This window comes from Rhizobium cerradonense (assembly GCF_030182455.1).
Lineage (GTDB): Bacteria > Pseudomonadota > Alphaproteobacteria > Rhizobiales > Rhizobiaceae > Rhizobium.
The window spans coordinates 344,157-398,423 of record NZ_JAQJCK010000004.1 but is presented as its reverse complement, the minus strand read 5'-3'; the positions used below and the strand labels follow the sequence as shown (position 1 = coordinate 398,423).

At 60.5% G+C, this 54,267-nt stretch carries 62 protein-coding genes (2 of these 62 running past the window's edge); 29 read left to right on the top strand and 33 right to left on the bottom strand.

Annotation, left to right across the window (positions count from 1 at the left end; genetic code table 11):
- Together typA and PH547_RS12550 are read right to left on the bottom strand one after the other, a co-directional pair.
- A protein-coding gene (gene typA, locus PH547_RS12555) for a translational GTPase TypA (protein WP_285168354.1) crosses the window boundary here: on the bottom strand, positions 1 to 1,019 show its 5' portion. The gene continues 799 nt to the left of window position 1, outside the view; 1,019 of the gene's 1,818 nt are visible here — the first part of the coding sequence; its start codon is at positions 1,017 to 1,019; its stop codon lies beyond the left edge, outside the window.
- Positions 1,020 to 1,256: 237 nt separating this feature from the next.
- Positions 1,257 to 1,940 (bottom strand): glutathione S-transferase family protein, encoded by a 684-nt coding sequence (locus tag PH547_RS12550; protein WP_285168353.1) that lies wholly within the window; start codon positions 1,938 to 1,940, stop codon positions 1,257 to 1,259.
- A 119-nt stretch (positions 1,941 to 2,059) separates the two neighbouring features.
- On the opposite strand from PH547_RS12550, the gene PH547_RS12545 reads away from it, so the two are divergent.
- Positions 2,060 to 2,524, top strand: coding sequence for a MarR family winged helix-turn-helix transcriptional regulator (locus PH547_RS12545; RefSeq protein ID WP_104824630.1), 465 nt, complete (start codon positions 2,060 to 2,062; stop codon positions 2,522 to 2,524).
- Between the two features lie 100 nt (positions 2,525 to 2,624).
- On the opposite strand, the gene PH547_RS12540 is transcribed toward PH547_RS12545, so the two are convergent.
- Both PH547_RS12540 and PH547_RS12535 read right to left on the bottom strand, forming a co-directional pair.
- Positions 2,625 to 4,688, bottom strand: a complete 2,064-nt coding sequence (locus PH547_RS12540) for a M3 family metallopeptidase (RefSeq protein WP_285168352.1) — start codon at positions 4,686 to 4,688, stop codon at positions 2,625 to 2,627.
- A gap of 100 nt (positions 4,689 to 4,788) precedes the next feature.
- The gene (locus PH547_RS12535) at positions 4,789 to 5,430 is read right to left on the bottom strand and encodes a LysE family translocator (protein ID WP_285168351.1); all 642 of its coding nucleotides are present in this window, start codon (positions 5,428 to 5,430) and stop codon (positions 4,789 to 4,791) included.
- A gap of 159 nt (positions 5,431 to 5,589) precedes the next feature.
- On the opposite strand from PH547_RS12535, the gene PH547_RS12530 reads away from it, so the two are divergent.
- The gene (locus PH547_RS12530) at positions 5,590 to 6,072 is read left to right on the top strand and encodes a MarR family winged helix-turn-helix transcriptional regulator (RefSeq protein WP_104824633.1); all 483 of its coding nucleotides are present in this window, start codon (positions 5,590 to 5,592) and stop codon (positions 6,070 to 6,072) included.
- A gap of 76 nt (positions 6,073 to 6,148) precedes the next feature.
- On the opposite strand, the gene PH547_RS12525 is transcribed toward PH547_RS12530, so the two are convergent.
- The 3 genes from PH547_RS12525 to PH547_RS12515 form a co-directional block, all read right to left on the bottom strand.
- The gene (locus PH547_RS12525) at positions 6,149 to 7,372 is read right to left on the bottom strand and encodes an argininosuccinate synthase (protein ID WP_104824634.1); all 1,224 of its coding nucleotides are present in this window, start codon (positions 7,370 to 7,372) and stop codon (positions 6,149 to 6,151) included.
- Positions 7,373 to 7,495: 123 nt separating this feature from the next.
- Positions 7,496 to 7,786, bottom strand: a complete 291-nt coding sequence (locus tag PH547_RS12520; RefSeq protein ID WP_104824635.1) for a type II toxin-antitoxin system RelE/ParE family toxin — start codon at positions 7,784 to 7,786, stop codon at positions 7,496 to 7,498.
- Positions 7,783 to 8,028: a type II toxin-antitoxin system ParD family antitoxin gene (locus PH547_RS12515; RefSeq protein ID WP_260303189.1), complete on the bottom strand. Its 246-nt coding sequence runs from the start codon at positions 8,026 to 8,028 to the stop codon at positions 7,783 to 7,785. Before PH547_RS12515 ends, PH547_RS12520 begins: the two co-directional genes overlap by 4 nt.
- Before the next feature lie 86 nt (positions 8,029 to 8,114).
- Between PH547_RS12515 and PH547_RS12510 the strand changes: the two genes are divergently transcribed.
- Both PH547_RS12510 and PH547_RS12505 read left to right on the top strand, forming a co-directional pair.
- Positions 8,115 to 8,969, top strand: coding sequence for an SDR family NAD(P)-dependent oxidoreductase (locus tag PH547_RS12510; protein WP_285168350.1), 855 nt, complete (start codon positions 8,115 to 8,117; stop codon positions 8,967 to 8,969).
- 65 nt (positions 8,970 to 9,034) lie between these two features.
- A complete protein-coding gene (locus PH547_RS12505) occupies positions 9,035 to 9,676 on the top strand; it encodes a LysE family translocator (protein ID WP_104824637.1) in 642 nt (213 codons plus the stop codon).
- On the opposite strand, the gene PH547_RS12500 is transcribed toward PH547_RS12505, so the two are convergent.
- The 5 genes from PH547_RS12500 to PH547_RS12480 all read right to left on the bottom strand — a co-directional run bounded on the left by PH547_RS12500 (position 9,660) and on the right by PH547_RS12480 (position 13,250).
- Positions 9,660 to 10,088: a hypothetical protein gene (locus tag PH547_RS12500; protein WP_283047831.1), complete on the bottom strand. Its 429-nt coding sequence runs from the start codon at positions 10,086 to 10,088 to the stop codon at positions 9,660 to 9,662. The genes PH547_RS12505 and PH547_RS12500 overlap by 17 nt on opposite strands.
- 5 nt (positions 10,089 to 10,093) lie before the next feature.
- Positions 10,094 to 11,329, bottom strand: a complete 1,236-nt coding sequence (gene rlmN / locus PH547_RS12495; protein WP_283047832.1) for a dual-specificity RNA methyltransferase RlmN — start codon at positions 11,327 to 11,329, stop codon at positions 10,094 to 10,096.
- A 263-nt stretch (positions 11,330 to 11,592) separates the two neighbouring features.
- Positions 11,593 to 12,156: an invasion associated locus B family protein gene (locus PH547_RS12490; protein ID WP_285168349.1), complete on the bottom strand. Its 564-nt coding sequence runs from the start codon at positions 12,154 to 12,156 to the stop codon at positions 11,593 to 11,595.
- 332 nt (positions 12,157 to 12,488) lie between these two features.
- Complete coding sequence (locus PH547_RS12485; RefSeq protein ID WP_104824641.1) at positions 12,489 to 12,878, bottom strand: YkvA family protein; 390 nt, start codon at positions 12,876 to 12,878, stop codon at positions 12,489 to 12,491.
- 66 nt (positions 12,879 to 12,944) lie between these two features.
- Positions 12,945 to 13,250, bottom strand: a complete 306-nt coding sequence (locus tag PH547_RS12480) for a 4a-hydroxytetrahydrobiopterin dehydratase (RefSeq protein ID WP_104824642.1) — start codon at positions 13,248 to 13,250, stop codon at positions 12,945 to 12,947.
- A 36-nt stretch (positions 13,251 to 13,286) separates the two neighbouring features.
- Between PH547_RS12480 and PH547_RS12475 the strand changes: the two genes are divergently transcribed.
- On the top strand, positions 13,287 to 13,769 hold the full coding sequence (locus PH547_RS12475; RefSeq protein WP_283047835.1) for a low molecular weight protein-tyrosine-phosphatase: 483 nt from the start codon (positions 13,287 to 13,289) through the stop codon (positions 13,767 to 13,769).
- On the opposite strand, the gene thpR is transcribed toward PH547_RS12475, so the two are convergent.
- Positions 13,700 to 14,296 carry an RNA 2',3'-cyclic phosphodiesterase gene (gene thpR, locus PH547_RS12470; protein ID WP_104824644.1) on the bottom strand — a complete coding sequence of 199 codons (597 nt, stop codon included), beginning with the start codon at positions 14,294 to 14,296 and terminating at the stop codon, positions 13,700 to 13,702. The genes PH547_RS12475 and thpR overlap by 70 nt on opposite strands.
- A gap of 68 nt (positions 14,297 to 14,364) precedes the next feature.
- Positions 14,365 to 15,015 carry an arylesterase gene (locus PH547_RS12465; protein WP_104824645.1) on the bottom strand — a complete coding sequence of 217 codons (651 nt, stop codon included), beginning with the start codon at positions 15,013 to 15,015 and terminating at the stop codon, positions 14,365 to 14,367.
- A gap of 74 nt (positions 15,016 to 15,089) precedes the next feature.
- Between PH547_RS12465 and PH547_RS12460 the strand changes: the two genes are divergently transcribed.
- The 4 genes from PH547_RS12460 to PH547_RS12445 all read left to right on the top strand — a co-directional run bounded on the left by PH547_RS12460 (position 15,090) and on the right by PH547_RS12445 (position 19,989).
- A complete protein-coding gene (locus PH547_RS12460; RefSeq protein ID WP_285168348.1) occupies positions 15,090 to 15,800 on the top strand; it encodes an ABC transporter ATP-binding protein in 711 nt (236 codons plus the stop codon).
- Positions 15,800 to 18,343 (top strand): ABC transporter permease, encoded by a 2,544-nt coding sequence (locus PH547_RS12455; protein WP_285168347.1) that lies wholly within the window; start codon positions 15,800 to 15,802, stop codon positions 18,341 to 18,343. Before PH547_RS12460 ends, PH547_RS12455 begins: the two co-directional genes overlap by 1 nt.
- 225 nt (positions 18,344 to 18,568) lie before the next feature.
- Complete coding sequence (locus PH547_RS12450; protein ID WP_104824648.1) at positions 18,569 to 19,309, top strand: Bax inhibitor-1/YccA family protein; 741 nt, start codon at positions 18,569 to 18,571, stop codon at positions 19,307 to 19,309.
- A gap of 122 nt (positions 19,310 to 19,431) precedes the next feature.
- Positions 19,432 to 19,989 (top strand): GNAT family N-acetyltransferase, encoded by a 558-nt coding sequence (locus PH547_RS12445; RefSeq protein WP_285168346.1) that lies wholly within the window; start codon positions 19,432 to 19,434, stop codon positions 19,987 to 19,989.
- A 15-nt stretch (positions 19,990 to 20,004) separates the two neighbouring features.
- On the opposite strand, the gene PH547_RS12440 is transcribed toward PH547_RS12445, so the two are convergent.
- The 3 genes from PH547_RS12440 to acnA all read right to left on the bottom strand — a co-directional run bounded on the left by PH547_RS12440 (position 20,005) and on the right by acnA (position 24,429).
- Positions 20,005 to 20,406, bottom strand: coding sequence for a DUF2794 domain-containing protein (locus PH547_RS12440; RefSeq protein ID WP_104824650.1), 402 nt, complete (start codon positions 20,404 to 20,406; stop codon positions 20,005 to 20,007).
- A gap of 328 nt (positions 20,407 to 20,734) precedes the next feature.
- Complete coding sequence (locus PH547_RS12435; protein ID WP_104824651.1) at positions 20,735 to 21,478, bottom strand: DUF1223 domain-containing protein; 744 nt, start codon at positions 21,476 to 21,478, stop codon at positions 20,735 to 20,737.
- Between the two features lie 260 nt (positions 21,479 to 21,738).
- Positions 21,739 to 24,429, bottom strand: a complete 2,691-nt coding sequence (gene acnA, locus PH547_RS12430) for an aconitate hydratase AcnA (protein ID WP_260303191.1) — start codon at positions 24,427 to 24,429, stop codon at positions 21,739 to 21,741.
- A gap of 263 nt (positions 24,430 to 24,692) precedes the next feature.
- Here acnA and ccmA point away from each other — a divergent pair, with 263 nt between their 5' ends.
- The 5 genes from ccmA (at position 24,693) to PH547_RS12405 (ending at position 27,796) form a co-directional block, all read left to right on the top strand.
- Complete coding sequence (ccmA, locus tag PH547_RS12425) at positions 24,693 to 25,340, top strand: heme ABC exporter ATP-binding protein CcmA (RefSeq protein ID WP_104824653.1); 648 nt, start codon at positions 24,693 to 24,695, stop codon at positions 25,338 to 25,340.
- 193 nt (positions 25,341 to 25,533) lie between these two features.
- Entirely contained in the window at positions 25,534 to 26,193 is a 660-nt protein-coding gene (gene ccmB, locus PH547_RS12420; RefSeq protein ID WP_104824654.1) for a heme exporter protein CcmB, read from the top strand.
- Positions 26,194 to 26,251: 58 nt separating this feature from the next.
- The gene (locus tag PH547_RS12415) at positions 26,252 to 27,013 is read left to right on the top strand and encodes a heme ABC transporter permease (RefSeq protein ID WP_104824655.1); all 762 of its coding nucleotides are present in this window, start codon (positions 26,252 to 26,254) and stop codon (positions 27,011 to 27,013) included.
- A 1-nt stretch (position 27,014) separates the two neighbouring features.
- Positions 27,015 to 27,188, top strand: a complete 174-nt coding sequence (gene ccmD / locus PH547_RS12410) for a heme exporter protein CcmD (protein ID WP_104824656.1) — start codon at positions 27,015 to 27,017, stop codon at positions 27,186 to 27,188.
- Entirely contained in the window at positions 27,185 to 27,796 is a 612-nt protein-coding gene (locus tag PH547_RS12405; RefSeq protein ID WP_104824657.1) for a DsbE family thiol:disulfide interchange protein, read from the top strand. The genes ccmD and PH547_RS12405 overlap by 4 nt, the downstream gene beginning before the upstream one ends.
- 153 nt (positions 27,797 to 27,949) lie before the next feature.
- Here the strand turns inward: PH547_RS12405 and PH547_RS12400 are convergent, their stop codons facing one another.
- The 7 genes from PH547_RS12400 to PH547_RS12370 form a co-directional block, all read right to left on the bottom strand.
- Positions 27,950 to 28,345 (bottom strand): Rap1a/Tai family immunity protein, encoded by a 396-nt coding sequence (locus PH547_RS12400; RefSeq protein WP_104824658.1) that lies wholly within the window; start codon positions 28,343 to 28,345, stop codon positions 27,950 to 27,952.
- Positions 28,346 to 28,464: 119 nt separating this feature from the next.
- Complete coding sequence (locus tag PH547_RS12395) at positions 28,465 to 29,055, bottom strand: DUF2585 domain-containing protein (protein WP_260303192.1); 591 nt, start codon at positions 29,053 to 29,055, stop codon at positions 28,465 to 28,467.
- Entirely contained in the window at positions 29,055 to 29,771 is a 717-nt protein-coding gene (locus tag PH547_RS12390) for a septation protein A (protein ID WP_104824659.1), read from the bottom strand. The genes PH547_RS12395 and PH547_RS12390 overlap by 1 nt, the downstream gene beginning before the upstream one ends.
- The gene (ftsY, locus tag PH547_RS12385; RefSeq protein WP_285168344.1) at positions 29,768 to 31,240 is read right to left on the bottom strand and encodes a signal recognition particle-docking protein FtsY; all 1,473 of its coding nucleotides are present in this window, start codon (positions 31,238 to 31,240) and stop codon (positions 29,768 to 29,770) included. The genes PH547_RS12390 and ftsY overlap by 4 nt, the downstream gene beginning before the upstream one ends.
- A 23-nt stretch (positions 31,241 to 31,263) precedes the next feature.
- Entirely contained in the window at positions 31,264 to 32,538 is a 1,275-nt protein-coding gene (gene mtaB / locus PH547_RS12380) for a tRNA (N(6)-L-threonylcarbamoyladenosine(37)-C(2))-methylthiotransferase MtaB (RefSeq protein WP_285168343.1), read from the bottom strand.
- A complete protein-coding gene (gene dapF / locus PH547_RS12375; RefSeq protein ID WP_285168342.1) occupies positions 32,535 to 33,440 on the bottom strand; it encodes a diaminopimelate epimerase in 906 nt (301 codons plus the stop codon). The genes mtaB and dapF overlap by 4 nt, the downstream gene beginning before the upstream one ends.
- A 75-nt stretch (positions 33,441 to 33,515) precedes the next feature.
- A complete protein-coding gene (locus PH547_RS12370; protein ID WP_285168341.1) occupies positions 33,516 to 34,538 on the bottom strand; it encodes an MBL fold metallo-hydrolase in 1,023 nt (340 codons plus the stop codon).
- A 325-nt stretch (positions 34,539 to 34,863) separates the two neighbouring features.
- Between PH547_RS12370 and ffh the strand changes: the two genes are divergently transcribed.
- The 6 genes from ffh (at position 34,864) to PH547_RS12340 (ending at position 39,414) form a co-directional block, all read left to right on the top strand.
- Positions 34,864 to 36,444: a signal recognition particle protein gene (gene ffh / locus PH547_RS12365; protein WP_285168340.1), complete on the top strand. Its 1,581-nt coding sequence runs from the start codon at positions 34,864 to 34,866 to the stop codon at positions 36,442 to 36,444.
- 17 nt (positions 36,445 to 36,461) lie between these two features.
- Entirely contained in the window at positions 36,462 to 36,770 is a 309-nt protein-coding gene (locus PH547_RS12360; protein ID WP_104824664.1) for a chorismate mutase, read from the top strand.
- Between the two features lie 48 nt (positions 36,771 to 36,818).
- Positions 36,819 to 37,178 (top strand): 30S ribosomal protein S16, encoded by a 360-nt coding sequence (gene rpsP, locus PH547_RS12355; protein ID WP_004107969.1) that lies wholly within the window; start codon positions 36,819 to 36,821, stop codon positions 37,176 to 37,178.
- A 121-nt stretch (positions 37,179 to 37,299) separates the two neighbouring features.
- On the top strand, positions 37,300 to 37,872 hold the full coding sequence (gene rimM, locus PH547_RS12350; protein ID WP_104825250.1) for a ribosome maturation factor RimM: 573 nt from the start codon (positions 37,300 to 37,302) through the stop codon (positions 37,870 to 37,872).
- Positions 37,873 to 37,879: 7 nt separating this feature from the next.
- Positions 37,880 to 38,572, top strand: coding sequence for a tRNA (guanosine(37)-N1)-methyltransferase TrmD (trmD, locus tag PH547_RS12345; RefSeq protein WP_285168338.1), 693 nt, complete (start codon positions 37,880 to 37,882; stop codon positions 38,570 to 38,572).
- A gap of 191 nt (positions 38,573 to 38,763) precedes the next feature.
- Positions 38,764 to 39,414 carry a VOC family protein gene (locus PH547_RS12340; protein WP_285168337.1) on the top strand — a complete coding sequence of 217 codons (651 nt, stop codon included), beginning with the start codon at positions 38,764 to 38,766 and terminating at the stop codon, positions 39,412 to 39,414.
- Between the two features lie 90 nt (positions 39,415 to 39,504).
- On the opposite strand, the gene PH547_RS12335 is transcribed toward PH547_RS12340, so the two are convergent.
- Positions 39,505 to 40,959, bottom strand: a complete 1,455-nt coding sequence (locus PH547_RS12335; RefSeq protein WP_285168336.1) for an NCS1 family nucleobase:cation symporter-1 — start codon at positions 40,957 to 40,959, stop codon at positions 39,505 to 39,507.
- Positions 40,960 to 41,295: 336 nt separating this feature from the next.
- Between PH547_RS12335 and rplS the strand changes: the two genes are divergently transcribed.
- The 5 genes from rplS to leuC all read left to right on the top strand — a co-directional run bounded on the left by rplS (position 41,296) and on the right by leuC (position 45,438).
- Positions 41,296 to 41,835 (top strand): 50S ribosomal protein L19, encoded by a 540-nt coding sequence (rplS, locus tag PH547_RS12330; protein WP_104824668.1) that lies wholly within the window; start codon positions 41,296 to 41,298, stop codon positions 41,833 to 41,835.
- Between the two features lie 207 nt (positions 41,836 to 42,042).
- Positions 42,043 to 42,840 carry a basic amino acid ABC transporter substrate-binding protein gene (locus PH547_RS12325; protein WP_104824669.1) on the top strand — a complete coding sequence of 266 codons (798 nt, stop codon included), beginning with the start codon at positions 42,043 to 42,045 and terminating at the stop codon, positions 42,838 to 42,840.
- A gap of 34 nt (positions 42,841 to 42,874) precedes the next feature.
- Entirely contained in the window at positions 42,875 to 43,753 is an 879-nt protein-coding gene (locus PH547_RS12320) for an amino acid ABC transporter permease (protein WP_104824670.1), read from the top strand.
- Between the two features lie 84 nt (positions 43,754 to 43,837).
- Positions 43,838 to 43,960, top strand: coding sequence for a hypothetical protein (locus tag PH547_RS12315; RefSeq protein ID WP_260303993.1), 123 nt, complete (start codon positions 43,838 to 43,840; stop codon positions 43,958 to 43,960).
- Between the two features lie 68 nt (positions 43,961 to 44,028).
- Positions 44,029 to 45,438, top strand: a complete 1,410-nt coding sequence (gene leuC / locus PH547_RS12310) for a 3-isopropylmalate dehydratase large subunit (protein WP_104824671.1) — start codon at positions 44,029 to 44,031, stop codon at positions 45,436 to 45,438.
- Positions 45,439 to 45,531: 93 nt separating this feature from the next.
- Here leuC and PH547_RS12305 read toward each other — a convergent pair whose 3' ends face one another.
- The gene (locus PH547_RS12305; protein ID WP_104824672.1) at positions 45,532 to 46,431 is read right to left on the bottom strand and encodes an EamA family transporter; all 900 of its coding nucleotides are present in this window, start codon (positions 46,429 to 46,431) and stop codon (positions 45,532 to 45,534) included.
- Between the two features lie 81 nt (positions 46,432 to 46,512).
- Here PH547_RS12305 and PH547_RS12300 point away from each other — a divergent pair, with 81 nt between their 5' ends.
- Positions 46,513 to 47,022, top strand: coding sequence for a MarR family winged helix-turn-helix transcriptional regulator (locus tag PH547_RS12300; RefSeq protein WP_104824673.1), 510 nt, complete (start codon positions 46,513 to 46,515; stop codon positions 47,020 to 47,022).
- Positions 47,023 to 47,097: 75 nt separating this feature from the next.
- Here PH547_RS12300 and PH547_RS12295 read toward each other — a convergent pair whose 3' ends face one another.
- Together PH547_RS12295 and PH547_RS12290 are read right to left on the bottom strand one after the other, a co-directional pair.
- Positions 47,098 to 48,087 carry an aldo/keto reductase gene (locus PH547_RS12295; RefSeq protein ID WP_104824674.1) on the bottom strand — a complete coding sequence of 330 codons (990 nt, stop codon included), beginning with the start codon at positions 48,085 to 48,087 and terminating at the stop codon, positions 47,098 to 47,100.
- Between the two features lie 13 nt (positions 48,088 to 48,100).
- Positions 48,101 to 48,496 (bottom strand): (R)-mandelonitrile lyase, encoded by a 396-nt coding sequence (locus tag PH547_RS12290; protein WP_104824675.1) that lies wholly within the window; start codon positions 48,494 to 48,496, stop codon positions 48,101 to 48,103.
- A 124-nt stretch (positions 48,497 to 48,620) separates the two neighbouring features.
- Here PH547_RS12290 and PH547_RS12285 point away from each other — a divergent pair, with 124 nt between their 5' ends.
- Positions 48,621 to 49,514 (top strand): LysR family transcriptional regulator, encoded by an 894-nt coding sequence (locus PH547_RS12285; protein WP_104824676.1) that lies wholly within the window; start codon positions 48,621 to 48,623, stop codon positions 49,512 to 49,514.
- Between the two features lie 109 nt (positions 49,515 to 49,623).
- Here PH547_RS12285 and PH547_RS12280 read toward each other — a convergent pair whose 3' ends face one another.
- Complete coding sequence (locus PH547_RS12280) at positions 49,624 to 50,454, bottom strand: aldo/keto reductase (RefSeq protein WP_104824677.1); 831 nt, start codon at positions 50,452 to 50,454, stop codon at positions 49,624 to 49,626.
- Between the two features lie 145 nt (positions 50,455 to 50,599).
- A complete protein-coding gene (locus PH547_RS12275; protein ID WP_104824678.1) occupies positions 50,600 to 51,148 on the bottom strand; it encodes a L,D-transpeptidase family protein in 549 nt (182 codons plus the stop codon).
- A gap of 148 nt (positions 51,149 to 51,296) precedes the next feature.
- On the opposite strand from PH547_RS12275, the gene PH547_RS12270 reads away from it, so the two are divergent.
- Positions 51,297 to 51,980 carry a response regulator transcription factor gene (locus PH547_RS12270; protein ID WP_104824679.1) on the top strand — a complete coding sequence of 228 codons (684 nt, stop codon included), beginning with the start codon at positions 51,297 to 51,299 and terminating at the stop codon, positions 51,978 to 51,980.
- Positions 51,981 to 51,988: 8 nt separating this feature from the next.
- Positions 51,989 to 52,444, top strand: a complete 456-nt coding sequence (locus PH547_RS12265; RefSeq protein ID WP_104824680.1) for a cyclic nucleotide-binding domain-containing protein — start codon at positions 51,989 to 51,991, stop codon at positions 52,442 to 52,444.
- A 10-nt stretch (positions 52,445 to 52,454) separates the two neighbouring features.
- On the opposite strand, the gene PH547_RS12260 is transcribed toward PH547_RS12265, so the two are convergent.
- The 3 genes from PH547_RS12260 to PH547_RS12250 all read right to left on the bottom strand — a co-directional run.
- Complete coding sequence (locus PH547_RS12260) at positions 52,455 to 53,258, bottom strand: exodeoxyribonuclease III (protein ID WP_104824681.1); 804 nt, start codon at positions 53,256 to 53,258, stop codon at positions 52,455 to 52,457.
- A 204-nt stretch (positions 53,259 to 53,462) separates the two neighbouring features.
- Positions 53,463 to 54,128, bottom strand: coding sequence for an outer-membrane lipoprotein carrier protein LolA (locus PH547_RS12255; RefSeq protein ID WP_104825251.1), 666 nt, complete (start codon positions 54,126 to 54,128; stop codon positions 53,463 to 53,465).
- Positions 54,129 to 54,262: 134 nt separating this feature from the next.
- Positions 54,263 to 54,267, bottom strand: partial view of an FtsK/SpoIIIE family DNA translocase gene (locus PH547_RS12250; RefSeq protein ID WP_285168334.1) — the 3' end only. The gene runs 2,656 nt beyond the window's last position; the window shows 5 of its 2,661 coding nt (coding positions 2,657-2,661); its start codon lies beyond the right edge, outside the window; its stop codon occupies positions 54,263 to 54,265.

The window sequence follows — 54,267 nt, the reverse complement described above, 5'->3', positions numbered from 1 at the left end:
CCTTCAGCTTCCTTGAACAGGCGGTCGCGAATGACGCGCGAGGTGACCTTGTCGCCCTCGGTGCCGGCATAGGGGCTGTCGTTGACGATGAAGGACATCGTAACGGTCGGCGGGTCGATCGGCTGCGCGATCAGCGGCTCATTGACCTGCGGATCACAGAAGGTGTCGGCGACGGTGCCCTTGGAAAGGCCGGCAATGGCGACGATGTCACCTGCCTGCGCGTCTTCGATCGGCTGGCGTTCGATGCCGCGGAAAGCAAGGATCTTCGAGATACGGCCGGTTTCGATGAGGTTGCCGTCAGCGCCCAGAACCTTGACGGCCTGGTTCGGCTTGATCGAGCCGGAATGGATGCGGCCGGTGATGATGCGGCCGAGGAAGGGGTTGGCTTCCAGGATGGTGCCGATCATGCGGAACGGGCCTTCGCCGACCGTCGGCTCCGGAACGTGCTTGACGACGAGATCGAGAAGCGGGCCGAGACCTTCGTCCTTCGGACCTTCCGGCGAATAGTTCATCCAGCCGTTACGGCCGGAACCGTAGAGGATCGGGAAATCGAGCTGCTCGTCGGTGGCGTCGAGATTGGCGAAGAGGTCGAAGACTTCATTGATGACTTCATCGGCGCGGGCATCCGGACGGTCGATCTTGTTGATCGCGACGATCGGACGAAGACCGACCTTCAGCGCCTTGCCGACAACGAACTTGGTCTGCGGCATCGGGCCTTCGGCAGCATCGACGAGAACGATCGCGCCGTCCACCATCGACAGAATACGCTCGACTTCACCGCCGAAGTCGGCGTGGCCGGGGGTGTCGACGATGTTGATGCGGGTATCCTTCCAGACGACCGAGGTCGCCTTGGCGAGAATGGTGATGCCGCGCTCCTTTTCCAGATCGTTGGAATCCATGACGCGTTCTGCAACGCGCTGGTTCTCGCGGAAGGAGCCGGACTGCTTCAGAAGCTCGTCAACGAGGGTGGTTTTCCCATGGTCAACGTGCGCGATGATCGCGATGTTGCGAAGTGCCATAATCTTGTATCTCTGAGGCTGGGGCGCGGTATGAAGTGAACACGCCAATTTCATTTGGCGCGCTCATAGCCTTTTTTTCGCGTTTGCGAAAGGGGGGAGGCAAGAAAGCAACGGCAAGCTTGCCTTCGCGCGTCACGAATATGTCAACCTGGCGTCAACTTATAGCAAAAAGCCCGTTCTTCGATGTCGCCCATATCGGATGTAGGCAGCCGCCTTAGTCAAGATTCCTCCAACCTTTCAGGCGGCGCGTTTCAGCAGCCACGCCTCATGATCCCTCAAGAATACCTTGAGACGATCGGGATAGTCTTGCATCACCGCCTCTCGCACACTTTGCCGCGAAGCCAATTCTGCGCGCCATGCCACGAGACGCGGCGACGCATCGAATATGCCGGTCGGCATAATGGTATCGAACACGTCAAAGTAACGGAAGATCGGTGCGAAGACTGCGTCGACCAAGCTGAATGCCCGGCCGGCGAAAAATGGTCCGTCCTTCAATTCAGCCTCGATACGACCGAACTTGTCGATCAGCGCCTTGCGCTTCGTCTCATAGATCCCTTCGTCTTTGGCAGTCTCAAGCCCCCACAAATCCGAAAGAATGGAGGAGCCAAACTCGATCCAGCCGCGATGACGAGCACGCGCCAGCGGATCGGCCGGATGGAGTGGAGCGCCAGATTGGGTTTCCTCGAGATATTCGCAGATGACGGCGCTCTCGAACAAAACCGTTTCTGCCCCATCGTCCTGCCGCACGATCAGGAGGGGGACCTTGCCGAGGGGAGAAATGGCGAGGAACCAGTCGGGCTTTGCCGACAGATCGACATAACGGAGCTCGAACGGCACGGCCTTCTCAGTAAGCGTGATGACGGCCCGCTGAACGTAGGGGCAAAGATGGTGACTGACGAGGATCAGCTTTGCGTCGGACATGATCAGATCTCCTATTGCCTGACCCGGCAAATGGGCCGGAAATATCTCCATCCAAAATAGATGTAACTGCATTTATATCCACACTTGCCAAATTGGTCAATATAGATGTAATTGCATCTATGTCGGATAAATCAGATTTCGAATCCCTAAAGCCCTCGCCCGCCATCACGCGAGCGTGGGTACGCCTCATGCGGACTCAGCAAATCGTCCTTGCTGCGATCGAGCAGGATCTGAAGGCGGCAGACCTGCCACCGCTTGGTTGGTATGACGTACTGCTGGAGCTGGCGCGGGCCACGGGCGGCAGGTTGCGACCCTATGAGATTGAGGAGCGCACGCTGCTGGCACAACATAATCTGTCTCGCCTTCTCGACCGGATGGAAAAGGCTGGTTTTGTCCACCGCGAGATATTTTCCGAGGACGGCCGAGGCCGCTGGGTCGTTATCACCGAGGCAGGAAGTGCCATGCAGAGCCGCATGTGGGCCGTCTATGCATCGGCCCTTCAGCGCCACCTCGGCGATAAGCTAGATGACGCCCAGGCCGATCAACTAGCCGAGTTGTTAGCTGTGCTTTCGCGCGCATCCTGATTGACCAGACAAAATCAATCCAAACCAAACGCCGCCGCATAAATCGGTGGCAAAAGTTGACCTTTCGCGACCGATTTTTGCTGCATACCCAAGGCCAGAATCAAGCCGCCAATCCCTTTTTGCGTAGCATCGCATCCGGGCTCGGCAGCTTGCCACGGAAGGCCTTATAGGCCTCTTCCGGATCGATCGAGCCACCGACGGAATAGATATTGGCCTTCAGTTTCCCGGCCATATCCGGATCGAAGGCATCGCCGGTTTCCTCGAAGGCGGCGAAGGCGTCGGCGTCCAGCACTTCCGACCACATGTAGGAATAATAGCCGGCAGAATAGCCATCGCCGGAAAACACATGCTGGAAGTGAGGCGTGGCGTGGCGCATGACGATCGAATTCGGCATGCCGATTTCCGAGAGCACTTCCGCCTGCACCACCATCGGGTCCTCGACGGCGCCGCGGGTATGGAAGGCCATATCGACCAGCGCCGAGGAGGTGAACTCCACCGTGTTGAAGCCAGCATTGAAGGTGCGGGCGGCCAGAACCTTGTCGAGCAGAGCTTGCGGCATCGGCGCGCCGGTCTCGTAATGGATGGCATATTCCCTGAGGATGGCCGGCACGGTCAGCCAGTGTTCGTAGAGCTGCGACGGCAGCTCGACGAAATCGCGGGAAACGCCGGTGCCGGATACCGAAGGATAGGTGACGTTGGAGAGCATGCCGTGCAGAGCATGGCCGAATTCGTGAAACAGCGTGCGGGCATCGTCGAGCGACAGCAGCGCCGGCTTGCCTTCGGCCGGCTTGGCGAAATTGCAGACGTTATAGATGATCGGCAGTTCGCCGACATGACCGTTCTTCAGCGGCAGTTTGTGCTGCGACTGGAACGAGCTCATCCAGGCGCCCGAGCGCTTGGAATTGCGGGCGAAATAATCCCCGAGGAAGAGCGCCACCAGCCTGTCGGAGCGATCGCGGATTTCGAAGACGCGCACATCAGGATGATAGGCGGGAACGCCCTTCTGCTCCACGGCGCGGATGCCGAAAAGGCGGCCGGCGACATCGAAGCAGGCTGCGATGATCTTTTCGAGCTGCAGATAGGGCTTCAATTCCGTCTCGGAAAAATCGAACTTCCGCGTCCGGATCTTCTCGGCATAATGCCGCCAATCCCAGGGCATGACCTCATGATTGCGGCCCTCCTCCGCGATCAGCGCGGCGATATCGCCCTCTTCCTCGCGAGCGCGCTCCGCCGCCTTCGCCCAGACCGCCCTTAAAAGTTCATTCACCGCCTCCGGCGTTTTCGCCATGGTGTTGTCGAGCTTCAGTTCGGCAAAGTTGCCATAGCCGAGCAGCTCGGCCTTCTCCGCCCTCAGCGCCAGCGTCTCCTTGATGATCTTGCCATTGTCAGTCTCGCCGCCATTCGCGCCACGCGCTACCCATGCCTTGAAAGCCTGTTCGCGCAGATCCCGGCGCTCGGACGACGTCAGGAACGGCTCTATGATCGAGCGCGATAGAGTGACGGCAAATTTGCCCTCTTCGCCATGCTCGCGCGCCGCCGCGGCCATCGCGTCCCTCAGGAAATCGGGAAGACCAGCGAGGTCAGTTTCTTCAGAGAGGATCAGCGCCCAGCCCTTTTCGTCGGCAAGCACATTCTGCCCGAACTGCGCGCCGAGGCCCGCCAATTTCTCGTTGATCGCGGCGAGCCGTTCCTGCTCCGGCTTGGCGAGTTTGGCGCCCGACTTCACGAAACCCTTCCAATGCCGTTCCAGCACGCGGGTCTCTTCCACGGTTAGACCAAGCCCCTCACGCGCTTCCCACAGCGCATCGATGCGGGCAAAAAGTGCGGCATTCATGCCGATCTTCGAATAATGCCGCGACATCTTCGGCGCGATCTCGCGCTCCAGGGCCTGGATCACCTCATTGGTATGTGCCCCAGCTCGATTCCAGAACAGAGAGGAGACCCGCGACAGCTCGTCACCGGCGATTTCGAGCGCAGTGACGGTGTTGGCAAAGGTCGGCGCCTCGCCGTTATCAGCGATCGCATCGATTTCCGCCTCATGAGCCGCAAGCGCTGCGTCAAAGGCAGGCGCAAAATCAGCGTCTTTCACGGCATCGAACCGCGGCAGGCCCTGATGTCCGGTCCATTCGACGAGCGCTGGGTTGACGGCGGTTAGGGAAGACATGCAAGGCATCCTTTCAGCAGGCATCTGATCGATGCACGATATAAGACCCTCTCCGCCAAATTGGTATGGCGAGGGCGGAACAAATAATGAGGAATGATGGTCAGGCCTTACGCCAGCCAAGCAAGCCGGGCGTCGCGTGCCACAAAGCCTGCGCGGCAAAACCCATAAACAGCACGCCGGAGCAGCGTACGATCAGCCGCTCGTGAGCGCGGTAGAAACGCCGGACCGCGCCCGCGCCGATAATGCCGATGAGAATAAGGTCGGCGGTGACGAAGCCGACAAAAGAAACGGTGAGCAGCAGCGGCAGCGCGCTGAACGTCAATGCGCCGGCCGAACCCGCCACCAGCGCGGTAAATGTTGCCAGCGCCACGGGATATCCTTTCGGATTGGTGACGCCGAAGATCAGGCCACGGCGAAAGGGACGCTCGACGTTCAGCAAGGCCTTGCCATCCTTCTTCGGCTTGGCGGTGAAGGCACTCCAGCCGATCCAGGCAAGATAGAAACCGCAGAGCAATCCGAGCAGATCGAATACGACGGTGCCGATAGTTTTTGCGCCCACGATCGCAACCAAGGCGAGCGACGACCAAATGATGTCCCCGACCAAATGCCCGCACATGAAGAAGGCGCCGGCCTTGCGCCCCTGCCCCGCGCCGATACCGAGGAGAGCCAAAAAAGCCGGTCCGGGAATAAGCACATAGAACAGCGCCGCCAGGAAGGCGCCGACGATAAGTGATTGCGTCATATTGGAAGTTCCCGCTGATTATCAGCACAGATTAGCAACGCATCTAACCGGGTCAAGTTAAACAAGTCCCTTGAAAGGGCAAGAATCCGTTGAATTCGGGGGGCGAAATCAATAAAGATTGATCGGGGCCTAAAAACAAGCGTAAGTAGGGAAGCGCTTATGAGCAGCAGGATAGATACGGATTCGCTTGCCTTTCTTGTGGCGGATTGCGCCCGACTAATGCGAGCGGCCTTCGAGCGGCGCATCATGGTCGCGGGGCTAGGTCTGACGGCAGGGGAAGCACGCACGCTGATCCAGGTCGCCGCCGTCAACGGCAGCCGGCAACTCGATATTGCCACTCGCATGGGGTTGGAGCCGATGACGGTCAGCGCCTTCCTCGACAAGCTGCAGGCGCGCGGCCTGATCGAGCGTCAGCCCGATCCGCTCGACCGCCGCGCCAAGCGCATCGTGTTGTCGGAAACGGCCAGCGCCAAGCTGAAGCAGATCGGTTGCGAGATCTACGCGGTAGAGCAGGACGCGCTACAGGGCGTCGATCATTGCCTGCAGGACGAGCTCCATCATGCGCTCCGGACCTTCCGCAGCAATCTGCAGAATGCAGAGCTGCCGGCGGAGATGGAGCGCGAATTAAGGCCCGTGGAGTAAATCCAGCCCTACGCGCGCGCAAGAAAAACCCGCCTCCGTCAACCGGAAGCGGGTTCGTATTTATTCGCAAAGCTGATTACTTCGACAGATTGCGCTTGGCGAGCGTGCGCAGGCGCAGCGCGTTGAGCTTGATGAAACCGGCAGCGTCCTTCTGATCGTAGGCGCCCTGATCGTCTTCGAACGTGACAAGCTTGTCGGAATAGAGCGACTTCGGGCTTTCGCGGCCGATGACCATGACGTTGCCCTTGTAAAGCTTCAGCGTCACTTCACCTTCGACATGCTCCTGGCTCTTGTCGATTAGCGCCTGCAGCATTTCGCGTTCCGGCGAGAACCAGAAGCCGTAGTAGATCAGCTCGGCATAACGGGGCATCAGCTCGTCCTTGAGGTGAGCTGCGCCGCGATCGAGCGTGATGGATTCGATGGCGCGGTGGGCGGCGAGCAGGATGGTGCCGCCGGGGGTTTCGTAGACGCCACGCGACTTCATACCGACGTAGCGGTTCTCGACGAGGTCGAGGCGACCGATACCATTGTCACGACCGTAATTGTTGAGCGTTGCGAGCAGCGTCGCCGGGCTCATGCGCTGCCCGTTGATCGAGACGGCATCGCCCTTTTCGAAGCCGACCTTGATGACGGTTGCCTTGTCGGGAGCGGACTCCGGTGAAATCGTGCGCATGTGCACATATTCCGGCGCTTCCTGCGACGGATCTTCCAGAACCTTGCCCTCGGACGAGGAGTGCAGCAGGTTGGCATCGACCGAGAACGGCGCCTCGCCCTTCTTGTCCTTGGCAACCGGAATCTGATGCTTCTCGGCGAATTCGAGCAGGTCGGTGCGGCTCTTGAACGACCAATCGCGCCACGGCGCGATGATCTTGATGTCCGGGTTCAGTGCATAGGCCGAAAGCTCGAAACGAACCTGGTCGTTGCCCTTGCCGGTCGCGCCATGGGCGATCGCATCGGCGCCGGTCTTGCGAGCAATATCGATCAGGTGCTTGGAGATCAGCGGACGAGCGATCGACGTGCCGAGCAGGTAGACGCCTTCATAGACGGCATTGGCACGGAACATCGGGAAGACGAAATCGCGCACGAATTCTTCGCGCACATCCTCGATGTAGATCTCCTTGATTCCGAGCATCTCGGCCTTCTTGCGCGCCGGCTCCAGCTCTTCGCCCTGACCGAGATCGGCGGTGAAAGTGACGACTTCTGCGCCAAGCTCCGTCTGCAGCCACTTCAGGATAATCGAGGTGTCGAGACCGCCGGAATAGGCGAGAACGACTTTCTTCACGTCTTTATGTGATGCCATGGTGATGAGGTCCGTTTCAATGCGAGCCTGCGGAAAGGCCCCGCAAACCCTGTATCGCGGCACTTTTAGCGAGATTATCGCGAGGCGCAAGGGGAAGTGCGGCAGAGTGGTACGGGAGCAGCGTCACAGGTGCGCGCCGATATTCATTCGCCGATGAAGGATGGGGACGATCGTGAGTGTCTGGACGCCGTCTTTGTAGATAATGAAGTGCGAGCCGTAGGCCAAAGCGAGGTAGTCCGATCTGATGCCGCCAACTTTGCGACCGCGCGCGGTGCCGTTGAGCAGGGCATGGCAACGATCGCGCATGGCGAAGACGTAATCCTCCGCTTGCTGGTAACCCCATTTTTCCTCGGTGTAGTCATAGATTTGATCGATATCGGACGCTGCCTTGGGCGAAAAGATCAATTTCTTCATCGCTGATTGCGCAACATTCGCTTTCTTTCGATAAAGCCGTTGAAATCAAATTCCTCCGGCTCTCCCGATGCCTCCCCCTCCGCGATGGCAGCCGCGATTGCTTCTATTTCCGCCCTACTACGCAACAGTTTCAGCGCGGCGTCGATGACTTCGCTCGGCGAATCGTAATTGCCGTGGCTGATCTGTTCGCCGATGAACGCATCCATCTGCTCGTCGATTTCTACGGACATATGTTTTGTCACGGACACGACCTCCAGCCGGTTTGACTTGGTTTCGGAAAATACCATATTCGGCTGCGAGCAAACAATGCCTGGGAGGGCGTCCGTCCGTGACCGATATTCAACAGATTTTCAAGAAATCCAATGTCGCCGTCATCACCGGCGGCGCGTCCGGTATTGGCTTTGCGGCCGCGAAATATTTCGCAAAGCTCGGCATGAGCGTCGCCATCGCCGATCTCGGCCGCGACCGGCTGGCCGCTGCACGCGCCGAGCTCGAAGCGATCGCCGGGGTGGACCAGATCATGGCCGTCGAGACCGACGTTGCCTATAAGGAACAGCTCGAAGCTCTCGAACGCGCCGTCCTGCAGCATTTCGGCCGGGTGCATGTGCTGATGAACAATGCCGGCATCGGGCCGGAAACCTCGATCTTCAGCCCGCAGGCCGGTTGGGACAACATTCTCGGCGTCAATCTCCTGGGTGTCATCAACGGCACGCGCGTCTTCGGACCCGGCATGCTGACCCATGGAAAGCCCGGCCTGATCATTAACACCGGTTCGAAGCAGGGCATCACCACGCCGCCGGGCAATCCCGCCTATAACGTCTCCAAGGCCGGCGTAAAGGTCTTCACCGAGGCGCTGCAGCACGAGCTGCGCAACACCGCAGGCGCCAAGATATCGGCGCATCTCCTGATCCCCGGATTCGTCTTTACCGGCCTGACCAAGGGCGACCGCCAGGAAAAGCCTGAAGCAGCCTGGACGCCGGAGCAGACGGTCGATTTCATGGTGGAGAGCCTCGAGCGGGGCGATTTCTACATCCTCTGCCCGGACAATGATGTTGCTCGGTCGACGGACGAACGCCGCATGCTCTGGGCCGCAGGCGATATTATCGAAAACCGCCCGCCCTTATCCCGTTGGCATCCTGACTACGCCGACAAATTCAAGGCATTCCTGGAAAACGAGGATTGATTTGCAAATAACCGAAAGCCGGATAAGAAAGCGCTGATACTCTTTTCCGGCTTTCGGAGCATGTCATGGACTTCATACCCAGCCTGACGACCCTTCTGGCTTTTTCGGCGGCCAGCCTGCTGCTTGCGGCAACCCCCGGCCCCGATATGACCCTGTCGATCAGCCGTGCATTGGCGCAGGGCAAGAAGGCAGCGCTTTTCGTAGTCCTCGGCACCAGCTTCGGCATCGTCGTCCATACATTCCTGGTGGCTTTTGGCGTTTCGGCACTGATTACCGCCTCGCCGCTCGCCTTCACGATCCTGAAAACCGGTGGCGCCGGCTATCTGCTGTGGCTGGCGATCCAGGCGATCCGCTTCGGCTCCAGCCTGTCGGTCAAGAAGGTGGATATGGCAAAGGGCACTCCGCTCGCCAATATCTCCACCGGCTTCTGGGTCAATCTGCTGAACCCGAAGGTCATCATCTTCTTCATGACCTTCCTGCCGCAGTTCGTCACTGCGGGCGATCCGGCGGTGACGCAAAAGCTCCTGTTCCTGGGCTTCTTCTTCATCATGATCGGCATGCCGGTCAACGCACTCGTCGTGCTTGCCGCCGACCGCCTGTCGACCTGGCTGCAGAAGAACCGCGGCGTCATGCGCGGCCTCGATTACGCCTTTGCGAGCGTCTTTTCGGTCTTCGCAGTGAAGATCTTCCTCACCCATTCTCGCTGAGAACAGGGCCGCGCCCTGCGAACCGGCCGGCGATCCACCAGTAGACGGTGGCGCTGACGGCTCCGAGAAAGGCAAAACAAACGACGATGGTGATCAGATTGAGGGTTTGCGGCCGTTCCACGCTCCCCGAGATCAGAACCGATGCCGACGCTGACAGCAAGGCGCCGTAAATGGCGTAACCGTACCAGCGGCGCATGCCGCGCCATTCGAAAATCGCAATGACGACAAGCGATGGCAGGATGCTGACGATCATCGCGAGCTTGGTCAGCATGACGGTGAGGGCGAAGAGCTCAGGGGCGGCCGTTCCCGGCATGGTCCAGGCGGCGACGCAAGCCAACACGAAGCCCATCAGAACACAGGCGCCGAGATAGCCCCAAAGGAGCCGCATCGGCCTGCGTAATCCGAGAAGCATTGATCTCAATCCTCGCCATGGTTGGCGATCATCATGGCCTCGAAGGCCAGCCGTTCGGTCTTGCGCATACGCTCCGATTCCGACTTCAACTGGCCGCAGGCGGCGAGAATGTCGCGGCCGCGCGGCGTACGGATCGGCGAGGCGTAGCCGGCCGAATTGATGAAATCGGCAAACTTCTCGATCTGCTCCCAGTCCGAACACTGATAGTTCGTGCCCGGCCAAGGATTGAAGGGGATGAGATTGATCTTGGCCGGAATGCCCTTCAGGAGCTGGATCAGCCCCTTGGCATCCTCGAGGCTGTCGTTGACGCCCTTCAGCATCACATATTCGAAGGTGATGCGCCGGGCGTTCGAAAGGCCGGGATAGGCGCGGCAGGCGTCCATCAATTCCTTCAGCGGATATTTCTTGTTGATCGGCACAAGCATGTCGCGCAGATCGTCGCGCACCGCATGCAGCGAGATCGCCAGCATAACGCCGATCTCCTCGCCGGTGCGGTAGATTTCCGGCACGACGCCGGAGGTAGACAGCGTGATGCGGCGCTTGGAGAGCGACAGGCCATCACCATCGGAGGCAATCAGCAGCGCCGTCTTGACGCTGTCGAAATTGTAGAGCGGCTCGCCCATGCCCATCATCACGATATTGCTGACCTTGCGGCCTTCGGCGGGCATGATCGTCCCTTGCGGCGCTTCGCGATCCGGGAAATCGCCGAGCCGGTCGCGCGCCAGGAGTAGCTGCGACAGGATCTCCTCCGCCGTCAGGTTGCGGACGAGGCGCTGCGTGCCGGTGTGACAGAAGGAACAGGTGAGCGAGCAGCCGACCTGGCTGGAAATGCAGAGCGTGCCGCGGCCCTCTTCCGGAATATAGACGGTCTCCACCTCGACCGGCCGTCCGGCGCCCCGCGGCGGGAAGCGCAACAGCCATTTGCGGGTGCCATCATTGGAAACCTGCTCCTCGACGATTTCCGGCCGGGCGATGGTGAAATGCGTCTTCAGCATTTCGCGCATGTCCTTGGAGACATTCGCCATGGCATCGAAATCGGAGACGCCGCGCACATAGATCCAGTTCCAGAGTTGGCTGACGCGCATCTTGATCTGCTTGTCGGCGACGCCCTTTTCCTTGAGCGCCGCACCCATTTCCTCGCGGGTCAGGCCAATCAGCGACGGCTTCGGCGAAAGCTCGACCGGCTGCGACACGGGCATCGGCTTTAGCTTGGATGGGGTCATGACATCGATCGCGGACATAGGATCATTCCAATGGTTCATATCGGCGATGCCCCAAAGCCGGAAAGCTGCGGGCGCGGGCAAGGCACTGAGATCAGAAGGTTCATCTGGTAGCGGGGCAAGAAATTGCGAATACACCGCTCGTTGGGGCGGCCTTTAGCATTAATTTCAGCCCGCGTCATCCCTCTTGAAGAAAAGCAAAAGGCCAGCCATCAGGCCGGCCTCATCGCTTCGGTTTCGACAGAACCTGCGATCACTTTGACGTGATCGCGGCATCATCGATCTTATTTGCAGCTTTCGATCTGCTTCAGTGCGGCACTGACGCCCTTCAGCGAGTAGGTGTAGGAGGTGCCGGTGCCCTTCTTCGAGGTCGCGGTGACCTTGAGCGAATGGCCGGACTTGAGCGCTGCGACCAGCGCCGGCTCCTGCGCGGCATTCTCGACCCAGGCCGCCTTGTCCTTGGTGAACATCACGAAGGTCTTGTTGTCGATGACGACGTCGACCTTGGAATTTTCCTTGAGCGGATAGCCCATCATCGCCTGCGGTTCGTAGGAGATGTTCTGACCCGGACGCTGGGAAACGATGAAGAAGTTGTCGCCATGGTCGATGCCCGTAGCCGGTAACTTTGCAGTCGGCACGGACAGGACATAGCAGACCTTGCCAGCCCCGGACTGGTAGGAATAAGCGCCCCAGGCGTCGAACTGCTGGATGCGCGTCGGAGCCACCGGTGCCGCCGCCTGCGCCTGTGCGGGCGCTGCTGCCTGCTTCTTGGTCTTGGTCTGCGCCGATGCGATGCCGGTGCCGGCCAGAACGAGAGAGAGGGCGATTGCGAAGCTTTTTACAAACATGGTTTCCTGCCGATTTCTTGCGGTCCAGAGCTCAAGGCGATTTCAAGTAACGCACGCCTATGCTCGTGAGCTGCCCTATTTTGACTTTATTTAGGTTACCAAACCGTCAACGGGGCGGTAATTGCCCCTGATCTGTGCCGTTTCAGCCCATGTGGAGCCGGGCCTGAAATGCATCAGGAGGAATTGGAAAACCCGGATGGCGGAACACCATCCTATGGGATCGATTTAAGACAGAAAGATTCGGGCAAGAGTTTGACCTCTCTAAAATCAGGAAGACCTCATAAAGGTCTGGAAACCCGGCAGGAATCCCGTCGCCATCGATCGGACGCGGATCAAGCCGCTTTTGCGGCCTCGGGCTCGTCGGCCAAGGCCCGGTCGGCGGCATCATAGTGCTCCTGGCGGATGTGGCCTTTGATCATGCCGAAGGCGAGCGTCAGCACCGCGACATCATCCGAAAAGCCGATGACGGCGAAGAAATCCGGGATGATGTCGACCGGCATGACGAAATAGCCGAGTGCCGCCAGCAGAATGCCACGGACGCGCGTCGGCGTTTGCGGGTCGAGCGCGCAATAGAAAGCCGCGACGACATCGCGAGAAAACGGGATATACCGTGCTGCCTTGCGCAAGGTCGGCCAGAACTTGCTGCGCACCGTCTTCTCCTGCCGATCTTGGGTCTCCTCGTCACCAGGCATCAGGATTTCCCCATACTTGATGTCATCCATTCCATTCATCCCTATAGGAAGCCCTTCCCGGGCCGCATCAGACATATGGTGATCGGCCCCTGCGATTCAATCGGCGCGCCGGGCCGCTGCCTTTTCCATCGCCTTGGCGAGTTTAATGTCATGCTCCGTCAAGCCACCGGCGTCATGCGTCGTCAGTTTCACGTCGACGCGGGAATAAACGTTGAACCATTCAGGATGATGATTGAATTTTTCCGCCGCCAAGGCCGCCTCTGTCATGAAGCCGAAGGCTTCGACGAAATTGCGGAATTTGAAGCTCTTCGACATGGAGAGGCGATCGGCCGCCAGGGTCCAACCGCTAAGGCCAGCCAGGTTTTCATCGATTGCCGCCGGTTCCAGCTTTTCGTATTTCATGGCAATATCACTCCTCTTTATCGGTTGAACGATACTATGGACCGTCACAAAATTCTGTTTGTTTGCGCCGGCAATATCTGCCGTTCACCCCTTGCCGAAGGCATCTTCCGGCATCTTGCGATCAAAGCCGGGCGAGGCTCCGAGTTCGAGGTCGATTCGGCCGGCACCGGCGGCTGGCATCACGGCGAGAGGCCTGACCGCCGCTCCATGGAAGTCGCGTCGGACCACGGCGTCGATATTTCCGCTCAACGCGCACGCCGCATCGAGGCAGCCGATTTTCATCGGTTCGACCTGATCCTGGCAATGGATCAAGACAATTTGAAGAATTTGCGCAAGATCGCGCCTGCCGATACGCTCGGCAAGCTGCACCTCTTCAACGCCTACACGCTTGGCAGCAGCAAAGACATCCCGGACCCTTACTACGGAGGTCACGAGGACTTCGAAGCGACCTACACCATGCTCTTGGCTGGCTGCAACGCGCTGTTGCCCTTGGCGGGAAAAGCGCTGCGAGCCTCGTGAAGCGGGAAGACCTCTTCGGTGAGATAGGGACCGCCGCCGACCGATTCGCGCGATGACAGCAGCACGAAGCGTCCCACCGTGAACGGCGCAGTGTAGAAGTTACCGCGACCGGAGAGATAGTGCACGACATCATCGACCCGCGACGACTTCAGCCGCGCAAGCGTGACATGCGGTGTGAACTTGCGCGGGTCCGGCGGCAGGCCGATGCGCTGGCAGATGCGTTCGATTTCGCCCTGCAGTGCGTACATATCGGGCGTCTGCGTGACGCCGGCCCAGACTGAATGCGGCTTTTTCGAGCCGAAGGAACCGATGCCTTCCAACCGGAGCTGGAACTCCGGCCGGTCGATGCGGTCCAGTCGCTCGACGATTTCATCGGCGGTACGACCGTCGACATCGCCGATGAAACGCAAAGTGATGTGATAATTTTCAACGTCGATCCACCGGGCTCCGGGAAGACCGCCGCGCAACAACGAAAGGCTCATCGCCGCGTTGCGCGGAATTTCGAGGGCGGTAAAAAGTCTCGGCATAACGAGCACTCCCCGAATCTCTTGCAGATAACAACAGGGAATCATGCAATTGCAGCCGGTGCAAGCACCTATTTCGCATGTGCGACAATCGTCCCAATGAAACTCGTCACCGCAGGCTGGAAACGTTGCACCATCACATCGACACCCTGCGGGTTCGGATGCATGCCATCGCTCAATTGTAAGTCGGCATGCGTCGCGACGCCATCGAGAAAAAATGGATAGAGCGGCAGTTGATACTTGTCGGCAAGCCGCTTGTAGATCGGGTTGAACTTGGCCGCATAGTCCGGACCCATGTTCGGTGGCGCCAGCATGCCGGCGAGCAGGACGGGAATGTTGCGCTCCTTCAGCCGGCTGATGATGGTGTCGAGGTTCTTTTCCGTCTGTTCGGGCGGGATGCCGCGCAAGGCGTCGTTGGCGCCGAGTTCGAGGATCACGCCGTCGGTTCCGTCCGGTACCGACCAGTCGATGCGCGACAGGCCGCCGGAGCTGGTATCTCCGGACACGCCGGCATCGGCAATCACCACATCCAGCCCCTTGGCCTTCAGCACCGCCTCCAGCTTGGCGGGAAATCCATCGCCCGGCGGCAGTTGATAGCCGGCCATGAGGCTGTCACCGAGACCAACCAGTTGGATCGTTCGTGCATCGGCTGCACCGGCAGCGCCAAAGAAAAGACCGAAAACAATGACAGCGAAATGAAACGCGGCAACTTTAAAACTCATGATCCATTCCCTAAATTCGCCGTGAGGGCCAAATCGCGCCCGCCGTGGTCTCTGACGTATATAGGGCGTTCGCATTGGCAAAAACCATCATCGAGCTGAAGAAGGCGGATTTGACGCTCGGCAACGCCGCCGCCTCCGTCCACGTACTGAAAAGCATCGACCTCACCGTTGCCGAAGGCGAATCCGTCGGCATCGTCGGCCCCTCCGGGTCCGGCAAGTCGACGTTGCTGATGGTGCTCGCCGGCCTCGAAAAGCTCGACAGCGGCGAGCTCCTGATCCGCGACACGCCCCTGCATAGCCTGAGCGAAGACCGCGTCGCCGATTTCCGCGGTCGCAATATCGGCATCGTGTTCCAGTCCTTCCATCTCATCGCCAATATGACGGCGCTGGAAAATGTCGCCGTGCCGCTGGAGCTGGCCAATGTTCGCGACGCCTTCGACATCGCTAAGCGCGAATTGCAGGCCGTCGGCCTCGGCGAGCGGCTGAGCCATTATCCCGGCCAGCTTTCAGGCGGCGAACAGCAACGCGTGGCGATCGCCCGCGCGCTCGCCCCGTCACCCGCCCTTTTGATCGCCGATGAGCCGACGGGCAATCTCGATACCGATACCGGCCGGCAGATCGCCGACCTGCTTTTCGCCCAGCAGGCCGAGCGCGGCACGACGCTGCTGCTCGTCACCCATGATCCGGCGCTTGCCGCCCGCTGCTCCCGCCAGATCCACGTTCGCTCCGGCGAAATCGAGGGTGACAGCGCCCGCGCGCGGGCCAATCAGGCGGCGATAGCGTGATGGCGGCGGGAGCGCGCCTGACGCTTGCCTTTCGTCTGGCGCTGCGCGAATTGCGCGGCGGTCTCGGCGGTTTCTATATTTTCCTCGCCTGCATCGCCCTCGGCACCGGCGCAATCGCCGCCGTCAACTCCGTCTCGCGCTCGATCACCGACGCGATCTCGACGCAGGGCCAGTCGCTGCTTGCCGGCGACGTCCGTTTCGAGCTCAACAATCGCGCGGCGACGCCGGACGAACTCGCCTATCTCAACAGCCTCGGCCAGCTCTCCCAATCCACCGGCCTGCGCTCCATGGCCCGACTGTCCGACGGTTCCGATCAGGCCCTGGTCGAGGTCAAGGCGGTTGACGGCGCCTACCCGCTCTACGGCACCTTCGTGGCCGATCCGGATCAGCCGCTATCAACGCTGCTCACTGCCAAGGACGGGGCCTATGGCGCCGTCGTCGCTCCCCTGCTGCTGGAACGGCTGAACCTCAAAATCGGGAGCGAACTGCTGCTCGGCAACACCAGGCTCCGGATCACAGGCACGGTGAAGACCGAGCCGGATTCGGTATCCGAAGGTTTCGGCTTTGCGCCGCGATTGCTCACCAGCCGTGACGCTTTGGTCGCCTCAGGCCTGATCACGACCGGAAGTCTTGTCGAACAGGTCTACAAGATCCGCATGGACGATCCCGCCAATGGCCTGAGCAACATCGCCGCCCGCGCCAATACCGCTTTTCCGCAGGCCGGCTGGTCGATCCGAACGAGCAGCCGGGCAGCACCCGCGCTCGCCGACAACATCACCCGCTTCTCGCAATTCCTGACCCTGGTCGGCCTGACCGCGCTCATCGTCGGCGGCGTCGGTGTTGCCAATGCTGTGCGCGCCTTCCTCGATTCCAAGCGCACCACCATCGCCACTTTCAAATGCCTTGGCGCACCGGCATTGGTCGTCGTGATGATCTACCTGATCCAGATCGCCCTGCTTGCGCTGGCCGGCATAGCCGTCGGCCTGATCCTTGGTGCCATCGCGCCGTTGCTCGCCTCGCAATTCATGGCCGAATTCCTGCCGATTTCGACCGCGCCGCGGCTTTATCCCGGCCCGTTGACGCTGGCAGCGCTTTTCGGCCTGCTGACGACACTCGCCTTCGCCATCCTGCCGCTCGGCCATGCCCGCGAAGTGCCGGCGACGGCGCTCTTCCGCGAACAGGGCTTTGAGGCCCGCCGCCTGCCAAGCTGGCCCTACCTGCTCGCCGCCGGCCTGCTGATGGCAGCACTGTCGGCGCTTGCGATATACACCGCCTATGACCGCTTCATCGCCGTCGTCTTCGTCGTTTCCATCGCCGTCGCCTTCGTCGTGCTGCGCGCCGTCGCGGCCCTGCTGTCGTGGCTCGCCCGCCGCAGCCCGCGCGTCCACTCGCCGGCACTCCGCCTGGCGATCGGCAATATCCATCGGCCGGGTGCGCTCACCGCCTCCGTCGTCCTCTCGCTCGGCCTTGGCCTGGCGCTCCTTGTGACCTTGACGCTGATCGACGGCAATATGCGCCAGGAGCTGACCGGACGCATGAGCGAGCAGGCGCCGAACTTCTTCTTCGTCGATATCCAGGGTTCGGAGCTCGACGGCTTCCGCAAGGTCGTGCAGGCGCAGGCGCCGGAAGGCAAGCTCGTCGAAGTGCCGATGCTGCGCGGCCGCATCGTCGCCTTCAATGGCGAGGACGTGACCAAGAGGAAGGTGCCGCCGGCCGGTCAATGGGTGTTGCGCGGCGACCGCGGCATCACCTATGCCGAGACCCTCCCGGAGAACGCCGCCCTTACCGAAGGGCAATGGTGGAGCAAGGATTATAGCGGCGAACCGCTGGTCTCCTTCTCCGATGAGGAAGGCAAGGCGCTCGGCCTGAAGCTCGGCGATACCGTTACCGTGAACGTGCTCGGCCGCAACGTGACGGCCAAGATCACCAGCTTCCGCAAGGTCCAGTGGCAGTCGCTGTCCATCAATTTCGTGATGATCTTCTCGCCGAACACCTTCAAGGGCGCGCCGCATGCCTGGCTCGCAACCCTCACCGATCCCACTGCTACGTCGGCGCAGGAAGCGGCGATCCTGAAGAACGTCACCAACACTTATCCGACGATCACCAGCGTCCGCGTCAAGGATGCGCTCGATATCGTCAACACTCTGGTCGGCCAGCTTGCCGCCGCGATCCGTGCCGCGGCGTCGGTGGCGCTGATCGCATCCGTGCTGGTGCTTGCGGGCGCGCTTGCTGCGGGAAACCGCGCACGCACGCATGACGCGGTCGTGCTGAAGACGCTCGGCGCGACGCGAGCCATGCTGATCCGCGCCTTCAGCTATGAATATCTGATGCTGGGAGCGGCGACCGCCGTCTTCGCGCTGCTCGCCGGTTCCGTCGCGGCCTGGTACATCGTCAGCCGCATCATGCACCTGCCGTCGACCTTCCTCCCGGATGTCGCCTTCTCGACCCTCATCATCGCTCTGCTGTTGACGGTCGGGATCGGGCTGGTGGGCACTTGGCGCATTCTTGGCCAGAAAGCAGCGCCGGTCCTGCGTGAACTCTGAGCGTATGAACCCGAAAAAGTCTGCGCCGCCAAGGCGCCTGGAGCATTAACCGAGCGTCGGGAAATAGCCCGATATTACGCCGATTTAACCCTGCCGCGGCCGCTTAGCCCTTGTGCATGGGGCGTGAAAGCCTCATATTCTCTGCAGGCATGCTGGAGCTCCGCAGCGGCGCCTGGGACCAAGTGCCCGACACGCTACTCACATCGGAGCTTGAAAGAGGAAAACATGGCTGACTTTCGCAATTACCAAAACCGGGCGCCTAGCGGCGCGCAAACCGGTGCGATGATAGATGAGGGCCTTCGAGCTTACATGCTCAAGGTCTATAACCTGATGGCGCTGGGTCTGGCGATCACGGGTTTGGCCGCCTATTTCGCATTTTCGCTCGCCTTCGCTGACGGGCAGATCACAGCTTTCGGCCAGGCGATCTACCTGAGCCCGCTGCGTTGGGTCGTCATCCTCGCTCCCTTGGCGATGGTGTTCTTCCTGAGCTTCAGGATCAATAGCATGAGCGTGGCCGCCGCGACGACGACCTTCTGGGTCTATGCCGCTTTGGTGGGCCTGTCGCTGTCGTCGATCTTCATCATCTACACCGGCCAGAGCGTCGTGCAGACCTTCTTCGTGACCGCCGCCTCCTTCGGCGCGCTGTCGCTGTTCGGCTACACGACGAAGCGTAACCTTTCGGCGATGGGCTCGTTCCTGATGATGGGTCTCTTCGGCCTGATCATCGCGATGCTCGTCAACATCTTCCTGCATTCGTCCGCTCTGCAGTTCGCCATCTCGGTGATTGGCGTGCTGATCTTCGCAGGCCTGACCGCCTGGGATACGCAGCGGATCAAGGAAATGTACTATGAAGCCGACGACGTTGCCGTTGCTGGCCGCAAGGCGATCATGGGCGCGCTGACGCTCTACCTCGACTTCATCAACCTGTTCATGTTCCTGCTGCAGTTCATGGGCAACCGCAAATAACTGCTGCGACATGAATGATCTTTCGAAAAGGCGGCTCCGGCCGCCTTTTCTATTTGCCTTGCTGCTTCGGACACGGCTTTATTATCCGCCATTGAAATCGCAGATCAGGCAATAAAACCCAGATGTCCTTCCGCCTTCGCAACGCCACATCAGCCGACCTTCCCTTTATCACCGCCATCTATCGCGACTCCGTTTTGAACGGCACCGCAAGCTATGAGATCGTTCCGCCGGGCAAAGAGGAGATGGCAGGCCGCTTCCAGGCGATCCGTGACAAGGGCTACCCGTATATCGCCGCCGAAGGCGAAGACGGAGCCTTCCTCGGCTATGCCTATGCCTCCGCATTCCGCACGCGGCCGGCCTATCGCTGGATGGTGGAGGATTCGATCTATCTCGCATCTGAAGCCCGTGGCCGCGGCATCGGCAAGGCGCTGCTGGCAAATCTGGTGGAAACCTGCCAGAGCCTCGGCTTCCGCCAGATGATCGCCGTCATTGGCGGCGCCCACCCGGCCTCCGTCGCCCTTCACCGCGCCGCCGGTTTTACCGAGACAGGCCTGTTGAAGGGTACCGGCTACAAGCACGGCCGCTGGCTGGACACGATGCTGATGCAGAAGCCGCTGGGCGAAGGTATGGAAACTGACCCCGATCCATCAGTCTATCCGGGAACGCTATTCAGCGAATAGCGCAGCAGGCGAAGATCACTTCTCCACCAGCTTGAGCTGCTTATCAAAAACCTTCAGCACCTGCGTCAGATCGTGGCCGCGCTTCAGGATCATGCCATTGGTACTAATTACGGAAAACGCGCCCTGTTTGGCGGCGAGCTTCGGGTTTTTCTCGATGCGGAAGAGCGGCAGCTCGCCGGAGCGCTTGAAGACCGAGAAAACCGCCTTTTCCCTGAGATGGTCGAGGGCGTAGTCACGCCATTCGCCCTCGCCGACCATGCGGCCGTAGATCCACAGAATTGCGTCCAGCTCCCTGCGGTGGAAAGTCACCGGCAGCGGGTCCTTGCTCTGTTTATATTCTCTGAGATCAACGACGACGGAAGAAGTGGTGTCGACGGAACGGCTTTCGCCGTGTCGCAATTCCGGCTGATCAGTCATCAATCCCCCAGGGGTTGTGTCATGACAAGAAGATGACAGTTTGCCTCAGCCACGGCAAATTGCAAGACCAAGAGGCACTCACAATTTCTTGCGCTTCGAGCAAAGCATCTTGGCTGCGCCGCATTTCAGTCAAAACGAAGCCCCATTTACCGGAACTATAGGGATCGGTTTGGCGCCGCCGCGCCAAACGGCCCGGCCGGGGCGTATCGACCGAACCCCAGCCCCGAATGCGCCCTCGCCGGGCACTCTCCTCCTTTCGGCAAAGCCGAAACAGAACTTTGGCGCCAGCCGAAATGGAGCCTTTCGACTGACGTCGGAAAAATGCAGATCAGCCGTCGGTCCCGGCCGTCAGGACGGTCGCGCCGATGATCGCCGCCGGGTCGCCCGATGGCGTCGACGACTGCAACAGAACCGCCAGGCCGCGCCGACCGGCCTTATCCAACACATTGGCGGGCAACACGACATTCAAGGCCTTGCCGTCCCACATGCCGACTGTTTCAATGTCCGAAACCGCGTGCAGATAAGTGATCTGCTGGCCGTTGTTCTCGCCGGCCTTCGGCGAAACCTGCTGTTCCCTATCGAAATAGGCGACGACCACATTTGCCCGGCCCTGGCCTGCGCCGATCTTGATCTCCAGTTCGTCACCCTTCATGGCGGCACTGACGGGAACCGTCAGACCCTTGCCCTGGCGCTGGAAATCGTCGAGCTTGAAGTTGATGGCGTTTAGATCCGCACCGTTTAGGTGATCACGGCCATTGATGATCGCCTGCGGCGTATAAACCCCACTGCGGCCGAGCGTACGGGCATAGGCATATTGCCGGGCCGTATTGTCCTTGGAGGCCATCGTGTCGTTCCAGCCGAGATAATTCCAGTAGTCGACGTGATAGGCGAGCGCGACGACGTCGCCCTGGCGGATCAGCTTCTCAAATGCAGCATCGGCCGGCGGACAGGAGGCGCAGCCCTGAGACGTGAAGAGTTCGACGACGCCTTTGATTTTGGCAAGCTCCTGCGCATGCAGCGAACTTGCGAGCGCGATGCCTGCTAGAAGTGGAACCAAAAACCGTAAGCGCATGCCGTTGTACCTCTTTCTCAGACCTTGAAGGCCTTGTGCTGGCAGGAACCCGAAACCGCGTCGCGCTTCTCAGGATGTCCGTAGGGCCTCATCAAGCCTGATAAATCTGAAACAAGAGATAATAGCTAAGCACGATGACGCAAAGTCACGAAGGGGTGAGACGAAGGCCTGGAGCCATTAGCGTCGTACACATCGGCGTGAAAAACAAGACGCCGCCGGAGAGATGCTCCGGCGGCGTGTATAGGTGATCTAAACGTCAATTAAGCGGCGAGATCGCGCAGAACGGTCTGCAGGATGCCGCCATTGTTGACGTAGGTCACTTCATCCAGCGTATCGATGCGGCAGATGATCGGAATGTCCTTCACCGTGCCGTCGCCATAGGTGATCTTGGCGATCTTGCGCTCGCGCGGCTTGATGTGTTCCAGACCTTCGATGGTCACGGTCTCATCGCCCCTCAGGCCGAGGCTGGCCCAGGTGGTGCCGTCCTCGAAGACGAAGGGGATGACGCCCATGCCGACCAGGTTCGAGCGATGGATGCGCTCGAAGGACTGGGCGATCACGGCGCGCACGCCGAGCAGGTTCGTGCCCTTGGCAGCCCAGTCGCGCGACGAGCCGTTGCCGTATTCGACGCCGGCGAAGATGACGAGCGGAACGCCCTCGGCCTTGTACTGCATGGCCGCATCGTAGATCGAGGTCTCTTCCTTGGACGGATAGTGGATGGTGTAGCCACCTTCCTTGCCGTTCGGGCCGAGCATGTGATTGCGGATGCGGATGTTGGCGAAGGTGCCGCGCATCATGACTTCATGGTTGCCGCGGCGCGTACCGTACTGGTTGAAGTCGGCAACGCCGACACCATGGCCAATGAGGTAGGAACCGGCCGGCGAGGCAGCCTTGATCGAACCGGCCGGGGAAATGTGGTCGGTGGTGATCTTGTCGCCGAAGAGGCCGAGAACGCGAGCGCCCTTGATGTCGGAAACACCGGCGCCGGTCTTGCCCATGCCAACGAAGTAAGGCGGGTTCTGCACGTAAGTCGAGTCGTCGTCCCAGGCATAGGTCTGGCCCGGAGGAACCTGCACGGCCTGCCAGTTGGCGTCGCCCTTGAAGACGTCGGCATACTTGGTTTCGTACAGCTCACGGGTGACGTATTTCAGGATGAATTCCTGGACTTCCTGCGAGGTCGGCCAGATGTCCTTCAGATAGACCGGCTTGCCGTTCTGGTCTTCGCCGATCGGCTCCTTCGTCAGGTCGAGCTGCACCGTGCCGGCGAGCGCGTAGGCGACGACGAGCGGCGGGGACGCCAGGTAGTTCGCCTGGACGTCAGGCGAGATACGACCTTCGAAGTTGCGGTTACCGGAGAGAACGCCGGAAACGATCAAGCCCTTGTCGTTGATCGTCTTCGAGATCGGCGCCGGCAGCGGGCCGGAATTGCCGATGCAGGTGGTGCAGCCGAAGCCGACCAGGTTGAAGCCGAGCTTGTCGAGATCGGCCTGCAGGCCAGACTTGGCGAGGTATTCGCCGACGACCTGGGATCCCGGTGCCAGTGAGGTCTTGACCCACGGCTTGGTCTTCAGGCCCTTGGCAACGGCGTTGCGGGCAAGAAGGCCGGCAGCGATCAGCACCGACGGGTTGGAGGTGTTGGTGCAGGAGGTGATAGCGGCGATCGCAACGTCACCATGGCCAAGATCGAAATCCGTGCCTTCGACCGCATAGCGGTTCGAAAGCTGGCTCGGCTTCTTGTATTCGGTGTCCATCGAAGTGGCGAAACCGGAAGCGATGTTTTCCAGCGCGATACGGCCTTCCGGACGCTTCGGGCCGGCCATCGACGGGACGACGTCGTTGAGGTCGAGCTCCAGCGTGTCCGTGAAGACGAGGTCGGAACCGTCATTGTCGCGCCACATGCCCTGAGCCTTGGAATAGGCTTCGACCAGCGCGATACGATCCTTCGCGCGGCCGGACATGTTGAGATAGTTCAACGTTTCCTTGTCGACCGGGAAGAAGCCGCAGGTCGCGCCGTATTCCGGACCCATGTTGCCGATGGTGGCGCGGTCGGCGAGCGGCATGTTGTCGAGGCCGGGGCCGAAGAATTCGACGAACTTGGAAACGACGCCCTTCTTGCGCAGCATCTGCACGACGGTCAGCACGAGGTCGGTCGCGGTGACGCCTTCCTTGAGCTTGCCGGTCAGCTTGAAGCCGATGACTTCCGGCAGCAGCATGGAGACGGGCTGGCCGAGCATGGCGGCTTCGGCTTCGATACCGCCAACACCCCAGCCGAGAACGCCGAGGCCGTTGATCATGGTCGTATGCGAATCGGTGCCGACGCAGGTGTCGGGATAGGCGATTGTTTCGCCGTCTTCTTCCTTGGTCCAGACGGTCTGGCCGAGATATTCGAGGTTGACCTGGTGACAGATGCCGGTGCCGGGAGGAACGACGCGGAAGTTCTTGAATGCCTGCTGGCCCCACTTCAGGAAGCGGTAACGCTCGCCATTGCGCTGGTATTCCAGCTCGACGTTCTTGGCGAAAGCCTGCGGCGTGCCGAATTCGTCGACGATAACAGAGTGGTCGATGACGAGGTCGACGGGGACGAGCGGGTTGATCTTTTCCGGATCGCCGCCGAGGGAGACCATCGCGTCGCGCATGGCCGCAAGATCGACCACGGCCGGAACGCCGGTGAAGTCCTGCATCAGCACGCGCGCCGGGCGATAGGCGATTTCGTTCTCGACGGTACCCTTGTTGGTCAGCCATTCGGCGACCGCAACGATATGATCCTTAGTGACCGACTGCCCGTCTTCAAAACGCAGCAGGTTTTCCAGAAGCACCTTCATGGAGTAAGGCAGCTTGGAAACGCCGGGCAGACCATTGGCCTCAGCCTTGGGCAGGCTGAAATAGACATAGTCTTTCCCGTCCACGGTCAGCGTGGAACGACAATTGAAACTGTCAAGAGATTTAGACACGAGATACCCCGTTTCTGATAGCCAACACAGTCGTGCGAACGCCTATGCACTTTATGCACATCAGGATGCGGGTACGGCCATTTCCGCTGTCCGCACGTAAGGCAGAAAACCTTATGTTCGGCGCAAGGATGAAATTCACGCCGACCGCTGGCGTGGTTGCGGGTCTTATAGATAATTTCGTAAAGACTTGCCAGAGTGGCGGAGCGCAAATTTGGACAATTTTTTGCGCACTGCGGCAACGAAAACGGGGAAAGCCTGAGCGGATGCATCTAAGCGCTGAAAACCTGGCCGCAAGGCGGGGCGAAGACCTGATTTTCGCGAATGTTTCCTTTAGCTTGAGTAATGGCGAGGCCCTGATTCTGACCGGCCGCAACGGCTCGGGAAAATCAACGCTTCTGCGGGTCGTCGCAGGCCTCCTCAAACAGGAAAAAGGCCGCGTCGCCTTCACCGATTCCAAGGGCGAATCGGACCGGCCGGCGGGCGAGGTCAGCCACTACCTCGGCCATCGCAATGCGATGAAATCCGAGCTCACCGTGGCCGAAAATCTCGGCTTCTGGAAAATCTTTCTCGGTGACATGGCTGGCGGCTCTGGTTTGGATATCGATGAAGCCGCGGACGCCGTCGGCCTTGCCGGCATTACCCACCTGCCCTTCGGCTATCTCTCGGCCGGCCAGCAGCGGCGAATCGCCTTTGCGAAACTCCTGGTCGCCTATCGCCCGATCTGGATCCTCGACGAACCGACGGCAGCGCTGGACGCCGCGGCGGACCGGCTGTTTGCGGAACTCATCTCGTCGCATCAGAAGGCGGGAGGGATCGTATTGGCGGCGACCCATCAGCCGCTGGGGCTTACGAATACACAGGAAATGCGGATGACGGGGTTTGCCGGGGTGAGCGAAGGGGTGTGGGGATGATTTTACGTCCCTCACGACCCCTCATCCGTCCTTTTTCGCGACGCGTAACCGCTCGAGTCCACCTTCTCCCCGTTTTACGGGACGAAGGGGTTCGGCAGTCTGCGTCGTCCCCTCTCCCCGCCTGCGGGGAGAGGGCTAGGGTGAGGGGCAAAACTGGTGTCTCCACTGACAATGAAATCAAGGGAATCGCCGTATGACCGCCCTCTTCCTCCGTGACTTAAGACTCTCGGTCCGCGCCGGCGGTGGCGCCCTCATCGGCATTCTCTTCTTTCTGACCGTTGTCGCCGTCATTCCCTTCGGCGTCGGCCCCGACCTCAAGCTGCTGTCGCGCATCGGCCCGGCCATCGTCTGGATCGGCGCGCTGCTGTCAGCCCTGCTCGGTCTCGACCGCCTGTTCCAGGCCGAACGCGATGACGGTTCGCTCGATCTGCTGGTGATGCAGGAAACGCCACTGGTGCTGACCGTGCTCACCAAATGCGCCGCGCACTGGACGGCGACCGGCCTGCCGCTGGTCATCGCCTCGCCGTTGCTCGGCCTCTTCATGAATATGAACGAGATGGCGATCGGCGCGACGGCCCTGACTTTGCTTGTCGGCTCGCCGGCCATCACCTTCATCGGCGCGGTCGGCGCCGCCGTCGCCGTCGCCCTGCCGCGTGGCGGGCTGCTAGTGTCGATCCTGGTGCTGCCGCTGACCATTCCCGTGCTGATCTTCGGCGTCAGCGCCACCTATGCCGCCGTCGAAGGTCCTCAACCCTTCCTGCCGCCCTTCCTGATCCTGATGGCACTGACCTTATTCTTCGCCGTGCTCGGCCCGACAGCGGCTGCCCTCGCTTTACGCCACACGACGGATTGATCGGCCCGAGACAATGCGATCGATTGCCGTATAAACGATATCGGTTTAAACAGGCGAAATGAGCGATATGAGCCCCGCGATCAGCCGATTTTCCGACCTCGCCAACCCGACCCGGTTCCTGGCGTTTTCGGCGCGTCTTATTCCCTGGCTGGCGGCCATATCAGCCATACTCTTCGCGATCGGCCTTTATCTCTCCTTCTCGACCGAAGGCGATTACCAGCAGGGCGATACCGTCCGCATCATGTATATCCATGTGCCGGCCGCCTGGCTGTCGATGATGTGCTATACGATCATGAGCATGTCTGCGATCGGCACGCTGGTCTGGCGCCATCCGCTTGCGGACGTCGCTGCCAAGGCCGCCGCGCCGCTCGGCGCCGCCTTTACCCTTGTTGCCCTCGTCACCGGCTCGCTCTGGGGCAAGCCGATGTGGGGCACCTATTGGGTCTGGGATGCCCGCCTCACTTCGGTTTTCATCCTCTTCCTGATGTATCTCGGGTTGATCGCGCTGAACCGCGCCATGGACGATCCGTCGAAGGCAGCGCGCGTCAGCGCCGTGCTGATCCTTGTCGGTTTCATCAACATTCCGATCATCAAATTCTCGGTCGACTGGTGGAACACGCTGCATCAGTCCGAAAGCGTCATGCGCCTCGGTGGCCCGACCATCGATGCAGAATTCCTATGGCCGCTCTTCACCATGGCGCTTGCCTTCACGCTGCTGTTCTTCACGCTGCATCTGATGGCGATCCGCAACGAGATCTGGCGTCGCCGCATTGCCGCGCAACGCCGTCTCGCCGCCCGCATGGCCGCCCGGGAGGAATAGCATGACACATCCCTTCTACGTCTACGGCTCCTATGGCTTTACCGCCGCCATGATCATCGCCGTCATCGCCTGGACATGGTTCGACGGGCGCCTGCGCCGCAAGGAAATCGCCGCGCTCGAAGCCTCCGGCATCCGTCGCCGGTCGCAGCGCGCACCGGAAGGCAAGACGAAATGAGCCTGGAAACCGAAGAAGGCAACAAGGCGAAATCGGGTAGCAGCGGCCGCTATCTGCTGGCTCTCATTCCGCTGATCGTCTTTGCCTGCATCGCCTTTGCCGTCGGCAAGGTGATGTACGACCAGGAAGTCCACGGCACCGATATTTCCGCGATCCCCTCGGCCCTGATCGGCACAAAAGCCCCGACGCTGGCGCTGGCGCCGCTCGAAGGCTCCAATCTACCCGCACTGACCGACAGCGCTATCCGGGGCAAGCTGACGCTGGTCAACGTCTTCGCCTCCTGGTGCCTCCCCTGCCGCGAAGAACATCCTGTCTTGAAAGACCTTGCCAAGGACGGACGACTGAATATCGTCGCCATCAACTACAAGGACACGGGTGAAAACGCCCTGCGTTTCCTCGGCGAACTCGGCAATCCCTATAGCGCCATCGGCATCGACCCGAACGGTTCGGCCGCCATCGACTGGGGCGTCTACGGCATTCCCGAATCCTACCTCGTCGCCCCCGACGGCACGATCCTCTACAAGCAGGTCGGCCCGTTTACCGCCACCAGCCTCAAAGAGGGGCTCTATCCGGCCATAGCGAAAGCTCAGGGAAGGGCTGCGCTATAAACACCTCACCTCGTCGAGGAGAGGCAGCAGGAAACAAGGCCTCGAACCACGGGGGGCCACGAGGCCAGCTCGCCTCGAACGTGTCGCCGAATCCGAAATTGGTTAAAGCCCGTCCTGCCAGGTCTGGATTACCTCACCCGGCGATGAAGGAAGCTATTTCCTGTCGCAGGGGAAATTCAGTCCGGTGAACGTATTCATGATGTCCTCCGCTGGCACATCCTGAAGCGACGGGTTTTGAATGAGGAAATCGCAAATCATATTGCTGATTTTCTTGGTATCGACATTGGCCGGAATGCAGACGTCTATACCGACCGAACCGCCGAAATACGCCCAGTTGGTCATGGCGCGCGCATTGGGGATCGACTCTGCGATGCCCCGGCGCGCGATGTACTCATCACGATTCCATTTATCCAACCAGCCGATCACATAGCCGTTGGCAAACTGCCGTGAGCCGCGGCAATCGGCCAGCAACTGACTGCCATCGGAAAAACCCACCGATGACTTCGACGAGATCACCGCCAATAAAGTTGCAACGACAATGCCCGACATCCAGCCCCCGCAAGATCATGACTGCTGCGCCATTCATTGCAGCACCAAGACATTTAGATGCAACTTTATGGCGATTTTTGGCGGGAATTGCGTGTAGAATTCATCAAATCTGCGGCGGGTTAAAGCCCGCCCTGCCAGGTCTTGATCGCCTCGACCGGCCAGACCAGCATGATGATATTCAGCGTGAGATTGTCGCGGATCAGCCAGCCGGTGAGCAGCTCGAAGAAGATGGCGATCACGATGGTCAGCGCGACCGGCGCGCGCCACGCGAACAGGAAGCCGACGACCATGAACACCGCGTCCATCGCCGAATTCAGAATGCTGTCACCGAAATAATCGAGCGAGATCGTCGCCGTGCGGTAGCGATTGATGATGATCGGCGAATTCTCAAGCAGCTCCCAGCCGGACTCGATCAGCATGGCGACGAACAGGCGCATCGACAGCGGCTTGCGGCGCATGATCAGATGCGTCAGCCCGAAGAACAGGAAGCCGTGAATGAGGTGCGACGGCGTATACCAGTCGGCGATATGCTGCGAATTGCCGCTGGATTTCACGGCGGGTTCGAAGAGCTTGACATAGCCGCAGGTGCAGATCGGCACCCGGCCCATCATATATTCCGCGACGATCTGGACGAACAGAACTACCGCACAGGCAATGAACCAGAAGCTCTGTTGCCGATAACGATTTTTGGCGTCCGCAAGCGCCGTCATTATTCGGCTTCCGCCGGCGGATTGACCGTGTGCTTCATGATCAACGGCATTTGCGACAGGGTAAAGAGGATGGTGATCGGCATCGTACCCCAGACCTTGAACAGAACCCAAAGATTGTCCGCGGCTTTAACATCCGGCAGGTAATACCAGTTCGACCCACGCCAGACGATTTCATTGAGCACGGCGAGAAACAGGAAGAAGATGCCCCAGCGCATCGTGAGCTTGCGCCAGCCCTCGCTGTCCAACTGGAAGGCGGCGTTGAAGACGTAGCCGAGCAGCGATCTGCCGAACGCGAGCCCGCCGAGCAGCACCACGCCAAACAGCGCGTTGATGATGGTCGGCTTCATCTTGATGAAGGTCTCGTTCTGCAAATAGATGCCGAGCGCGCCGAAAGTGACAACGACGATGCCGGAGACGAAGGGCATCAGCGGCAAATGGCCGAGCATGACCTTCGAGACGACAAGCGAGATCACCGTTGCCGCCATGAACAGGCCGGTGGCGACGAAGAGCGGACCACCGAGCGCTGCGAGCTGCGGAAAATGCTGCACCAGCCACTCGCCACGCAGATTGCCGAAAAAGAACACCAGCAGCGGCCCGAGTTCCAGCACCAGCTTCAGCATCGGATGATGCTTGTCGGCAGCACTTGGGGTGAGATCACTGTCGCTGGTCGTCATCGCGGCACTTTCACTATCATCGAATTTGGTCTTGTCGTTCATTGACTGATCCCGGCGATGGCCTGGGCAAAATCCTCGGCCTCGAACGGCTCGAGATCGTCTACACCCTCGCCGACACCGATGAAATAGACCGGCAGCTTGTGCTTGGCAGAGATGGCCACCAGAATGCCGCCGCGCGCCGTGCCGTCGAGCTTGGTCATGATCAGCCCGTTGACCCCTGCGATATTGCGGAAGATTTCCACCTGGTTCAACGCATTCTGGCCGGTGGTCGCATCCAACGTCTGCAACACGGTATGGGGCGCGTCCGGATCGAGCTTGCCGAGCACGCGGACGATCTTTTCCAGCTCCGCCATCAGCTCCGCCTTGTTCTGCAGACGGCCGGCGGTGTCGATGATCAGCACATCGCTCTTGCTGGCCTTGGCCTGCTGGAAGGCATCATAGGCAAGTCCGGCGGCGTCGGCACCGAGCTTGGTGCCGATGAATTCCGACTTGGTGCGGTCGGCCCAGATCTTCAACTGCTCGATCGCCGCGGCACGGAACGTGTCACCGGCAGCCACCATGACCTTCAGCCCGGCACCGGACAGTTTCGACGCCAGCTTGCCGATCGTCGTCGTCTTGCCGGTGCCGTTGACGCCGACGATGAGGATGACATGCGGCTTATGGCTGAGATCGAGCTGCAACGGCTTGGCGACCGGCTTCAGCACCTTGGCGATTTCCTGCGCCATGATCCGGCTGACATCCTCGCCGGTCACATCCTTGCCGTAGCGTTCCGAGGCCAGCGTATCGGTGACACGCATCGCGGTCTCGACGCCAAGATCGGCCTGGATCAAGAGGTCTTCCAGATCCTGCAGGGTCTGGTCGTCGAGCTTGCGCTTGGTGAAAAGCGCCGTGATCTGGCCGGTGAGCTGCGACGAGGTGCGCGCAAGACCGGCGCGCAGGCGCTGGAACCAGGACAACTTTTGCTTTGGAGCTTCGGGGGCTGGTGCGGGGGCGTCGGCGGCGCTGGTGAAGCCCTTGGGAAGGATAGGAGCGGCGAGAATTTCGGCGCTTTCCGACGAAGGTTCCGAGTTTGCCGGGGCTTCCTCACCCCCCTCTGTCCTGTCGGACATCTCCCCCGCAAGGGGGGAGATTGTTTCGGAGGCGGTCTCATCCAGTACATCACTGGCTTCGGTCGCGACAGGATACTCTGCCGACGAAGCTTCCTCGGCTTCGATCACCTGCGCATTCAGTTCAGCACTAACGTCTGCTTGACGGTCAGTCTGCTCTTTTTGCTCCTGCGGCGCAGCGTCCTCCAGCCAATCTTCCCCCTTGAGGGGGAGATGACTCGTAGGGACAGAGGGAGGTAGCGCAGGTTCGGCAAACTCCGAAGCCGGTGAAACGTCCGCAGCAGGCAGTACTTCAGGCTCCGGAACGGTCGTTTCAACCTTCGGCAAAACCTCTTCCGGCGCCTGCTCTTCCGCCGACTTTTCGCGGCCGAAGGTGAAGACTTTTTTGATGAAATTGAGCGCCATGAAAATTCCGTGAGCGAGTAGGATCAGGCCGCGTCGGCGGCCGCAAGTTGCATGTCGAGATGCTTGCCATTGTGGCCGGTGATTGCCACCTGCACAAGGTCGCGCGGCCTGAGGCTTGGGGCTGCGACAAGCGTGAAGTTTTCCGTATGCGCCAGCCCGTTATTCTCCACGAGCAGCCATTGCCGCGTGCCGACCATGGAGTCGAGATGGGACTGATGCAGTTTTTGTCCAGCCAAGCGCAGCCGTGCAGCGCGTTCCTTGATCAGTGCGCGGTCGAGCTGAGGCATCCGCGCGGCGGGCGTGCCGGGACGCGGGCTGTAGGGAAAGACATGCAGATGCGCAATGCCCACTTCTTCCGCCAGGCTGATGGCATTTTCGAACATCGCTTCCGTTTCGGTCGGAAAACCGGCGATCATATCTGCGCCAAAGCTCATCTCCGGCCGAAGACTGCGGGCATCCTCGATAAAACTGATAGCATCGGCGCGGGAATGCCGCCGCTTCATCCGCTTCAGGATCATGTCGTCGCCATGTTGCAGCGACAGATGCAGATGCGGCATGAAGCGCGGCTCGTCGGCGATCAGATCCATCAGATGCTGGTCGGCCTCGATGCTATCGATCGAGGACAGCCTCAGGCGGCGGATCTCGGGGATCTGCTTCAGCAGCGTCTTCGCCAGAAGGCCGAGCGTCGGCTGGCCTGGCAGATCGGCGCCGTAGCTGGTGGCATCGACGCCAGTCAGGACAATTTCGCGATAACCGCTTTCGACAAGACTGCGCGCCTGGCTCACCACCGCGCCCATCGGCACGGATCGGGAATTGCCGCGGCCATAGGGGATGATGCAGAAGGTGCAGCGATGGTCGCAGCCGTTCTGTACCTGGATGAAGGCGCGCACATGCCCGTCGATATGCCTGATCATCTGCGGCGCCGTCGCCCGCACGCTCATGATGTCGTTGACGCGCAGCTTCTCTTCGGCCGAGACGCCGAAATCCGGCAGCGCGCGATAGGAAGCGCTCGTCAGCTTCTCCTCATTGCCGAGCACGGCGTCCACTTCGGCCATCTCGGCAAAGGTCTGCTTCTCCGTCTGCGCGGCGCAGCCGGTGACGATGATGCGGGCATGCGGATTGTCGCGTCGCGCTCGGCGGATCGCCTGGCGCGCCTGGCGCACGGCCTCGCCGGTAACGGCGCAGGTATTGACCAGGATGGCATTGTTGAGCCCGGCGGCTTCTGCTTGCGACCTCATCACTTCGGATTCATAGGTGTTGAGACGGCAGCCGAAGGTGATGACCTCGACCCCGCTCACCGCGCCTGAGCCCCCTGCTCCGGATCGCGCCGCCAGCTCCCCGTCGTAGGATCGACGGAGCCGGACCATTCCCATTCCGCCGGGCCGGTCATGACGACGTGATCGTCGCTTTCCCGCCATTCGATGGTGAGTTGGCTCGGCGCCGGGGCAGAGGCGACGTCGATCGTCACCTTGCGGCCTGTTCTGCCCGTGCGCGCGGCGCTGACGGCGGCCGAACAGGCGGCCGAGCCGCAGGCAAGCGTCAGGCCCGCGCCGCGCTCCCAGGTGCGCGTGCGCAGCATGGTCGGCGAAAGCACCTGCGCCAGCGTGATATTGGCGCGCTCGGGAAACATCGGATGGTTTTCGAGCAGCGGCCCGAAGCGGGCGAGATCGAAGGACATCGGGTCCTTGTCCACCCAGAAGATCGCATGCGGATTGCCCATCGACATGGCGGAGGGCGAATGCAGGACAGGATTGTCGATCGGCCCGATCTGCAGCTCGATGCGGCGCGTATCGGCAAATTCTTCCGCGAGCGGAATCTTGTCCCACGCAAAGACCGGCTTGCCCATGTCGACCGAAATCGTGCCGTCCTCATGCTCGACGGCATTCAGGATGCCAGCGACGGTCTGGAAGGTGAACGTCTTCTTGCCCGTCTCGGCGGCCAGCGCCTGCACGACGCAGCGCGTGCCGTTGCCGCAAGCCTGCGCCTTGGTGCCGTCGGAATTCAGAATATCGATCCAGGCGTCGGTGCCTTGAGCCTTCGGATCGTGGATCGCCATGATCTGATCGAACTCAGTGGCCGGATCGGCATTCAGCGCAATCGCCGCCGCCGCCGTCACCACATCTTTCCGGCCGCGCATGTCGACAACCAGGATCTTGTTGCCAAGCCCGTTCATCCGCGCGAATTCGACCGTATTGCTCATGGTGGTAGGTCCGTCCGTGTTTTCGAGCTGTATATGGCGGAAATGCGGGGGAATTACCAGTGGGCAAGCTATTCCTCAAAATATCGGGGGCACATCAAATACTTCCCCCGCCCTCAGCGGCCTGAACCGATCCGCCTCCACGCCGTACTCCCGGAGCGCCGCATCCAGCGCCTTCACCGGCGCATCGATCGCTTCGTCCGTGAGCTGGAAGGTCGCGAAATGGTGGCCGGCGACGTGGGCAGCGTTGCAGAGCTTCATGCCTTGCACTGCTTCCGCCGGGTTCTGATGCTGACCTTTCATGAACCAGCGCGGCTCGTAGGCGCCGAAAGGCAGGATGGCGAGGCGGAAGCCGCCATGTTTTTGCCGCGCCGCCTCATAGTTGACGCCGCGATGAAAGCCGGTGTCGCCGATATGGTAGATCTTCCCAGCAGGAGTCGTAATGACGAATGCGGCCCAGAGCGCCATGCGGCGGTCGCCGGCGCCGCGCGCCGACCAGTGATGGCAGGGCTCGGCGTCGACGGTCACCCCGTTGGTGACGGCGATGCGATCGCCCCAATCCATCGCCATGATCCGGGCGTCGGGCACACTACGCCGGATAATGGCATCGTTGCCGAGCGGCGTCAGGATTTTCGGCCCATGTGCCTCGTGCAGCCGCTTCAGCGTTGCGAGATCGAGATGATCATAATGATTGTGCGAGACCAGCACGAGATCGATCGGCGGCAGGTCTTCGAACCGGATGCCGGGCGGAACCGCTCGCTTGGGCCCGATGAAGGTGAAAGGGCTCACGCGCTCAGACCACACCGGATCGGTCAATATATTGAGACCGGCCGCCTGGATCAGCATCGAGGCGTGTCCGACCATGGTCACCCGCAATGAGTCGCCGAAGACATGGCTGTCTGGCCTCGCCGGCGGGAACAGGCTGACGACCGGATTCGGCCAGCGCGCACGGCCGCCGCCGAGTTTCCATTTCAACAGGTCGCCGAAACTGCCCGGCTCCACGCCGTCCGGATTGAAGAAGCGTAGCCCGTCGAAATGATCGGAGATTGGACCTTGATAGTAGGGGTTCGATGCCTTCCGGGAGCCGGATTTGTCTGTCATGAATGCGCCGTTGGATTTTTCTGTTTGCCCAGATGTGGGTCAAACATCAGGCTTTTGAAAGCCTTTCCGCCCTCTCGGCTTGACTTTCCCACCCGTTTCCTGTTTATCCCCGCCATCTGCGACGAGCACAAGCCTCCGAGCCACCGACCGGGACCCGTTAAGGTATAAAGAGATCCCGGAGGTCAACACCCGACAGCGCGATGCGCCCTCGGGTGCTTTTTGGCTTTGCGTCTTGTTTTCGTCATGGAAAAGCACGACGTTTTCGGGCGAGGAACCGCGCAAGTTGCGCAAGTCCAAATCCCAAGCGATCGATAAGGAAGAACTGATGTTTGAAAACCTCCAGGACCGTCTTGGTTCCATTCTGAATGGACTGACAGGCCGCGGCGCGCTTTCGGAAGCCGATGTTTCCGCAGCACTTCGCGAGGTTCGCCGCGCGCTGTTGGAAGCCGACGTGGCGCTGGATGTCGTACGCTCCTTTACCGATCGCGTCCGTGAAAAGGCCGTAGGCGCCGAGATCCTGAAGTCGATCAAGCCCGGCCAGATGGTCGTCAAGATCGTCCATGACGAACTGATCGAAATGCTTGGCGGCGAAGGCGTCGGCATCGACCTCAACGCGCCGGCCCCGGTCGTCGTCATGATGGTCGGTCTGCAGGGCTCCGGTAAGACCACTACGACCGCCAAGATCGCCAGCCGCATGACGAGCCGCGACCGCAAGAAGGTCCTGATGGCCTCGCTCGACACGCGCCGTCCGGCCGCGCAGGAGCAGTTGCGCCAGCTCGGCGTTCAGACGGGCGTCGACACCCTGCCGATCATCGCCGGCCAGTCGCCGACCGATATCGCAGCGCGCGCCGTGCAGGCAGCAAGGCTCGGCGGCCACGACATCGTCATCCTCGATACCGCCGGCCGTACGCATATCGACGAGCCGCTCATGGTCGAGATGGCGGACATCAAGAAGAAATCCAACCCGCACGAAATCCTGCTGGTCGCCGATAGCTTGACCGGTCAGGACGCCGTCAACCTCGCCCGCAATTTCGATGAGCGCGTCGGCATCACTGGCCTCGTGCTGACCCGCATGGACGGCGACGGCCGCGGCGGTGCCGCCCTTTCAATGCGCGCCGTCACCGGCAAGCCGATCAAGCTGATCGGCGTCGGCGAAAAGATGGGCGAGCTGGAGGAATTCCATCCGCGCCGTATCGCCGACCGCATTCTCGGCATGGGCGACATCGTCTCTTTGGTTGAAAAGGCCGCGGAGAATATCGACGCCGAGAAGGCAGCCGCCATGGCTGCCAAGATGGCCAAGGGCAAATTCGATCTGAACGACCTGGCCGACCAGCTCAAGCAGATGCAGAAGATGGGCGGCATGGGCGGCATCATGGGCCTGATGCCCGGCATGGCCGGCATGAAGGACAAGATGGCCGCCGCAGGCCTCAACGATAAGCTTTTCGGTCGCCAGCTCGCCATCATCTCCTCGATGACGAAGGCGGAGCGCGCCAATCCCGATCTCCTGAAACACTCCCGCAAGAAGCGCATCGCCGCCGGCTCCGGCACCGACGCCGCCGACATCAACAAGCTTCTGAAGATGCACCGCCAGATGGCGGACATGATGAAGATGATGGGCGGCAAGGGCAAAGGCGGCGTGATGAAGCAGCTCATGGGCGGCCTTGCGGGCAAGATGGGCCTCGGCGGCGGCATGGGTGGAATGCCTGACCTGTCGAACATCGATCCCAAGCAGTTGGAAGCCCTGCAGAAGCAGGCGGAAGCCGCTGGTCTCGGACGTCCCGGCGGTATGCCGGGCGGATTGTCCGGTCTTGGCGGCGGTGGCGGTTTGCCGGGTCTCGGCGGCGCCAAGCTCCCCGGCCTCGGCGGTGGTTTGCCGGGACTGCCCGGTTTGCCGAAGAAGAAGTGAGAAGGATCGCAGACCCCATGATTGATCCAGACGTCAAAGCCCAACTGGGCAACTACCGCCAGTCGATCGACAATATCGATGCAGCACTGGTGCACATGCTGGCCGAACGCTTCCGCTGCACGAAAGAAGTCGGCGTGCTGAAGGCCAAGTACAATCTGCCGCCGGCCGATCCGGCGCGCGAGGAATACCAGATCGAACGCCTGCGCCACCTGGCAAAGGACGCAAATCTGGACCCGGATTTCGCCGAGAAGTTCCTGAACTTCGTCATCAAGGAAGTCATCCGGCATCATGAACAGATCGCTGCTGATCTCAGCAACGGCAAATGACCATACCGCCCAAACGAAGCGGTCAAGAAAAGCCTAAGGAGAATTAACATGGCACTGAAAATTCGTCTCGCCCGCGGTGGCTCCAAGAAGCGTCCGTACTACCACGTCGTCGTAGCCGACGCCCGCTCGCCGCGCGACGGCCGCTTCCTGGAGACCCTCGGCTCCTGGAACCCGATGCTCGCCAAGGACGACGCCAAACGCGTTGAACTCAAGGCCGAGCGCATCAAGCATTGGCTCGACCACGGCGCCCAGCCGACCGACCGCGTTCTGCGCTTCCTCGCCGAAGCCGGCATCGCAACGCGCGAAGCCAAGAACAACCCGGAAAAGGCAAAGCCGGGCAAGCGCGCCCAGGAGCGTGCCGCTGAAAAGGCACAGAAGGCCGCTGACGCCGCCGCTGCTGCTGAATAATCGGCCGTAACGACGATTTGAAACGGGTGGCATGGCAACATGCCGCCCGTTTTTTGTTTCCATCGGCGAGCGTTCACCTTATGAGAGAACGCAATCGATCTTCTGCAGTCGGCACAGGACCATGACGAAACTTGAAAACCCGGTATTGATGGCCACCATCGGCGCCGCGCAGGGCCTGAGAGGCGAAGTGCGCGCCCGCGCGTTTACTTCCGATCCCACAGCGCTCGGTGATTACGGCCATCTGCACAGCCTCGACGGCCGCAGCTTCGAGGTACTGGAAATCCGCGAAGCCAAGAACGTGGTGATCGTCCGCTTTCGCGGCGTCAACGACCGCAATGCCGCCGAGGCGCTGAATGGGCTGGAACTCTATATCGAGCGCGACAACCTGCCCGATGACGAGCTGGAGGACGACGAGTTCTTCTATGCCGATCTCGAAGGCCTGGAAGCGGTGGACGACAAAGGCACCGGCTACGGCACGGTCAGCGGCATCTATGATTTCGGCGCCGGCGACCTGCTCGAGCTTAAGGGGCCGGGCAAACGCCCCGTGCTCATCCCCTTTTCCGAAGCCGCCGTGCTGGAAATCGACCTTGAAGGCGGCAAGATCCTGATCGACCCGATGGCTGCAGGCTTGATCGACAACCCCGATGATTTCACCGGCAAGCCACCGAAGCGGCCCGGCAAAACAAAGAAATGACCCGGCCATGAGTTTCCGGGCAACCATCCTGACACTGTACCCCGAGATGTTTCCTGGCCATCTCGGCGCGTCTCTTGCCGGCAAGGCGATGGAGCGCGGGCAGTGGTCGCTGGACACCGTGCAGATCCGCGATTTCGCCACCGACAAGCATCGCACAGTCGACGATACGCCCGCCGGCGGCGGCGCCGGCATGGTGCTGAAGCCGGATGTGCTTGCCCGCGCCATCGACCACGCCTCCGAAAACGACGACCGTCCGCGCCTGCTGATGAGCCCGCGCGGAAAACCGCTGACACAGAACCGCGTTCGGGAACTCGCCGCCGGCAACGGAGTCATCATCGTCTGCGGCCGTTTCGAGGGCGTCGACCAGCGAGTGATCGACGGGCGCAATCTCGAAGAGGTCTCGATCGGCGATTACATTCTCTCCGGCGGTGAGCCGGCAGCGCTGATCCTGCTCGACGCCGTCGTCCGCATCCTGCCCGGCGTCATGGGCAACGATCTTTCCGGCCTGCACGAGAGCTTCGAAGGCGGCCTGCTTGAACATCCGCAGTACACGCGGCCGCAGGTCTGGGAAGGACACGAGATTCCGGCGGTACTGACGTCAGGCAACCATGGCGCCATCGCCAAATGGCAGAGGCAAGAGGCGGAGACACTGACCCGGGAACGCCGGCCGGATTTGCTTGATCAGACCCCTAAGAAATAGCGGCTACGGAAGCGACGAAGGCGCCTAGCCAAACCTCGTCGAACATTTGAATTTTTACACAATCAAAGGTAGCATATTTCTCGCTAATACATCGGGATAATTGATCCGACTGCCTGTCCCCGCTATGATCCCCGCGCTTCATTTGTACATGTGTCACTACCCTCAAGGCATCCAAACCTAAGGAGCTGAGCATGAGCAATACCGTTGACATGAAGTTCGAGATTGTCGTCATCCCTGTGTCAGATGTCGATCGGGCCAAGCGCTTTTATGGCGGGCTGGGTTGGAGGCTCGACGCCGATTTCGCCTCCGACGATGGCGGCTACCGCGTCATCCAGTTTACGCCGCCGGGCTCCGGATGTTCTGTCATCTTCGGCAAGAACGTGACCGCAGCGGCACCCGGTTCCGCTAAGGGACTGTACCTGATCGTCTCCGACATCGAGGCAGCCCGCAAGGAGCTGCTCGACCGCGGCGCCGAAGTTAGCGAGGTGTTCCACGACGCCGGCGGCGTCTACACAGGCGCGGACGAGCCCTACCTGTTCGGGCGGCTCCGGGTCAGCGGTCGGGATCCCGAACATCGCAGCTACCGCTCGTTCGCCTCGTTCAACGATCCGGACGGCAACGGCTGGCTATTGCAGGAGATCACGGCGAGATTGCCCGGACGCGTGGATGCGAACGCTACGACGTTCATTTCACAGACTGAGCTTGCCAGCGCGCTCCGCCGTGCCGAGATGGCGCATGGCGAGCATGAGAAGCGGACCGGCGGCCAGCGTGATGAGGATTGGCCGAATTGGTACGCCGAGTACATGATCAGCGAACAGGCCGGCAGACCGCTACCGACGTGAGTTGCGGTTACAGCTCGGCGAAAACGTGCGGCCGGATTGCCTGATCCGCCACTTCAAGAGTGGCGGATCGAAGCTTCATGGCATCCGATGCTACTTCTGCAAGGCGGCGGCGGCCGGCGCGCTGCGCATCCTGAGCACGTAGTAGACCGCTCCGCCGATAGCGACGCCGAAGAACCAGCCATAGGTTCCCCACCAATCCGGCAGAATGCTGGTGAAGGTCGGCAGGATCGATGAGAACAGGCCGCCTATGACGAAGGCGATCAAAGCGTTGACGTGCCAACCGCCCTGGAACTCGAACTCGCCATTCTCCTGATAGAGCGCCTCGACGTTTAGCTGACCTTTGCGGATCAGATAGTAGTCGACCATCATGATGCCGAAGATCGGGCCCATGGTGGAGCCGATGAAGTTGACGAAGTGCGCGGCACCCGTCTCCCACGGTGCGAAGGGATAAAGCACCAGCGCAATCAAGGCCGCGATATAACCGCCGCGCTTGAAGCTGATGAGCCTGGGGAAGACATTGGCGAAGTCGAAGGCCGGCGAGACGAAATTCGCCACGACGTTGATGCCGAGCGTCGCCACCGCGAAGGTGAGCGCCGCCAGCAAGGCCAGGAACCAACTGTCGAATTTTGCCGAGATCGCTTCTGGATGCAGCAGCACGTCGCCATAGACGGCAAATGCTGCCGTCGTCGTCACGCCCGCAACGAGGCAGAAAGCCAAAAGGTTGATCGGCAGACCCCAAAGATTGCCCTTGCGCAGGGTTTTCGTGTCCGTGGCATAGCGCGAGAAATCGCAGAAATTCAGGTAGAGCGCCGCAAAATAGGTGATCCAGGTCGCGGCGACCGCCGCGAGCGCGGCAAAGCTGCCGGGCTCACCCGGTACGTCGGCGTCCTTGGTCTTGTCGAGCAGCACATCCCGCGGAATTTCGGCACCGAAGGAGAAAGTGCCGGACTTCACCACCAGATAGACGGCGAGGATAAGCATCATTACCCAGACCGCAGGACCGGCCCAATCCTGGAACCTGCGCACGGTCTCCATGCCATGCTGAATGATCAGCAATTGCAAGGCCCATACGACGACATAGCAGATGACTTCCAGCGTGGAGTGGCCGAGCATATGGCTGTTCTGATGGAAGGCCAGGATAGTGTCATTGCGGATCAGGAGCGCGACGATCGCGCCCGAGGCGGCGGCTGTCTGCGCGCCATACCAGAAGCAGGCGACGACGGCGCGCACGAGCGCCGGCAGATTGGCGCCGAATGTGCCGAACGAAGCACGCGCCAGCACCGGGAACGGTACGCCGGTCTTGACGCCAGCGTTGCCCACTAGGCTCATGAAGAAGAAGATCACCAGCGAGCCGATGCCGATGGCGATGACGAAGTTGATGAAGCTGCCGCAGAGCAGAAAAAGGCTGGCGGCAAGATAGTAGCCCCATAGACTATGGACGTCCGAGGTCCAGACGTTGAAAATGCTGAAAGCTCCCCACTTTCGCTCCTCGGCCGGCGCCAGGTCCTCGTTGTAGAGCAAGGGCGATGGATTATTCACTGTCATGACTGCCTCTTTTCTTAGCTCCCCTGAAGAAATAAGTGTGCAGCACGACGCGAATTTTGACAATTATTTAAACCCTTCGGACACCAGCTTGTTTTTTAGTCAGCGCAAGGAGCGGATTCCGTCAAAAGCGACGTCTCGCTCATGAAATTCCCCGACAAGGGGTGACAAAGCCGCGACAATAGGATATGTGCGCGCCCGGCATGGGAAATTTCCCATCAACCAGCAAAGAAAAGCAGACGTATTCGCTCCTGCCTTTATTGGCAGATATCCGAGGCTCGACCAAGGATAGACCATTCGGAGCGCTCTGGCTGTTGAACCAACAAAGAGGTTGATAACATGAACATCATTCAGCAGTTGGAAGCCGAACAGGCCGCCAAGATCGAAGCCAAGCGTACCCTTCCCGAGTTTTCGGCCGGCGATACCGTCCGTGTCAACGTGAAGGTCACGGAAGGCAACCGTACCCGCGTTCAGGCCTATGAAGGCGTTTGCATCGCCCGCTCCGGCGGCGGTCTGCAGGAAAACTTCACGGTTCGCAAGATCTCCTACGGCGAAGGCGTCGAGCGCGTATTCCCGGTTTACTCGCCGCTGATCGAAAGCGTCGAAGTCGTTCGCCGCGGTAAGGTCCGTCGCGCCAAGCTCTACTACCTGCGCGACCTGCGCGGTAAGGCTGCCCGTATCGTTGAAAACACCGGCACGCGCGCTCGCAAGCTCAACGATGCCGAGCGCCAGGCTCTGGCCGATGAAAAGGCTCGCATTGAAGCTGAAAAGGTTGCCGCAGCTCAGGCTCTCGCAGCCGAGAAGGCAGCGGCAGAAGCCGCCGAAGCAAAGGCAGCAGCCGAAGCCGCTGCAGCCGCCGCGGAACCGGCAGCAGAATAAGCTTTCCTCTTGGATTGCAGAGATCAAGGCGGCCTTCGGGTCGCCTTTTTTGTTGCGAAGGAGATAAAGGGACGAGAAGGAAAATTCCCCGCAAACCACGAGCTTTGGAGAGGCTTTTCTGTTTTTATCGTCGCGACCATGGCAATAGCCTTGCCATTCGCTTTCTAATTATGACAATTTTCCGTTGCGCTATCCGGGGAGATTTCCATGACATTCCGTCGTTCGTTTCTTTTGGGCCTGACCGCCCTCGTGCTTGCACCATTTGCTTCTTTCGCCGCCGATCTGCCGAACCTGAACGGCAAGACCGTGGTCGTCGTCACTGAGAATGCCTATCCGCCGCTGCAATTCGTCGACCCCAAGTCCGGCAAGCCGATCGGCTGGGAATATGACGCGATGAACGAGATCGCCAAGCGGCTGAACTTCAAGGTCGAGTACCAGAACACGAGCTGGGATGCGATGATCCAGGCCGTCTCCGAAGGCCAGTACAACATCGGCATGACCGGCATTACCATCAAGGAAGACCGCAAGCAGAAGGTCGACTTCTCCGATCCCTATATGCGCTCGCAGCAGTTCATGTTGGTGCGCGGCGACGAGAAGCGCTTCACCGATGCCAAGAGCTTCGCCGCCTTCAAGGAAGGCCTGATCGGCGCGCAGCCGGGCACGACCCCCTTCTACACCGCCGTCTATGAAGTCCTCGACGGCAACGAGCAGAACCCGCGCATCAAGACCTTCGAAACCTTCGGCGCGACCGTGCAGGCGCTGAAGACCGGCGATGTCGATCTGGTGCTGACCGACGGCACGGCAGGCAAGGGTTACGTCGACGCTTCAAACGGCGGATTGAAGCTGATCGGCGATCCGCTCGGCACCGAGGATTTCGGCTTCATCTTCCAGAAAGGCTCCGATCTCGTCGCTCCGATCAACGCCGCCATCGCCAGCCTGAAAGCCGACGGCACCTTCGACGCCCTGAACAAGAAGTGGTTCCTCGACTACAAGATGGGCCAATGAACCCTGCAGATCGATATACTGGAAGCCCGCTCTGATGGCACCATTGACAGGCCTGGGCGGGCACCCCGGCAAGGATGACTTTCCCTGGTGGTTGATCGCCCTTGCCATACTCGGCGTCGTCATTTCCTTTGCAATCGCGGCAAACGGCCTCTACGCCCAGATCTTCTCTCTTCTGCTCAACGGCATCGGCGTCACGATCTTCGTGACGCTGGTGGCCTTTACGCTTGCCATGCTGCTCGGCCTTGGGCTTGCGCTGCTCGGCCTGTCGGACTTCCTCGTGCTGCGGCAGGCGGCGCGCTTCTATATCGAGATCGTGCGCGGCATCCCGATGCTCGTGCTGCTCTCCTACGTCGCCTTCGTTGGCACACCAGCCTTCGTCGCCGTTTATAACTTCATCATTTCCCCGTTGATTTCCGCCGGCTGGACAAGCCCCCTTGTCGTCCGCGACGTGCCGTTCGTCTGGCGCACGATCATCGCGCTGACGATAGGCTATTCGTCCTTTATCGCCGAGATCTTCCGCGCCGGCATCCAGGCCGTCGACCAGGGCCAGATCGAAGCGGCAAAGGCGCTAGGCCTCACCCGCTTCCAGCGTTTCCGCCTCGTCGTCTTTCCGCAAGCGATCCGCGTGATCCTGCCACCGCTGTCCAACGACTTCATCGCGATGGTGAAGGACAGCTCGCTGGTGTCCGTGCTGGGCGTTGCCGATATCAGCCAGCTTGCCAAGCTCTATTACTCGGCCAATTTCCGCTACTTCGAAACGCTGTCGATCCTCGCTTTCATCTACCTGTTGCTGACGATTGGCCTGTCGCTATTGCTGCGGCAGCTCGAAGCCTGGATGCGCCGGCGTTCGGGCGGCGATCGCTCCGCCTTCCGCCGCATGGCGCCTGGCCAGCCGCCGGATGCGCAAGTGTGATGGCTGCGGCCAAACGTCGGCCCACCCAACACCACCCTATCGCCACCATTGCCGAAGGTTTTGAAAATTGGTATGAGCATCGGCATGACAAAGATCATGAGCAAAGACGGACAGCTCGTCACGGCTTTCGTGCTGCAGGACCATAAGCGCCTGCCGGCCCGATTCTTTGCGATGATTTCGGGCGCGCTCAACAGCCGACTTCGCTGATCACTCCCGAGGCCGGCGGTCCTGATCCGTCACCCCCATTTTCGACAATGCAATATGGATCTGTAGCCATGAGCGCTCCACGCACCCTTTACGACAAAATCTGGGATGATCATCTCGTCGACAGCCAGGACGACGGCACCTGTCTTCTCTACATCGACCGTCACCTCGTTCATGAAGTGACGTCGCCGCAGGCTTTCGAAGGCCTGCGCATGAGCGGCCGTAAGGTTCGCGCCCCGGAAAAGACGCTGGCCGTCGTCGACCATAACGTTCCGACCTCTGCTGATCGCCATCTCGGCATCAAGAACGAGGAAAGCCGCATCCAGGTCGAGGCGCTCGCCAAGAACGCGGCTGAATTCGGCGTGGAATATTACTCCGAAAACGACAAGCGTCAGGGCATCGTCCACATCATCGGCCCTGAGCAGGGTTTCACCCTGCCCGGCATGACCATCGTCTGCGGTGACAGCCATACGTCCACCCACGGCGCCTTCGGCTCCCTGGCGCACGGCATCGGCACCTCCGAGGTCGAGCATGTGCTCGCCACACAGACGCTGATCCAGAAGAAGGCGAAGAACATGCTGGTGCGCGTCGACGGCCAGTTGCCGGAGGGCGTCACTGCCAAGGACATCATCCTCGCCATCATCGGCGAGATCGGCACTGCCGGCGGCACCGGCTACGTCATCGAATATGCTGGCGAAGCGATCCGCGCGCTGTCGATGGAAGGCCGCATGACGATCTGCAACATGTCGATCGAAGGCGGCGCCCGCGCCGGCCTGATCGCGCCGGACGACACGACCTTCGAATATATCAAGGGCAAGCCGCGCGCGCCGAAGGGTGAAGCACTGGAGCAGGCGATCGCCTACTGGAAGACGCTGCAGAGCGACGAAGGCGCGCATTACGACCGCGTCGTCGTGCTCAACGCTGCCGCCCTGCCGCCGATTGTCTCCTGGGGTTCGTCGCCGGAAGACGTCGTCTCTGTGCAGGGCATCGTTCCGAACCCGGACGAGATCCAGGATGAGACCAAGCGCGCTTCCAAGTGGCGCGCCCTCGACTACATGGGCCTGAAGCCGGGCACTCCGATGACCGAGATCAACATCGATCGCGTCTTCATCGGCTCCTGCACCAACGGCCGCATCGAGGACCTGCGCGCCGTCGCCAAGGTCGTCGAAGGCAAGACGGTGGCATCCACCGTCGACGCGATGATCGTTCCGGGCTCCGGTCTTGTGAAGGAACAGGCGGAAGCCGAAGGCCTCGACAAGATCTTCAAGGCCGCCGGCTTCGACTGGCGCGAGCCGGGCTGTTCCATGTGCCTCGCCATGAACGATGACCGCCTGAAGCCGGGCGAGCGCTGCGCCTCCACCTCGAACCGCAACTTCGAAGGCCGCCAGGGCTTCAAGGGCCGCACCCATCTGGTCTCGCCGGCTATGGCAGCGGCAGCGGCAATCGCCGGTCACTTCGTCGATATTCGCGAATGGAACTGATTGATTTCAGATAACCGACAAAGGCGGCTTTCGAGCCGCCTTTTTTGTTTGTCTCGATGGACGAAGCACTGATCGGATTCCTGTCACCGGACTCTATCGTTCCGACGCGATTGCCGGATTGGCGGACGCTGATTTCCCGGCAGAAGGAAGCTGCTGCGCGCGCTGGCTCAGCCAGACGCTGCCAAGCACGATGGCGATGCCCAGAATCTGAATTGCGCTGAGCTGTTGGTCCAGCACACCCCAGCCGAGGATCACGGCGGTCATGGGACTGAGAAAGCCGAGCGGCGAGACGACGGATGGTTCCAGGCGCGACAGGCCGCGAAACCAGAGAATATAGGTGAGCGCCGCTCCAATCAGGCCGAGATAGGCAAAGCCCAGAATATTGGCGGCGGTCGGAAGAGGAAGCGGCGGCTCCATCATCATGGCGAAAGGCAGCAACAGCAAGCCGCCAGCGGTCAACTGCCAGGCAGTAAAGGTGAGCGGCGAGACATCGGGCCGCCAGCGCCGGCTGAGCACGGTACCGGCCGCCATGGAGACGGCGCCGCCGACCCCGGCCGCAATGCCGACGGGATCGAGCGTTGCCCGCGGCGTAAGGATCAAGAACGCAACGCCGACAATGCCGGCAAGCGCCGCCACGATAGAAAGGCCGCGGATCGGCGAGCCGAGCAAGAGGCGGGCCAGCACGATGACGATCAGCGGCTGGATCGCACCGACGGTCGCTGCCACGCCGCCCGGCAGCCGGTAGGCGGAGATGAACAGCATCCACCAGAAGATGGAGAAATTCAGAGCGCCGAGGACGAGCGATCTCACCCACCAGATGCCGTGCGGTACCCGCCGCACGATGGCGAGCAGAAGCAGCCCTGCGGGCAACGCACGCAACAGGGCAACCGTCAGCGGATAGCCGGCCGGCAGAAGTTCCGTCGTCACAAGATAGGTGCTGCCCCAGATCGCCGGCGAGACGGCGGTCAACAAGAGATCGGAATTGCGCGTCATGTCTTACTTCCGAATTTATCTTGACCTCAAGATAATCTGAAATATCTTGACGTCAAGATATTTTCATGGCGATGTCCGGGCATGGATCGCATCGACAAGATTCTTGCCCAATGGAAAAGGGAGCGGCCCGATCTCGATACCACCCCGATGGGATTGATCGGCCGCCTCGGAAACGTAGCCCACCATCTTGGCCGCGAGATGGAGCGTACTTTCGCGCAGTTCGGCTTGAATCGCGCAACCTTCGACGTGCTGGCGACGCTGCGCCGCTCGGGAATGCCCTATGCCCTCTCCCCCAGCGATCTGATGGCCGCCATGATGGTAACCTCCGGCACCATGACCAATCGCATCGATCAACTGGAAAAAGCTGGCCTCGTTGCCCGCAGCGTCAACCCTGAAGACGCCCGCAGCTTTCTGGTATCGCTGACCGAAAAGGGTTTTGCGCTGATTGACAGCGCGGTGGCAGCCCATGTCGAGACGCAGACCCGTCTCGTCTCTGGTCTGTCGGAGGAGGAAAAAGCAGCATTGAATACGCTGCTCGGTAAATATCTATCTGACTTCGAGACTGCGCTGGAGAAATCCGCCGCAGTCTGAACCGCCGAAAAGTAGCCCGCCGATGACGGGCTATTTTTACGCGTAGCATTCTTATCGGATCGGCCGCGTGGCGCTCTAACGGTTGACCCTTGCTTGCAGGTGCGGAGGATAGCGGTCCCCCTGCACGGCGATCTGAGAGAGTGCGTCGTCGATACGCTGAAGATCGTTGGCGGTGAGCACGACATCAACCGCTCCGATGTTCTCTTCAAGCCTGTGCATCTTGGTCGTCCCAGGGATCGGAACGATCCAGGGCTTTTGGGCAAGCAGCCAGGCAAGGGCAATCTGCGCCAACGTCGCCCGCTTCTGTGCCGCGATTGCGCCAAGCAGATCGACGAGGGTTTGGTTGGCCTTTCGCGCTTCCGGCGTGAAGCGTGGGACGATGTTGCGGAAGTCCTTACTGTCGAATGTAGTGCTTTCGCTGATCGCGCCGGTGAGGAAGCCTTTTCCGAGCGGGCTAAAAGGAACGAAGCCTATGCCGAGTTCTTCAAGGGTGGGCAGAACCTCCTCCTCAGGCTCTCTCCACCAGAGTGAATATTCGCTTTGAAGGGCCGCGACCGGTTGGATCGCGTGCGCACGCCGGATCGTCTGTGCGCCGGCCTCCGACAATCCGAAATACTTGACTTTGCCCTCTCCGATCAGATCCTTCACCGCACCGGCGACATCTTCGATCGGGACGTTCGGATCGACGCGATGTTGATAGAAGAGATCGATGGCGTCGGTCTTCAGACGCATCAGCGCGGCTTCGGCAACCCTGCGGATATGTTCCGGCCGACTGTTCATTCCGCTCTGGCCGCCATTCGCATCGAATTCAAAACCGAACTTCGTTACGATCACGACTTTTTCCCGAATGGGCGCCAGGGCTTCGCCCAGAAGCTCCTCGTTCTTGTAGGGGCCGTAGGCTTCGGCGGTGTCGAAGAAGGTGACGCCGCGTTCGAAGGCCGCACGGATCAGCTTGATCGCCTCTTGCGTATCCGTCGCCGGGCCATAACCATAGCTGAGGCCCATGCATCCGAGACCGAGAGCCGAGACTTCGAGACTGCTGTTTCCAAGTTTACGCATCTGCATGGCTTCTCCTCCCTCAGGCCCGATATTGCTCGTCGCTGACATGCTCCATCCATTCGACCACTTTGCCGTCGCGATGTTCCTGAATGGCGATATGGGTCATGGCCGTGGTGGGTGAGGCGCCGTGCCAATGCTTTTCGCCCGGAGAGAACAAGACAACGTCCCCGGGCCGTATGTCTTCGATCGGCCCGCCCTCGCGTTGAACCCGGCCAAGACCGGCCGTCACAATCAGGGTTTGACCGGCGGGGTGAGTATGCCAAGCCGTGCGGGCGCCAGGCTCGAATGTGACGCTGGCACCGGCCGCGCGCGTGGACTCATGGGCTTGAAACAGCGGATCCACCCGGACTGTTCCCGTGAACCAATCGGCTGGTCCCCTGCTCGATGGCTGCGAACCGTTTCGTTTGATTTCCATGACCTTCGTCCTTTGATCTAAGGGCAGCGCGATGAATTCGGCTGCTGATAACAGGCATTTAGGGCATGCGATTGACCCCGATTAGATGGTAAAAGTGGCAAAGGCTTATGAGAAGGGTTCATGAATGCCGCGCCAGCCCGTGAATGACCTCATTGCGTTCCTTGCCGTGGCACGGGAACAAAGCTTCACCAAAGCAGCCGCAAAACTCGGCGTTTCCCAATCGGCGCTAAGCCATACCATCCGCGGACTGGAGGCTCGTTTGGGGCTCAGGCTGCTGACCCGCACCACCCGCAGCGTCTCACCGACCGAAGCAGGCGAGCGTTTGCTCGTGACCATTGGCCCTCGCTTCGATGAGATCGAAAACGAATTGGCCGCCCTTAGCGAATTTCGCGAAAAGCCAGCAGGCACCATTCGCATTACCGCCGGTGAGCATGCAGCCGAAACCATCCTTTGGCCTGCACTGGAAACATTGCTGCCGCAATATCCGGATGTCCATGTCGAGATCATCGTCGACTACGGCCTGACCGATATCGTCGCCGAACGATATGATGCCGGCGTGCGGCTGGGTGAACAGGTGGCGCGAGACATGATCGCCGTGCGCATCGGTCCCGACATGCGCATGGCTGCCGTCGGTGCTCCCACATATTTTGAGAAACGGCCGAAACCGCTGACTCCTCAGGATCTGACCGGTCACAATTGCATCAATCTGCGCCTGCCGACGTACGGCGGCATCTATGCTTGGGAATTCGAGAAGGACGGGCGGGAGCTGAAGGTGCGGGTCGAAGGCCAATTGGTGTTCAACAATATCGCACTCCGCCTGAACGCGGCACTGGCAGGTTTAGGCTTGGCATATCTTCCGGAGGATATCGTGCAGCCCCATCTTCACGACGGGCGGCTCGTCAGGGTTCTCGAGGACTGGTGTCCGCCCTTTGCCGGATATCATCTCTATTATCCGAGCAGGCGGCAGGCCTCGCCGGCCTTCGCCCTGGTGGTGAATGCGCTTCGCCGCCGCATTTGAAGAGATTTTGCCCGCGGCACGATCAACGATTCTAAGCGGCCCGGAGTATCGGCTCCGGGCCTTCCGAATGCTGAGCGGAAAGACAATTCCCCTCCGCAAACCTCGACAATCAGAACGCCGCCGTCATCGGGTCCGGCCCGATACGTCCGCCAGCCGAATCCAATCTGGCGATTTCGGCGAGATCATACGCATCGAGTTTGAAGTCGAACACGTTGAAGTTTTCTTCGATGCGGCTCGGCGTCACCGATTTCGGGATGACGATCAGCCCGTTGTCCATGTGCCAACGGATGATGACCTGCGCCGGCGTGCGGCCATGCTTGGCGGCAACCTTGCCGATGACGGCGTTGCCGAGAAGCTTGCCCTGGCCGAGCGGGCTCCAGGACTCCGTCTTGATGCCGAGCTTGTCGTGCACCTCGCGCAAGCCCCTCTGCTGAAAGGTCGGATGCAGCTCGATCTGGTTCAGCACCGGGGTGACGCCGGTCTCGCCAATAATGCGGTCCAGATGCTCCTTGGCGAAATTGGAAACGCCGATCGAGCGGGCGCGGCCTTCTTCCTTGATGCGCAGGAAAGCCTTCCAGCTATCGAGGTAACGGCCACGATGCGGCGACGGCCAGTGGATGAGATAGAGATCGACATAGTCGGTGCCGAGCCGCTTCAGGCTTTCATCGAACGCCTTCAGGGTCGAATCGAAACCCTGGGCTTCGTTCCAGAGCTTGGTGGTCAGGAAGATATCCTTGCGGGCGACGCCGGACTGGCGAATGCCTTCGCCGACGCCGTCTTCATTGGCGTAGATGGCGGCCGTGTCGACATGGCGGTAGCCGGCCTTCAGCGCCGCGCTGACAGCCATCGGCGCGACGTTTTCCGGCGTCTGCCAGACGCCGAGGCCGACCTGCGGAATGGAATTGCCATCATTGAAAGTGATCGTCGATTGCGTGGTCACGATAAGTCTCCAAAGGATGAGAAGCGGTGGAGTGAAGGCGTGATTTAAATTCTGAAAGAAAGAAGCCGGGCCAGGGCCGCAGGGGCGCGCCGGTCGCAAACCTATATAGTGGGGAATACTGGGATTTTAACCCCGGGGCCGCCAGTCAGACGACGCGGATGGTCGTACCCTTGCGCAGCAGCGGAAGGATCCGCCGCATGTCGCGAAGATCGACCGCGACACACCCCGCCGTCGGCTCGTAGCCCGGCCGGATCAGATGAAAGAAGATCGCCGAGCCGCGGTGACGCTGGCGCGAGCGGATGTTCCAATCGAGCACCAGGCAGATGTCGTAAAGCCCATCGTGCCGCAGCATCTCTTCATGGCTTGGCTTGAACGGCGCCTTGACCAGCCTGTTGTAATTGGCGTCTTCCGGCTGATCGCACCAGAGCATGCTCTTGCGAATGCGCCGTATCGGCAGAGATGTACGTAGAAAGCGGACATGATCGCCGCGCGTGAAGCCGTAAAGCAGCTTCATCGCCGCAATCGGCGTCGCGCCGTCCCCTTCCCGCTTCAGCACGCTGCGCCCCGATCGGCCGATCGCCGCCGGCAGCGCCAGCGGCCCGATCTGCACTAGGGCGCGCGTGGACTTCCCCGGCGCGGGACGAACGACGATTGTGGAAACGGTCCGCCTGCCACCCGCCCTTGCTTTTTGCATTTTCCTCACATGTTTTTGCTTTGCTTGTGATTTCGTTTGAAATCATAGCAGTTTCAACTGGACGACCAAGCCCGAGCTGCCTGACGACTTGCTAAAAATGCAATTTGGCGTAGGACTTAAGGTGCAATAGAACGAGGACCGCAACGGCATGACCGCACGCACCATTCTGCTGGTGGATGATGACAACGACCTGCGTGAAATGCTGGTCGAGCAACTGTCCCTTTATGAGGAGTTCACGGTTCTGCAGGAAGCGACCGCCGGCAAGGGCGTCGCGGCCGCACGCGCCGCTCCCGTCGATCTGCTGATCATGGACGTCGGCCTGCCCGATATGGACGGCCGCGAAGCGGTGAAGCTGTTGCGCAAGAGCGGCTTCAAGGCACCGATCATCATGCTGACGGGCCACGACACCGATTCCGACACCATCCTCGGCCTCGAAGCCGGCGCCAACGACTATGTCACCAAGCCGTTCCGTTTTGCCGTGCTGCTTGCCCGCATCCGCGCGCAACTGCGCCAGCACGAGCAGAGCGAGGACGCAACCTTCACCGTCGGCCGTTATCTCTTCAAGCCAAGCCAGAAGCTGCTGACCACGGAAGATGGCCAGAAGATCCGACTGACGGAAAAGGAAGCGGCGATCATCCGCTATCTCTACCGCGCCGACCAAAAAGTCGTCACCCGCGATATCCTTCTCGAGGAAGTGTGGGGCTACAATTCCGGCGTCACCACCCACACGCTGGAAACCCATGTTTATCGCCTGCGCCAGAAGATCGAGCGCGATCCCTCCAACGCCGAAATCCTGGTAACGGAAAACGGCGGCTACAAGATCATTCCGTAGGCGATACGATGGCGCTCAACGACGATATCCGCCTGCTGTCGCAATTGCCGTTGTTCCACGGCATGGGCGATGAGCCGTTGCGGCTGATCGCCTTCGGCGCCGACCGTCGCCATGTCACAGCCGGCCTCACTCTGTTCCGCGAAAAATCGCCAGCCGAATGCGCCTATGTCATCGCCCGCGGCAGTTTTGAGCTGAGCACCCTTGATCCCACGGGGCAACCCCATGTCGAGGCCACCGTGCAGGCCGGCGCCATGCTGTCGGAGCTGGCGCTGGTGACGCTGGTGGAGCGCAAATACACCGCCGTGGCGCTGGAGGACTCCGATGTCATCCGCATCACGCGGGCGCTATTTCACCGGCTGATCGAGGAATACCCCGACGCCGGTCTGCTCATCCAAAACCGCGTCCGCGAAAATTTCGCCGTCCTCGCCAAGCAGGCCGCGGCGCTCCTGCACCGGTTTTCTTGAAACTCCTGGCTCAGAGATTGAAATGCGCGGTCACCGGCACATGGTCGGACGGGCGGTCCCAGCCCCGGGCCGCCTTCAGGATCTCGATGCGCTGCAGGAGCGGCCCGAGATCGGATGACGACCAGATGTGGTCGAGACGCCGGCCGCGATCCGCCGCTTCCCAATCCTTGGCGCGATAGCTCCACCACGTATAGAGCTTCTCGGTCTCCGGCACATGCTGGCGCATCAGATCGAGCCAGGCGCCGCGTTTCATCACCTCGATCAACCCGTCGGTTTCGACCGGCGTGTGGCTGACGATTTTCAGCAATTGCTTGTGCGACCAGACGTCATGCTCGAGCGGCGCGATGTTGAGATCGCCGACCAGGATCGCTGATGTGTTCGGTTCGGCATTGGCATGCAGCCGCTTCATCTCGTCGATAAAATCGAGCTTATGGCCGAACTTCGGATTGATCGTCCGATCCGGCTCGTCACCGCCGGCCGGAACATAGAAATTATGCAACCGGATGCGCCGGCCGCCGCGTTCGAAGATCGCCGAGATATGTCTGCTGTCGCCGACATTGCAATAATCCTGCCGATGGTCCTCGGTCAGCGGAACACGCGAGGCGATGGCGACGCCGTGATAGCCCTTCTGGCCATGGACGATGATGTGCTCGTAGCCGAGCGCCCGCAAAGGCGACAGCGGGAAGAGCTCGTTGGGGACCTTGGTTTCCTGCAGGCAGAGAATATCGGGCCGGTGCTGCATCACGAATTGCTCGACGATCGGCATGCGCAGCCGCACCGAGTTGATGTTCCAGGTCGCAATCGAAAATCCCATGCCCAAACCCTTATCCTTAGAGCGGTTCAGCGTTTCACAGAATCGCTTTCCCGCTCTATCCGTTTGTTTTTACGCATTCCGGACGGAAAACCGCTTCGCACTTTTCCTGGAATTGCTCTAATCAGGCTAGGGATTTAGACTGGCAAGGAGAGAAAAGGAAGATCGTTCAACCTCTTCTCCCCGTTCGTCATGGCTGGCAGGGGATCACCGGCTCGTGCCGGTATAATCGATCCGGAAAACGCTGTCGTCGAAGGAAATATTGGTCTTCACATTGTTGATGATGACATCCGTGGTCTTGCCCTGGGGGTCGATGACCGTCCATTGGCGCAGGTCGTACGTCTTGGAATCGAAGATCATGGCGATGGTCGAATCACCGAAGACGGTGCGGTTTCCGAGCGTGATCTTGGTAAGGTCCGGCTGTGCATCGACATTGCGCACCATGTCCGCGGAAAGGTCGATCTTGTTGGCGAGCAGCAGGCTCAGCGGCGTCTTCGAGAGCTGATACATGTTGTTCGTACGCGTCTGGTCGTTGATGACCTGGACGTTGTTGCCGTCGCAGATGACGCGCATGCGGGACGGCGGGTCATAGTTGAAGCGCAGCTTGCCGGGGCGCTGGATGAAAAACGCACCGCTCATCTGGTCGCCACGCGGCCCGATCTGCAGGAAGCCGCCCTTCATGGTCTTGATGGACGAAAAATGATCGGCGATCGCCTGGGCTATGCCGGGATTGAGGGTCGCAGCCGCAGCTTGCGACTGCGCAAAGGCCGACGCGGGGGCCGCGCTTGCCGCACCGGCCGCCAGCACAGCGCCGAGGAAATGACGGCGGGTCAGGTTCAGGCTGGTCAAGGGCTGTGCATCGGTCTTTTTCATCGAATTCTCCTTCATGCTTTGTCCATGGCGCGCAAAATCGGCGTCTTCATGGCGCGGCGGCCCATGCTCGATCACGGGCCGCGATCAAATCTCCGAAAGCATATTCGGGATATGTGACACGGGCTCGCGATCCCTCAGC

Coding starts and splice junctions, on each gene's coding strand:
- PH547_RS12550 (WP_285168353.1), bottom strand. CDS start 1,940: ATGTCCGACGCAAAGCTGATCCTCGTCAGTCACCATCTTTGCCCCTAC.
- PH547_RS12545 (WP_104824630.1), top strand. CDS start 2,060: ATGTCGGATAAATCAGATTTCGAATCCCTAAAGCCCTCGCCCGCCATC.
- PH547_RS12540 (WP_285168352.1), bottom strand. CDS start 4,688: ATGTCTTCCCTAACCGCCGTCAACCCAGCGCTCGTCGAATGGACCGGA.
- PH547_RS12535 (WP_285168351.1), bottom strand. CDS start 5,430: ATGACGCAATCACTTATCGTCGGCGCCTTCCTGGCGGCGCTGTTCTAT.
- PH547_RS12530 (WP_104824633.1), top strand. CDS start 5,590: ATGAGCAGCAGGATAGATACGGATTCGCTTGCCTTTCTTGTGGCGGAT.
- PH547_RS12525 (WP_104824634.1), bottom strand. CDS start 7,372: ATGGCATCACATAAAGACGTGAAGAAAGTCGTTCTCGCCTATTCCGGC.
- PH547_RS12520 (WP_104824635.1), bottom strand. CDS start 7,786: ATGAAGAAATTGATCTTTTCGCCCAAGGCAGCGTCCGATATCGATCAA.
- PH547_RS12505 (WP_104824637.1), top strand. CDS start 9,035: ATGGACTTCATACCCAGCCTGACGACCCTTCTGGCTTTTTCGGCGGCC.
- PH547_RS12500 (WP_283047831.1), bottom strand. CDS start 10,088: ATGCTTCTCGGATTACGCAGGCCGATGCGGCTCCTTTGGGGCTATCTC.
- rlmN (WP_283047832.1), bottom strand. CDS start 11,329: ATGTCCGCGATCGATGTCATGACCCCATCCAAGCTAAAGCCGATGCCC.
- PH547_RS12490 (WP_285168349.1), bottom strand. CDS start 12,156: ATGTTTGTAAAAAGCTTCGCAATCGCCCTCTCTCTCGTTCTGGCCGGC.
- PH547_RS12485 (WP_104824641.1), bottom strand. CDS start 12,878: ATGGATGACATCAAGTATGGGGAAATCCTGATGCCTGGTGACGAGGAG.
- PH547_RS12480 (WP_104824642.1), bottom strand. CDS start 13,250: ATGAAATACGAAAAGCTGGAACCGGCGGCAATCGATGAAAACCTGGCT.
- PH547_RS12475 (WP_283047835.1), top strand. CDS start 13,287: ATGGACCGTCACAAAATTCTGTTTGTTTGCGCCGGCAATATCTGCCGT.
- thpR (WP_104824644.1), bottom strand. CDS start 14,296: ATGCCGAGACTTTTTACCGCCCTCGAAATTCCGCGCAACGCGGCGATG.
- PH547_RS12465 (WP_104824645.1), bottom strand. CDS start 15,015: ATGAGTTTTAAAGTTGCCGCGTTTCATTTCGCTGTCATTGTTTTCGGT.
- PH547_RS12455 (WP_285168347.1), top strand. CDS start 15,800: ATGGCGGCGGGAGCGCGCCTGACGCTTGCCTTTCGTCTGGCGCTGCGC.
- PH547_RS12450 (WP_104824648.1), top strand. CDS start 18,569: ATGGCTGACTTTCGCAATTACCAAAACCGGGCGCCTAGCGGCGCGCAA.
- PH547_RS12445 (WP_285168346.1), top strand. CDS start 19,432: ATGTCCTTCCGCCTTCGCAACGCCACATCAGCCGACCTTCCCTTTATC.
- PH547_RS12440 (WP_104824650.1), bottom strand. CDS start 20,406: ATGACTGATCAGCCGGAATTGCGACACGGCGAAAGCCGTTCCGTCGAC.
- PH547_RS12435 (WP_104824651.1), bottom strand. CDS start 21,478: ATGCGCTTACGGTTTTTGGTTCCACTTCTAGCAGGCATCGCGCTCGCA.
- ccmA (WP_104824653.1), top strand. CDS start 24,693: ATGCATCTAAGCGCTGAAAACCTGGCCGCAAGGCGGGGCGAAGACCTG.
- ccmB (WP_104824654.1), top strand. CDS start 25,534: ATGACCGCCCTCTTCCTCCGTGACTTAAGACTCTCGGTCCGCGCCGGC.
- PH547_RS12415 (WP_104824655.1), top strand. CDS start 26,252: ATGAGCGATATGAGCCCCGCGATCAGCCGATTTTCCGACCTCGCCAAC.
- ccmD (WP_104824656.1), top strand. CDS start 27,015: ATGACACATCCCTTCTACGTCTACGGCTCCTATGGCTTTACCGCCGCC.
- PH547_RS12405 (WP_104824657.1), top strand. CDS start 27,185: ATGAGCCTGGAAACCGAAGAAGGCAACAAGGCGAAATCGGGTAGCAGC.
- PH547_RS12400 (WP_104824658.1), bottom strand. CDS start 28,345: ATGTCGGGCATTGTCGTTGCAACTTTATTGGCGGTGATCTCGTCGAAG.
- PH547_RS12395 (WP_260303192.1), bottom strand. CDS start 29,055: ATGACGGCGCTTGCGGACGCCAAAAATCGTTATCGGCAACAGAGCTTC.
- PH547_RS12390 (WP_104824659.1), bottom strand. CDS start 29,771: ATGAACGACAAGACCAAATTCGATGATAGTGAAAGTGCCGCGATGACG.
- ftsY (WP_285168344.1), bottom strand. CDS start 31,240: ATGGCGCTCAATTTCATCAAAAAAGTCTTCACCTTCGGCCGCGAAAAG.
- dapF (WP_285168342.1), bottom strand. CDS start 33,440: ATGAGCAATACGGTCGAATTCGCGCGGATGAACGGGCTTGGCAACAAG.
- PH547_RS12370 (WP_285168341.1), bottom strand. CDS start 34,538: ATGACAGACAAATCCGGCTCCCGGAAGGCATCGAACCCCTACTATCAA.
- ffh (WP_285168340.1), top strand. CDS start 34,864: ATGTTTGAAAACCTCCAGGACCGTCTTGGTTCCATTCTGAATGGACTG.
- PH547_RS12360 (WP_104824664.1), top strand. CDS start 36,462: ATGATTGATCCAGACGTCAAAGCCCAACTGGGCAACTACCGCCAGTCG.
- rpsP (WP_004107969.1), top strand. CDS start 36,819: ATGGCACTGAAAATTCGTCTCGCCCGCGGTGGCTCCAAGAAGCGTCCG.
- rimM (WP_104825250.1), top strand. CDS start 37,300: ATGACGAAACTTGAAAACCCGGTATTGATGGCCACCATCGGCGCCGCG.
- trmD (WP_285168338.1), top strand. CDS start 37,880: ATGAGTTTCCGGGCAACCATCCTGACACTGTACCCCGAGATGTTTCCT.
- PH547_RS12340 (WP_285168337.1), top strand. CDS start 38,764: ATGAGCAATACCGTTGACATGAAGTTCGAGATTGTCGTCATCCCTGTG.
- PH547_RS12335 (WP_285168336.1), bottom strand. CDS start 40,959: ATGACAGTGAATAATCCATCGCCCTTGCTCTACAACGAGGACCTGGCG.
- rplS (WP_104824668.1), top strand. CDS start 41,296: ATGAACATCATTCAGCAGTTGGAAGCCGAACAGGCCGCCAAGATCGAA.
- PH547_RS12325 (WP_104824669.1), top strand. CDS start 42,043: ATGACATTCCGTCGTTCGTTTCTTTTGGGCCTGACCGCCCTCGTGCTT.
- PH547_RS12320 (WP_104824670.1), top strand. CDS start 42,875: ATGGCACCATTGACAGGCCTGGGCGGGCACCCCGGCAAGGATGACTTT.
- PH547_RS12315 (WP_260303993.1), top strand. CDS start 43,838: ATGACAAAGATCATGAGCAAAGACGGACAGCTCGTCACGGCTTTCGTG.
- leuC (WP_104824671.1), top strand. CDS start 44,029: ATGAGCGCTCCACGCACCCTTTACGACAAAATCTGGGATGATCATCTC.
- PH547_RS12305 (WP_104824672.1), bottom strand. CDS start 46,431: ATGACGCGCAATTCCGATCTCTTGTTGACCGCCGTCTCGCCGGCGATC.
- PH547_RS12300 (WP_104824673.1), top strand. CDS start 46,513: ATGGATCGCATCGACAAGATTCTTGCCCAATGGAAAAGGGAGCGGCCC.
- PH547_RS12295 (WP_104824674.1), bottom strand. CDS start 48,087: ATGCAGATGCGTAAACTTGGAAACAGCAGTCTCGAAGTCTCGGCTCTC.
- PH547_RS12290 (WP_104824675.1), bottom strand. CDS start 48,496: ATGGAAATCAAACGAAACGGTTCGCAGCCATCGAGCAGGGGACCAGCC.
- PH547_RS12285 (WP_104824676.1), top strand. CDS start 48,621: ATGCCGCGCCAGCCCGTGAATGACCTCATTGCGTTCCTTGCCGTGGCA.
- PH547_RS12275 (WP_104824678.1), bottom strand. CDS start 51,148: ATGCAAAAAGCAAGGGCGGGTGGCAGGCGGACCGTTTCCACAATCGTC.
- PH547_RS12270 (WP_104824679.1), top strand. CDS start 51,297: ATGACCGCACGCACCATTCTGCTGGTGGATGATGACAACGACCTGCGT.
- PH547_RS12265 (WP_104824680.1), top strand. CDS start 51,989: ATGGCGCTCAACGACGATATCCGCCTGCTGTCGCAATTGCCGTTGTTC.
- PH547_RS12260 (WP_104824681.1), bottom strand. CDS start 53,258: ATGGGATTTTCGATTGCGACCTGGAACATCAACTCGGTGCGGCTGCGC.
- PH547_RS12255 (WP_104825251.1), bottom strand. CDS start 54,128: ATGAAAAAGACCGATGCACAGCCCTTGACCAGCCTGAACCTGACCCGC.